Genomic DNA, 54,847 nt, shown 5'->3' with positions numbered 1-54,847 from the left:
GCGTTGGAGTGATAGGCGACGACCAGCGCGGCCAGCAGCACGGCCGCGATCGCCGCCAGGCGAATACCGTGGCGCGCCCAGCGATTGAGGGTGTGGCGGCTGCCCAGCTGCCACAGGCCGTAGGCCGCCAGGGCCAGCACGAAGAGGAGGATGAAATGACGCACAGGGGTGAGTATCCCTGTGCTCCGGTCAGGGCCGGCAGAGGTGATCGCCGTGCTCTCAGAGCATTTCGATCGCCATCGCCGTCGCCTCGCCGCCACCGATGCACAGCGCCGCCATGCCCCGCTTCAGGCCGCGCTTCTTCAGCGCGCCCAGCAGCGTGACGACGATGCGCGCGCCGCTGGCGCCGATCGGGTGGCCCAGCGCCACCGCGCCACCGTGCACGTTGACGATGTCGTGCGGCAGCTTGAACTCGGCCATCGCGGCCATCGTGACGGCGGCGAAGGCCTCGTTGACTTCCCACAGGTCCACTTCAGAAGCCTGCCAGCCCGCCTTGGCCAGCGCCTTCTGGATGGCACCCACCGGCGCGGTCGTGAACCAGTCGGGCGCCTGCGCGTGCACGGCGTGGCTGACGATGCGGGCGATGGGCGTGAGGCCGCGCGCCTTGGCCGTGCTCTCGCGCATCAGCACCAGCGCGGCAGCGCCGTCGGAGATGCTGGACGAGGTGGCGGCGGTGATCGCGCCGTCCTTCTTGAACGCGGGCTTCAGCGTCGGGATCTTGTCGAGCTTGGCCTTGAAGGGCTGTTCGTCGAACTTGACGACGGTGTCACCCTTGGGCGAGCTGATCGTCACCGGCGCCATCTCCCAGTCGAAGCTGCCGTCCTCGTTGGCGGCCTTGGCGCGCTGCGTGGACGCGATGGCGTACTGGTCCATGGCCTCGCGGCTGAAGCTGTACTTGGACACGCACTGCTCGGCGAACACGCCCATGGCCTTGCCGCGCTCGTAGGCGTCTTCCAGGCCGTCGATGGCCATGTGGTCGAACACGGCGCTGGCGCCGTACTTGATGCCCTTGCGCGCGAACATCAGGTGCGGCGCGTTGGTCATGCTCTCCATGCCGCCGGCCACCATGACGTCGGCGCTGCCGGCCGCCAGCATGTCGTGGGCGAACATCATCGTGCGCATGCCGGAGCCGCACATCTTGCTCATCGTCACGGCACCGGCCGAGTCGGGCAGGCCGGCGCGGCGCAGCGCCTGGCGGGCGGGCGCCTGGCCCTGGCCGGCCATCAGGCAGTTGCCCATCAGCACTTCATTGACGGCATCACCGGGCACGCCGGCACGCTCGACCGCGGCCTTGATGGCGATGGCGCCCAGTTCCCAGCCGGCAAGCGCGGCGAAATCACCCAGCAGGCCGCCGATGGGGGTGCGGGCGGCGGACACGATGACGATGGCATCGGACATGTTCAGACTCCGTTGGTAAACGAAGCCATCATTGTGGCGCCGCCTCCAAGCTAAGCGGACCGACGGGGTTTGCGGGCCGAGCGCGTCCCCTCGGTGGCTGAGGCCGGACACAGGGCGTCCAGTGGACGGCCTGTGCCTGACGAAGCTCTGCGGCCGCTGGCCGCAGAGCGGTCCCGGCCAACGTACCGTTTGGACGAGGGGCTCACCGCACCGCGGCCACCGGAACGATGCCGCAGTCCGCCGGACGGACATCCGGCTCCGCCCGGCGCACCGCGCGGCAGAACTCGTTCCAGAAGCTGCGCGTCCACGCCGGATGGCGCTTCTCGAAGGCCGGCGCGGCCGGCATGAAGTAGGCGAGCCGTGCCACCGGCCGCGACCACTCCACCAGCCCCGCACGCTGCTCGGGCACCAGCGCCTCGCGCGTGGTCAGCAGCAGGTCGAAACGACCCGCGCGCAACATGGCCACCTCGCTGTCCAGCGCCGCCACCGGCTCCACCTGCCAGCCGCGCTCGCGGGCCAGCGTCTCCTGCACGGAGCCGGCGATGACGCCCACGCGCCAGTGAGCGGCCAGGTGCCGGCCATCCCAGCCGGCATCGGCGGCCGTGCCCGGCCGGCCGAACAGCATCAGGTTGCCGAACACCGGCGCCCAGGCCAGGTCGGGCCGGCCCTGCGCGTCGAGCGGAAAGCGCAGCGCGGCCAGGCGCTCCGGAGTCACGCCGTACAGCAGCGCGAAGTCGATGCTGCCCTGCGTCAGCGACGCCGTGAGCCGCCGGCCCGGCAGGCGGATCAGCTCGGCCTTGCAGCCCAGGCGCTTCAGCGCATCGCGCACCGCGTCGACTTCCCAGCCGGGCGGCTCCTCGAACTGCGTGCCCTGGCCCATCAGGCCAGGCGGCGTCGCGGTGTCGTTGAAGCCGACGCGCAGCGGCGTCGGGCAGGCGGCGGCCGACGCCGCCGCGCACCACACCAGCCCCGCCCCCAACGCCCGCTTCATGGGCCGGAGTCTAGGCGGGACGGCCGGTTCAGCCAGAAGTCAGCGCCACAGCCGGTAGGGCCAGAACGCCTCTTCGCTGCGCATGCGGCAGCGCAACTCCTCGGGGCTGAAGCCGGTCAGCCGGCGCGTCTCGCGGCACAGGTGGGACTGGTCGGCGTAGTCGGTCTCGGCGGCGATGTCGGCCCAGTTGAAGCCGGGCTGCCGCTCGGCCGCCGCGACCGCATAGAAGGCCCGCTCGGCGCGCGACACCGCGCGCAGCTCGCGCAGCGGCACGCCGGCCCAGGCCTTGATGCGGCGCTCCAGCTGGCGCAGGCTGCGGCCGGCCGCGCTGGTGGCCGCGCGCACGGCCAGCGCCTCGGTCCAGTCGGCGTAGCGGTGGCTGGGACGGCGTGCGCCCAGCGCCTGCCAGCGCGGCAGCAGGAAGGCCTGCAGCAACTGCAGGCGCGCGTCGTCGTCGGCGGCGGCGGACATGGCTGCCAACCAGTCGCGCCAGTCGGGCGGCAGCAGCTCGCGGGGATCGACGATGCGGTTCACCAGGCCACCCAGTGCGATGCCGGTCAGCGCGGTGAACGCGTCCGGCAGCATCAGCAGCTTGAAGGCGCGCATGTCGCCCGGGTTGCGCGTGTGCGAGGGCAGCGTGAACGGCCCGCCCAGCATGACGGGCGCGTGCCAATGCTCGGGCGGCGGCTGCGAAAACCCCGGCCGGGCCAGCCATTCGCTGCCGCCCTCCAGCCACCAGAACAGGCTGACCAGCGGCGTGGCGGGAAAGTAGTTCTCGCGCTGCACGGCATCCAGCGCGCGTCCGCGCGTGTCGCGCAGCATCACGGCGCGCACGCAGCCGGCCAGCGCCAGCGGCGGCAGCCAGAGCCGGGTGGCTTCGTCCTGCGTCATGCGAAACCTAGAGCTGGCAGCTGGGCGCGCCCGAGGGGCGGGCGAGGCGGGTTGGTGGCAAGGCGAGACGACGACGCGGGCTCGCGCCCGCAAGGAGGAGCAACGCCGCCAGCGACCCGAAGCGCCAGACCAGCGGGTGCGTAGCGATCATGATCGAAGTGGCAAACATCATCCGGTAGGCAAGGTCTTGACGCTTCGAGGCCCTCGCGGAGTAGCGAGCGGTCAGCTGCCAGCTCTGGGTTGAGTGTCGCATTCGTTCAAGACCCGATCCGGTCGCAGAGCGCAACATCGCCACCATGACAAGCCTGACCTGGAACGACCTGCCCGCCCACCCCGTTCGCTGGTGGGGCCTGCCCTCCTTGGTGGCCATGCGCCGTGACTACCTGGCCTTTGTCGCTGCGCAACGCCCGCTGGGCGACTTCGCCGGCCACCGGCTGTTCAATGAGCGCGCGGTGGACCTGTTCTCGCCCGAGCTGGTGCGCGAGGCCATGGTGGACCACGCCGACGCGCTGATCCGCTGGGAGCGCGGGCCCGAGGTGTTCGAGGGGCTGATGGGCAAGTCCGTGCTGGTCACCGAGGGCGACACCTGGCAGCGCCAGCGCCGCATGCTGATGCAGGCGTTCACGCCCAAGCGCGTGGCCGGCTATGCGGCGCTGATGACCGAGGCGGCGGCTACCGGGCTGGACGCCGTGCGCCCCGGGGAGGTCGCGATGGACGCGCTGTTCAGCCACCTGACGATGGATGTCATCTCGCGCACGCTGTTCAGCGCGCCCATAGGCACCGACACGGCGGCCGCGGCCCGCGCCGTGCAGGTGCTCAGCGAGACGGCGCTGGCCGAGATGTTCTGGCCGGTCACGCTGCCCGACTGGCTGCCGCTGCCCGGCAAGGCCGCCAAGCGCCACGCCGAGCGCTTGCTGCACGGCCTGCTGCGCCGGCATATCGATTCCCGCCGCAGCGACGACGCCTCGCGCGGCGACCTGCTGGGCATGTTGCTGGCGCTGCGCGACGAGGCCACGGGCGAGGCCTTGTCGCCCCAGGAGGTGTATGACCAGTGCATGGTCAGTTTCCAGGCCGGCCACGAGACCAGCGCGACCGCGCTGCTGTGGTGGAGCTGGCTGCTGGCGACCCATCCCGACGTGCAGCAACGCGTGCGCGCCGAGGTGGACGCCGTGCTGCAAGGCCGCGTGCCGACGGCCGACGACGCCACCGCCCTGCCCTGGCTGTCCGCCACGCTGAAGGAGGCCATGCGGCTGTACCCGCCCGTTGCCGCGCTGCTGACGCGGAGGCTGACACGCGACATCACGCTGGCCGGCGTGCACTTGCCGGCGCGAACGCTGGTGCGCGTGACGCCCTGGCTGCTGCACCGCGACCCGCGCTGGTGGCCCGAGGAGCCGCTGGCCTTCAAGCCCGAGCGCTTCCTCGGTGATGCGGCGCATGCCATCCCGCGCGGCGCCTACATCCCGTTCGGCCTGGGGCCGCGCGTGTGCCTGGGCCAGCACTTCGCGGTGCTGGAGATGACGCTGATCGCGGCGCTGCTGCTGCAGCGCTTCGAGCTGGCCGCGGCGGGCGATGCGCCGGTGCCGCGCATGGCGGTCACGCTGCGCCCCGAAGCGCCGCTGCGCCTGCGGCTCACGGCACGGAGGGCGGCATGAACGCCTGGCTGGTCGCCGCAGCGGCCGTCGTCGCGCTGACCGGGCTGGCCCATTCGGTGGGCGGCGAGCTGATGATCTTCCGCGCGCTGCGCCGCCGCGGCGTGGTGCCCAGCGGCGGGCAGCCGGTGCTGCGCGGCTTCCAGACGCGCATCCTGTGGGCCAACTGGCACCTTGTCACCGTGCTGGGCTGGGCGCTGGCCGCGCTGCTGCTGTGGCTGGCCCAGCCGGCCGCACGGGCCGCGTCGGGCGGCGTCATCGAGCAGGGCGTGGCGCTTGCGCTGGCGGCCGGCGGCACGCTGGTGCTGTGGAGCAACCGCGGCCGGCACCCGGGCTGGGTAGCGCTGTGGACGGCCGCAGTGCTGGTGTTGCTGTCCTTGCGATAACGCGATCGCTTTCGGGTCGAGCGCCGGGCCGCTCCCAAGCCGGCCCGTCTGGCGATGTGCTTGCGGCTCGATGCCGCAAGCATCGCCGTCCCGAGGACTTGCCGTGCCTGCCGAAGATCAGCCGCTCTGTCGGCTGCGCGGTCTGCAAGACCGACCAGGTCGCCCGCGTTCAGCGTGGCGAAACCGGGTGAGGGGCTTCAACTCTTCAACGGTAGAACGCCTCGACCTGCCCCTTGAGCTTGATGCACAACGGCCGGCCCTTGCGGTCCAGCGTCTTGCCGGCCGGCACCTTGATCCAGCCTTCGCTGATGCAGTATTCCTCGACGTCGTGGCGCTCCTTGCCGTTGAAGCGGATGCCGATGTCGTGCTCGAACACGGCGGCGACGTGATGGGGGCTGCGCGGGTCCACGCTGAGGTGATCGGGCAGTTCCGGGCGGGGGGCTTGGTTTTCACTCATGGCGCGGATTGTCGCCAAGCTGGGGATGGCCTCGCCCGCGCACGCGCACCAGCATGGCGCCATGACGACGGAACCCAGCGAGATCACCGGGCTGCTGACCGCCCTGGCCGGCGGTGACGCGCTGGCCCGCGACCGGCTCTACACGGCGCTCTATCCGGAGCTGAAGCGGCTGGCACGAAGTCATCTCGCGGGCCACGCCCCCATGACGCTGGAGCCGGCCGCGCTGATCCATGAGGTGTGGCTGAAAAGCGCGGGCCGCGAAGGGGCGCTGCACCGCGCGCAGTTCTTTGCGCACGCGAGCAAGGTCATGCGCAGCGTCATCGTGGACCACCTGCGCGAACGCCGTGCCGACAAGCGCGGCGGCGGCGCGCAGGTCACGCTGTCCACCACGGCGCTGGAGCAATTGGCGCCGCCCGACGTGCTGAAGCTGGACGACGTGCTGCAGACGCTGGAACGCGCCGACGGCCGCGCGCACCAGGTCGTCGAGATGCGCTTCTTCGGCGGGCTGGATCTGGAGGAGATCGCCGACGCGCTGGGCGTTTCGGTGCCCACCGTGAAGCGCGACTGGCGCAAGGCGCGCGCCTTCCTGTTCGACGCTCTCCAAACGTGAACACCGCCGACCAGGCCGGCGCGCTGGCGGCCTTCGATGACTGGCAGGACGCCACGCCGGCCGAGCGCCAAGCCCTGCTCGCGCGGCTGAAGCCCGCGCAGCGCGACCGGCTGCAGGCGCTCATCAACGCCGACCTCGCCGCCGACGCGCGGGCCTTTCTCGCCGAGCCGGCACAGCTGCCGATCGCGCCCGAGCTGGCCGGCCAGGTGCTGGGCGCCTGGACATTGGTCGAGCCGTTGGGCAGCGGCGGCATGGGAGAGGTCTGGCGCGCGCGGCGCAGCGACGGCGCGCACCAGGGCGAGGCCGCCATCAAGCTGCTGCACAGCCCCTGGCGCGGCGAGGCGGCGCGCTCACGCTTCCGGCGCGAGGGCGAGCTGCTGGCGCGGCTGACCCACCCGCACATCGCGCGGCTGCTGGACATCGGCGAAGCGCAGCTGGGCGGCCTGACCACGCGCTACCTGGTGCTGGAGCTGGTGGACGGCCAGCGCATCGACGCCTGGTGCGACGCACGCCATCTGGACACACTCGCGCGGCTTCGGCTGTTCCTGCAGGTCTGCGACGCGGTGGCCCATGCGCACACGCAACTGGTGGTGCACCGCGACCTCAAGCCCGGCAACATCCTCGTGACCGGCAATGGCGACGTGAAGCTGCTGGACTTCGGCGTCGCCAAGCTGCTGGCCGGCGACGACAACACCGAGCTGACGCAGCAGGCCGCCGCCGGCCTGACGCCCGAGTACGCCGCGCCCGAGCAACTGCGCGGCGAGCCGGTCAGCACCGCCACCGACGTGTTCGCGCTGGGGCGGCTGCTGTGCCTGCTGCTGACCGGTTCGCGCGAGCCCGGCCCGGCGCTGCGCGGCGAGGCCGGCTGGATCGTCACCCGCGCGTTGAAGGAGGCCGCGCCGCAGCGCTACGCCGGCGCCGGCGAGCTGGCCGACGACGTGCGCCGCCTGCTGGACCACCAGCCGCTGCGCGCGCGGCCCGACTCGCTGGCCTACCGCGCCACCCGCTTCGCGCGCCGCTACCGGCTGCAGCTCGCCGCCCTCGCCCTGGTGCTGGCCAGCCTGCTGGCCGGCGTGACGGCCGCGACCTGGCAATGGCAGCAAGCGCGCCGCGAGGCCGAGCGCACGCGGCGCGTGCAGAGCGTGCTGACCGAGCTGCTGACGGGGCTGAGCCCCGACGCGTCGGGCAGCGCCACGGTGCCCATGATCGAACTGCTGCAGCGCAGCTGGGCCGAGGCCAAGCGGCGGCTGGCCGACGACCCGGCGCTGCTGGCCGAGGCGGCGCGGCCGCTGGGGCTGCTGCTGGTGCAGAACGGCGATGCCGTGCTGGCCCGCGAGGCACTGCAGATCAGCCGCGCCCATGCGGAGCAGCAGGGTCGGCCGGACGCACCCGGGCAGCGCGAGGTGGCATTCGAGCTGGCCACGGTGCTGCGTCAACAGGGCGAAGGCGCACAGGCCGAACCGCTGCTGCGCAGCCTCGCGGCATCGGGCCATGACGAGTTCGCGCTGTTCGCGCGGGCGAGCCTGGGCGAGATGGCGCTGGACGCCGGCCGCCTCGACGAAGCCCGCTCGCTGCTGACCCGGACCACCGAGGAAGCGCTGGCGCGGTACTCCGCGCAGCACCGCAGCTACGTGAAGGCGGCCGACCTGCTCGCCGCCGTGGCGCGCGCCCAGGGTCGCTGGGGCGAAGCACGGCGCTGGTTTGCCGCCGTCGCCGCGGCGACCGAGTCCTCGCGCCCCGTGGACGCCGCCGTGGCCCGCCTGTCAGCCGCCACGCTGGAGGTGGAGCTGGGCCGCTACGCGCAAGCCGTGCCGCTGCTGCGCGACGCGGTGCAGACGCTGGCCCGCGTGATGGGTGACGCACACACGCACACGCTGTACGCCCGGGCCTGGTGGGCCACGGCGCTGTTCCATCACGGCATGCCCGACGCCGCGCTGGCGCAGGCGCGGCAGGCCTTGTCACTCGCCGCCACCGCGTCCGACCCGGACACCGTGCCGCTGCTGGGCCTGATCCTGGCGCGGCTGGAGGTGCGGGCCGGCCAGCTCGCGCCAGCCGAGCCCCGAATGCGCGCCGCCTGGACGCACTTCTCGGCCGACCCGGCGTCGACCACCGCCTGGCGCGCGCTGCTGCTGCTGGGCGAGGCCGAGCTGCGGCGCGCCCGCCCGCAGCAGGCGCTGGACCTGCTGTTGAAAGCCGAGGCGCGCGGCGTATCAGACCCGGCCGACCGCTGGCTGGGCCTGGCGCTGCTGGGCCTCGCCCACTTGGAACTGGGTCAGAGTGCCGCCGCACAGCAGCGCCTCGGTGACGCCGAGGCCGCGGCCGATGTGGGCCTTCCACCGGAGCACCCCGACCGGCTGCGCGCGCGGGCGCTGGCCGCCGTCGCCGCATGGGCCTTGTCGGCCGACGCCAGACCGCGAGCCCAGGCCGCGCTGGCGCAGTACGCCGAGGCGCTGGCCACTCGAAGCGACGCGGCGCGGGCCCGCGCCGAACTGCAGTCGCTGTCCTCATCCGCACGCCCGCCCCGGGCGGCTCTCCTCGCGCTGCTGCGCTACTGAAAGGACTCCCATGCGTCACTTGCTGAACTACCCGCTGGCCCTGCTGCTGGGCTTGTGTGCCGCCGTCGCGACCGCGAATCCGGCGCAGCAGGCCGGCACCACGTCGGCCAAGGCCGCCAAGACCACGCCCGCCGCCAGCGCGACAGCCACCGGCACCACCAACCCCGGCCCTGCGCCCAACGCGGGCGGATCAGGTGGGGGCGTGGGCAGCAACAAGGGGGTCAGCGGCCAGCAGATCGGGCCCAAGAAGCCCAAGTGCCCCGATCCAACCGTCGCCTGCCCGGCCGAGAAGGTCATCGCCAAGTAGCGACCGGTCGTCGCAGCGCGCAACGGTCGGGGACTCAGCCCTTTTTGACCTGCAGAGTTACCTCGTACTTGCCGCCGTCGCCGACGATGGTGAGCGTCTTGTTCTTCGGGCCGGCGGCCACGTTGAGCAGGCTGGCGCTGAGGGCGAATTCGTGCGTGCCACCCACGCGGTCGTCGAAGTTGGGCGCGCCGGTGGGAATGCCCAACGCGCCGTGGATGTCGGCCTTGAGCTTGGCCACGCGCTGCGCGCGCGTCATGCCCATCGACGCCGCCAGCGAGCTGACGACCGCGGCCTTGGCCAGTTCGCGCGCGGCGCTGGCCTTGCCGTCGTCATGCTCCATCATCGACACCAGAATGATGGCCTGCGCCGGGTTGGCGATGACCTTGGCCTGGCCCGACGGGCCCCAGGCGTTGCGGCGCCAGATGATGAAGGGCAGGTCGTTGGGGTCGATGCCCTGCGGGATGGGCTGGGTGACGGCGGTGTCTCCCTGGTCCACGCCGCCCCAGGGACCGTACAGCGTGACCTCGGCGTTGGGCAGCACCGGGTTGCTCAGGTCCACGGCGGTGACGAGCACATAAGGCTCGTCGGAACCGACCTCGTCGGTCTCGATCTTGCACTTGATCTTGGTCAGCGCGATGGTGACGGGCAATGCAGCCATGATGATCTCCTGGGGTTGAAGCGCGGCGGCGTGCCGCGCCTGACCTCAAGGACGCAAAGCCCGCGCAGGAAGGATCAGCGCGGTGACTATTCACCGGCGACGACCACGGGCCAGGTCACGGGGTTTCCCGGTGTGCCAAGCGGCACACCGCGCAAATGCGTGGACACTCGGCCCCGTTCGTCGCACAGGAGACCCCATGTTGAAGACCACCCGCCGCGCGGTGCTGGGCGCCATCAGCGCCGCCACGCTCGCGCTGACCGTCGCGCCCGCCTGGGCCGCGCAGCCCAAGCAGCCCGATCAGTGGCAGATCCCCGTCCACACGAAGAAGCTGGCCAACGGCCTGACCGTCGTCATCTCGCCCGACGCGAGCAGCCCCACGGTGGGCATCAGCGTCGTCTACAAGGTGGGCATGCGGCTGGAGCCCAGGAACCGCACCGGCTTCGCGCACCTGTTCGAGCACCTGATGTTCCAGGGCACGCCCAAGGCGCCCAAGGGTGTGTTCGACCAGGTCATCACGTCCGGCGGCGGCAACAACAACGGCTCGACGCGCCCCGACTTCACGAACTACATCGAGACCGCGCCGTCGTCGGCGCTTGAGTCCATGCTGTGGCTGGAAGCCGACCGCATGACGACGCTGGACTTCAACCCGACCACGCTGAAGAACCAGCAGGACGTGGTGAAGGAGGAGATCCGCGTCAACGTGCAGAACCAGCCCTACGGCGGCTTCATGTGGCTGGACATCTCGGCGCTGGCCTTCGACAAGTGGGAGAACGCCCACGACGGCTATGGCAGCTTCGTCGACCTGGAGAACGCGAACCTGGACGACGTGCGCGCCTTCCACCGCGACTTCTACGGCCCCAACAACGCGGTGCTGTCCATCGCCGGCGATGTGACGCCGGCCCAGGGCTTTGCGCTGGCCGAGAAATACTTCGGCAAGATCGCCGCGCGGCCCACGCCCAAGCCTACGGACTTCCGCGAAGGCCTGAACACCAAGGAGCGCCGCCTGACGCAGCCGGACAAGCTGGCCCAGGTGCCGGCCGTCGCCGCCGCCTGGAAGCTGCCGGATCGGGGATCGAAGGACCAGGCCCCGTTCGCCGTGCTGGGCCAGTTGCTGGCCGGCGGCGATGCGTCGCGCCTGTACCAGGGCCTCGTGAAGGGTCGCGAGCTGGCGCTGAACGTGAATTCGCTATATGGCCTGACCAGCGTCTGGGAATACGACGGCCCCAGCCTGTTCACGGTGTTCGCGCTGTACAAGCCGACCACCAACGCCGACGCGCTGCTGGCCGGCATGGATGAGGAGATCGCCCGCGTCGTCAAGGACGGCGTGGACGACGCGACGCTGAAGAACCTGAAGACCGCGCTGCTGGCCGATTGGTACAACGGCGCGGAGATGTTCCTGAGCCGCGCCGACCGGCTGGCCAAGCTGCAGGCGCTGTGGGGCGATGCCGGCGTCATCAACAAGGTGCCCGGCTGGATTGCCGCCGTCACGTCGGCCGACGTGCAGCGCGTGGCCGCCACCTACCTGACCACCGCCAACCGCTCGGTCATCGACCGCAAGCCCGCCGCCATGCTGGCCGCCCCCGCCGCCAAGCCGGCTTCGTCGGCATCCCAACCCTGATGCCGGAGCAGACGACATGAAGAACATCAACGCCTCCTTCCGCCTCAGCTTCATCACCGCCGCCGCGCTGCTGGCCGCGGCCGCCCAGGCCGCCACCGTGCCCACGCCGGCGGAACTGCCGCCCTTCGGCAAGGACAAGCCGCTGGCCGTGCCCAAGATCACGCAGCAGACGCTGCCCAACGGCCTGCAGGTCTGGGTGGTGCCGCGCACGGGCATCCCGCGCGTGGACTTCGTGCTGGCCGTGCGCGGCGCCGGCTTCGGCGCCGACACCGCCGACGCGCCGGGCCGTGCCAAGCTGGTGGCAGGCCTGCTGTCCGAAGGCACCACCACACGCAGCTCCAAGCAGATCGCCGAGGCCGCGCAGGCCATGGGTGGCGGCGTGGGCGCCGGCGCCAGCAACGACGGCATCAGCGTGTCCGCCAACGCGCTGGCCTCGCATGCGCCCGCCATGGCCCAGCTGCTGGCCGACGTGGCCCGCCGCCCCGCCTTCCCCGAGGGCGAGGTGCAGCTGGCCAAGACCAATGCGCTGCAAGGCCTGAAGGCCAGCAGCACGCAGCCCTCCTTCCGCGCTGCCAAGGCGCTGGACGGCGCCATCTACGGCGACCATGCCTACGGCCGCACGCAGGAGACCGAGGCCGCCATCCAGGCCGTCACGGCCGAAGGCCTGCGCGCCGAGCACGCGCGCCGCTTCCGCCCCGACCATGCGCTGCTGGTCATCACCGGCCGCATCGCCGCGGCCGATGCCATCAAGCTGGCGCGCGACGCCTTCGGCGACTGGAGGCCCAGCAGCGACGCGGTGCCCGAGCTGCCCAAGCCGGCCGCCACGGCGCCGGTGCAGCGCCTGCTGCTGGAACGCCCCGGCAGCGTGCAGGCCACGCTGCGCCTGGGCCGCCCCGGCATGGCCGCCAGCGGCGACGAGCAGGTCGCGCTGCGCCTGGCCAGCACCGTCATCGGCACGGGCTTCTCCAGCCGTCTGAACCAGAACCTGCGCGAGGAAAAGGGCTACACCTACGGCGCCCGCGCCGGCGGCCAGTCCTGGCGCGTGGGCGGTGCCATCACCGGCGGCGCCGACGTGCGCAACGAAGTGACGGCCGCGGCGATGACCGAGTACGTCAAGGAGTACAGGCGACTCGGCGCCGAACCGGTGCCCGAGGCCGAGCTGGCGATGAACAAGCGCTACATGGCCGGCACCTACCTCGTCAGCACGCAGCTGCAGGGCTCGCTGGGCCGGCAGCTGGCCAACAACTGGCTGGTGGGCCTGCCGGCCGAGTTCCTCGGCAACTTCGTACCGGCCATCCAGAAAGTGACGGCTGCCGAGGTCCAGGCCGTCGGCAAGAAGTACTTCAACCCGGACGAGCAGAGCTGGGTGGTGGTGGGCGACTCGACCAAGATCGCCGAGCAGCTGAAGGCGTTTGGGGAGTTCGCGACGGTGAAGCCGTGAGGCACGAACGGCCGCGGGCAACGCATCCGCGGCCGTTTCGGGAACAACAGGGAGGGGTGGAGAGATGAAGAAGCAACGAGCTTGGCTTGCGGCACTGTGGGCCGCTGCCATGGCTGTGATGGCGCCCGAGGCCGCGGCCCGTGAATGGACGGCGGACGCAAACGGCTGCAAGGTCTGGAACACCCAGCCGGCCATGAAGGAAGCCGTCGAGTGGAGCGGCGCCTGCATCGACGGCTTCGCCGAAGGCAGGGGGGAACTGCGCTGGGCCGTGAACGGCCAACCGACACGCACGTACAAGGGCGACATGAAGGCGGGGCGCCGCTCGGGGCAGGGCGTGGCGACCATGTCGCTCGGCATGCGCTACGAGGGCGGGTTTCTGGACGATGTCTACGCCGGACAAGGCAGCCTTTACTTCCCTAACGGCCGAAGCTCGCGTGGCGAGTTCGTGGCGGGCCAGCTCGACGGGAACTGCATGCTGACTTGGCACGAAGGAACCACCTATGAGGGGGCGTGCAAGCGGGGGAATGCAGACGGCTCGGGCAAGTTCGCCTTCGCCAATGGGGACAGCTATACAGGCATCGCGAGATCAGGGCGGCCCGCCGAGCAAGGCCGCTACAACTGGGCGGGTGGCGACAGCTACGAGGGCACCTTTGTCGCGGGTCACCCAAGCGGTTCCGGCGTCTATCGGTTTGCCAACGGCAGCCGCTACGAAGGTGGCTTCAATAGTGGGCTGCCATCAGGACGGGGCCGCCTCGAGATGGTGGACGGGTCGGGCTACGAAGGCCAGTTCGAGGCCGGCGCGCCCGCGTCGCCCGGCGCGCTGCTCAGCGTCCGCGGTACGCCGCCCGAAGACTCGCCGCAGCTGAGAACGAAGATGACGCTGCCCTACGCAAAGACTCAATCGGTCAATTCACTCAGCCAGCGCATCTCGGTCGGCATGGTCTGCCGCGTGATGCCCCGCCCGCAGCTGCCTGTCGTCCAGTGGAAGGGTCAAGCAATCTACAAGGCCGTCGCCACCGTCCGCGAAGGGCGCATCGTAGGAGCCGAGTACACGATATTGAGCGCAGGTGTCGATCGCACCGTCCACAGGGCATTTATCGAAAGCATGGAACGCGCGTTCCAGGCCTACGACTGCCCAGGCAACCACGTGTTCGAGCAGGAGTTCATGTTCTCGACGAAGTAGCCTGCGCATGTGCGGCGCTGACGCCGCTCACCGCGTGCGCCGCGGCTTGCTCATGCCCCGCAGCTGCGCACCGGCCTTCGCATTGCCACGCGTGGCCGGCTTGTCCGCGGCCGGCTTGGCCGGCTTGACCAGGCCTGTGGCGGCCGACACCGCCACCGTCTGGAACTCCGCCGCGTAATGCTTGCGCATGCGCACGATCTCGCGCTTGTACTTGCCGGCGAGCTGCTTCTTCTTCGCGTCCGACAGCAGCCGGCCGGCGACGTGGAAGAACTTGGATTCCTCTTCCTTCAGGTGGTGGCGCACCTTGAAGCTCAGCGTCTTGGCGGTCGCGATCCAGCCGTCCTGCTTCTTGTTGCGCACCGACAGGTCTTCGAGCAGCTCGTCCACCTGATGGTGCTCGTGCAACGCATGACGCGACGCGTCCATGCCGCCGTCTTCCATCAGCAGCGGCACGTACAGGTGCCGCTCCTCGGCGGCGGCGTGCGCCATCAGCTCGACCTTCAGTTGCAGGAACAGCACCTGGCGCGCCGCCATGTCGCCGCGCGAAGCGGTCAGCTTGCGGCAAAGGTCGCGTTGCAGGTCATGGCTTTCGCGTATCGCTTCGAAGATCATGCGGTGCTCCCGAGAGACTGGACCGCAGTGATTCTGTAGACCGGCGGCCCTCGCCCCTGTCAGACGAAGCCGCGCACCGGCGTCAGCCCGCCGTCGCGTAGCGCGCCTTCACATTGGCCAGCGCACGGCGGTAGGCAGGCTCCACGTCGGCGGGGCAGCCGACGGTGATGCTCAGGTCTTCGAGCAGTCCGTTGTGCAGACCATAGACCCAGCCGTGCACCACGACCTCCTGCTCGCGCTCCCAGGCGTCCTGCACCACGGTCGTGTGGCAGGCATTGCGGGCCTGCTCCAGCACGTTCAGCTCGCACAGCGCGTCGACGCGACGCGGCTCCGCCACGGTGTCCAGCCAGTCCTGGTGCATGCGGCGCACGTCCTGCACATGGCGTATCCAGTTCTCCACCAGGCCCACGCGCTGGTCGTACAGCGCAGCGCGCACGCCGCCGCAGTTGCTGTGGCCCACGACGATGATGTGGCGCACCTTCAGGTGGTCCACCGCGAACTGCATGACGGACAGCGCGTTCAGGTCCGAGTGCACGACGACGTTGGCGACGTTGCGGTGCACGAACAGCTCGCCCGGCAGCAGGTCCACCAGCTCATTAGCCGGCACGCGGCTGTCGGCGCAGCCTATCCACAGGTATTGCGGCGTCTGCTGCTTCAGCAACCGGGAGAAGAAGCCCGGTTCCCGGGCCTCGGTTTCGGCGGCCCAGCGCTTGTTGTTGTCGAGCAGGTCCCGCAGCGCGTCTTTGTCGTTGGTGGAGGTGGTCATGCCGCCATTGTCGCGGCAGCCGCCCAGGAACGGAGCAGTTCCACCGAAACGCCCATGCCGCCGCAGACCTCCACGAGAACCCGCTTGAAACCCGCCCCCTGCCGGTCCACCGCGGCCAGCGCGGCGCCGCAGGCGGGCTCCACCAGCACGCGATGCGCGTCGGCGAAACGCACGCAGGCGGCGGTGGCCTCGACATCGCTGACCTGCACGGCCAGCGTCGGGTGCGAGCAGGCACGCGCAAAGGCCTCGGCCGCGACGCGGCGCGCGCCCAGCGACGTCGCGATGGACGTGATGGCCGGCAGCGTCGCCAGCTCGCCGGCGGCCAGGCTGGCCTGCAGGCTGGCCGCACCGTGGGTCTCGACGGCGATGACGGGCACATCGTCGAGGCCATGGCGGCGCAGGCCCTCGACGATGCCGCAGAACAGGCCGCCACCGCCGACGGCCGTGACGATGGCGTCGAACTGCAGGCCCGCGCCGACGACCTCGTCGATCAGCGTCGAATGCCCGGCCCACAGCAGCGGGTGGTCGAAGGGGTGCACATAGGCTGCGCCACGATCGGTTGCCAGCCGCTGCGCGAATTCATGCGCCTCGTCCCACACGGCGCCATGGCGCAGCACCTCGGCGCCACGCTCGGCCAGCCGCTCGGCGACGGCCGCGCTGCTGGTGCTGGGCAGCACGATGGCAACCGGCAGGCCCAGCGCCACCGCCGCATGCGCGGCCGCGAAGCCGGCGTTGCCGCCGGACGCGCAGACGATGGCTTTCGCGCCGTCTACTGCGGCCTGCTGCACCAGCCGCCCCACGCCGCGCAGCTTGAAGCTGCCGCTGGGCTGCAGCGCATCCATCTTCAGCCAGACCTCGGCGTGGTTGAAGAGGCCGGGCGCCGCGCGCAGCAGCGGCGTGTTGACGTGCAAGGGCGTCACATCGTCTCGGCGAAGAGTTCCCGGCCGATCAGCATGCGGCGGATCTCGCTGGTGCCGGCGCCGATCTCGTACAGCTTGGCGTCGCGCCACAGCCGGCCCAGCGGGTACTCGTTGATGTAGCCGTTGCCGCCGAAGATCTGCACGCCCTCGCCGGCCATCCATGTGGCCTTCTCTGCGGTCCACAGGATCACCGACGCGCAGTCCTTGCGCACCTGGCGCACGTGCTCGCTGCCCAGCATGTCCAGGTTCTTGGCCACGGTGTACGCGAACGAGCGCGCGGCCTGCAGCACCGTGTACATGTCGGCCACCTTGCCCTGGATGAGCTGGAACTCGCCGATGCTCTGGCCGAACTGCTTGCGGTCGTGGATGTAGGGGACGACGTTGTCCATGACGCTCTGCATGATGCCCAGCGGGCCGCCGGTCAGCACGGCGCGCTCGTAGTCCAGGCCCGACATCAGCACCTTGGCGCCGCCATTCACCGCGCCCAGCACGTTCTCGGCCGGCACCTCGACGTTCTGGAACACCAGCTCGCCGGTGTGCGAGCCGCGCATGCCCAGCTTGTCGAGCTTTTGCGCGATGGAGAAGCCCTTCATGCCCTTCTCGATGAGGAAGGCCGTCACGCCGCGCGCGCCCAGCTCGGGTTCGGTCTTGGCGTAGACCACCAGCGTGTCGGCGTCGGGGCCGTTGGTGATCCACATCTTGTTGCCGTTGAGGACGTAATAGCCGCCCTTGTCCTCGGCCTTCAGCTTCATGCTGATGACGTCGGAGCCCGCCCCCGGCTCGCTCATCGCCAGCGCGCCCACATGCTCGCCGCTGATGAGCTTGGGTAGGTACTTCGCGCGCTGCGCGTCGTTGCCGTTGCGCTTGATCTGGTTCACGCACAGGTTGCTGTGCGCGCCGTAGCTGAGGCCCACCGACGCGCTGCCGCGGCTGATCTCCTCCATGGCCACCATGTGGGCCAGGTAGCCCATGTTGGCGCCGCCGTACTCCTCCGGCACGGTGATGCCCAGCACGCCCAGTTCGCCCATCTTGCGCCACAGGTCCATGGGGAACTGGTCGCTGCGGTCGATCTCGGCCGCGCGTGGGGCGATCTCCTCGTCGGCGAAGGCGCGCACCGCGTCGCGCAGCGCATCGATGTCCTCGCCGAGTTGGAAGTTCAAGCCGGGCAGATTCATGGTCGGGTCTCCTGCTGTCGGCCCATCCGGCGCCCGGTTGTGCCGGGCCCGTCGGGCGGTTTAATTGACGTAAACGTCAACTGTAGCAACTCAACCTGTCGCGTCGGCCGGCTGGGGCAGCAGGCGGCGCACCAGCGGGTGGACGATCTTCTTGTCCGTGCCCACCGCGTAGAAGGCCTCCTCCACGCCCACGCAGTCGCCCACGCGCACCAGGCCGTCACGCTGCACCAGCTTGTCGCTCATCAGCGCCGCGGCCGGGAACACGCCCATGCCGGCCGCGCCGAAAGTGGCCAGCAGCGCGCTGTCCTCGAACTCGCCCGCCACCTTGGCGCGCACGCCGTGGCGCTCGAGCCAATGGTCCAGACGGATGCGCACGGCGGCATGGTCGGTGGGCAGCAGCAGCGGCACGTCGGCCAGCGAGGCCGGGAAGTTGCGCGCCGCTGCCTCGGCCCAGCGCGGCGCGGCAAACCACGCCATGGGCGAGCTGCCCAGCGCATGGCTGTAGACGCGCAGATTGGGGTTGGGCGGCGCCGGGCGGTCGGCCAGCACGACGTCCAGCCGGTGCAGCGCCAGGTCGCCCAGCAGGTCGTCGAACTCGTCCTCATGGCACAGCAGCCGCAGGTGCGGCGTGTCGATGATGGGCTGCAACAGGCGCTGCACGACCAGCTTGGGCAGCCCGTCTGAGATGCCCACCGCCAGCCGCACGGCCGGCGCGGTCGAAGCATCGCGCACGCGCTCCGGCAGGGTCTCGCCGAGCACGAAGATCTGTTCCGCCACCTCCAGCGCCGCCTGCCCCGCCTCGGTCAGCGTCAGGCCGCGGCCGGCCGGCTTCAGCAACGCCGCGCCCAGCGACTGCTCCAGCTCGCGCACCTGGGTGGACACGGTCTGCACCGACAGCCCCAGGCGCTCGGCCGCCCGCGTCAGGCCTCCTTCCTTGGCCACGGCCCAGAAGTAGTAGAGATGGCGGTAGCTGAAGCTCATGCTCACGGTGCGATTCCCAATAGGTTTTTAAGAAGTATTTGTTCGTGATTCTCTGCTTTTTTCAGCAGCATGAGAGACCTAGTCTGCAAGCCGTTTCAATGCCTCTTGGAGGTTGCCATGCAAGACCGTCCCCGCTCCATCGCGATCGCCATGCCTTACGGCACCGCGGTCGACCGCGGCACCGCCCACCGCGTGCTGCGCAACACCTATGCGCTGCTGTCGATGACGCTGCTGTTCAGCGCCGCCGTCGCGGGCGCCGCCGTCGCGTTCAGCCTGCCGGCGCCCGGCATCATCCTGACGGCCGTCGTCTACTTCGGCCTGCTGTTCGGCATTCACAAGCTGAAGAACAGCGGCGCCGCCGTCGGCCTGGTCTTCGCGTTGACCGGCTTCATGGGCTGGACGCTAGGCCCCTTGCTGACCCGCACGCTGGCCCTGCCCTCGGGCGGCCAGGCCGTCATGCTGGCGCTGGGCGCCACCGGCGCCGTGTTCCTGGCGCTGTCGGCCTACGCGACGACCACCAAGCGTGACCTGTCGTGGATGGGCGGCTTCCTGTTCGCGGGCATGATCGTTGCCCTGCTGGCAGGCCTGGCCGCGGTCTTCTTCCAGATCCCCGCGCTGGCGCTGACGGTCTCGGCCGTCGTGGCCCTGTTGTCGGCCGGCCTGATCCTGTACGAGACGCAGCAAATCGTGAACGGTGGAGAAACGAATTACGTGCTGGCAACAGTCAGCCTGTTCGTTTCGATATTCAATCTGTTCACCAGCCTGCTGAGCCTGTTCGGCTATGGCAGTTCGGACGACTGATCGTTCATCCACCCAGCAGCACGGGAGGCGCCGAATGAGCATACGAGACCTCGCCTCCCGCCTGCGCGCCAAGGCCGGGCAACTGCCGCCCGGCCCCGTGCCTCTGGCCACGCTGGCCGAGGCGCACGGTGGCGCCTGGCAGGCCAGCCTGCTGGTACTCCTGGCGGCGCCCTGCCTGCTGCCGATCCCAGGCGTCGGCAGTGTGCTGAGCGTGGGGCTGGCCGTGCTGGGGCTGCTGTTGTGCTCGGCGCACCGGCAGGATCTGCCGCCCCGTCTGGGCCGCCTGCATCTGCCGCACGAGGGCGCGTCGCGCAGCCTGGCGCTGCTGGCACGCTTCTACGACTTCATCTACCGCCTGACCCGCCCACGCATGACGACGCTGGCCGGCCCGTCCACCCGCTGGTGGCTGGGGCCGATGACGCTGCTCATGGCGGTGCTGATCTTTCTGCCCATCCCGTTCGGCAATGTGCTGCCGGCCGTGTCGCTGATGCTGGCCGGCGTGGCGCTGGCGGCCAAGGACGGCCTGCTGATGCTGGTGTCACTGGGCGTCGGCGCTGGCGCGCTGGCCACGTCCGGGCTGCTGCTGGCGCTGGGCTGGCAGGCCTGCATGGCCTTGGTCGGGCTAGCGGCCTGACCCCCATCTCCCGAGGCTCGGCAGTTGGTTGACGTTAACGTCAACCAAGCATCCTAGAATCCGTCTCCGATCAAGGAGACAAGCCATGACCGATCTCGCCGCCGACCACAAGGCGCTGGCCGAGTACCGCCCGACCCACAAGGTCCGATTCGTCACCGCCGCCAGCCTGTTCGACGGGCATGACGCCGCCATCAACATCATGCGGCGCATCCTGCAGGGCATGGGCGCCGAGGTCATCCACCTCGGGCACAACCGTTCGGTCGACGAAGTCGTCACTGCGGCGCTGCAGGAGGATGCGCAGGGCATTGCCATCTCGTCCTACCAGGGCGGCCACGTCGAGTACTTCAAGTACATGGTGCAGCTGCTGAAGGAGCGCGGCGGGGCGCACATCCAGGTGTTCGGCGGCGGCGGCGGCGTCATCGTGCCGGCCGAGATCCGCGAGCTGGCCGAGCACGGCGTGCGCATCTTCAGCCCCGAGGATGGCCAGCGCATGGGCCTGCAAGGCATGATCGGCGAGATGGTCATGAAGGCCGACCAGGACTTCAGCGTCCATGCGCCCAAGGCCTTGTCCGCCATCACGGGTCATTCGGAAGCCGCCTGGCGCTCGCTGGCCCAGCTGCTGACGGCGCTGGAGAACGGCAAGGCCGACGCGGCCATCGTCGACGCGCTGCGCGCGCAGGCTTCGGGACTCAAGACGCCCGTGCTGGGCATCACCGGCACCGGTGGCGCCGGCAAGTCCAGCCTGACCGACGAATTGATCCGCCGCCTGCGCCTGGACCAGGGCGACGCCATGCGCATCGCGCTGATCTCCATCGACCCGTCGCGCCGCAAGAGCGGCGGCGCGCTGCTGGGTGACCGCATCCGCATGAACGCGATCTCGCCGTGGTCGCAAGGCCCCCGCGTGTTCATGCGCAGCCTCGCCACGCGCGACTTCGGCTCGGAGATTTCGCCCGCACTGCCCGATGTCATCGCCGCCGCCAAGGTGGCCGGCTTCGACCTCGTCATCGTCGAGACCTCCGGCATCGGCCAGGGCGACGCTGCCATCGTGCCGCTGGTGGACGTGCCCATGTACGTGATGACGCCCGAGTTCGGCGCCGCCAGCCAGCTCGAGAAGATCGACATGCTGGACTTCGCCGAGTTCGTCGCCATCAACAAGTTCGACCGCAAGGGCGCGCTGGACGCGCTGCGTGACGTCAGCAAGCAGGTGCAGCGCAACCGCGAAGCCTTCAGCCAGTCGCCCGACACGATGCCGGTGTTCGGCACCATGGCCAGCCGCTTCAACGACGATGGCGTGACGGCGCTGTACCAGGCGTTGAAGGTCCGCCTGGGTCTGGGCGCCGGCCGGCTGCCGCCAGTCAGCACGCGCCACAGCACGCACCAGACGCCCATCGTGCCGCCCAACCGCGTGCGCTACCTGGCCGACATCAGCGAGACCGTGCGCAGCTACAAGGGCCGCGCGCGCAAGCAGGCCGCGCTGGCCCGCGAGATCCAGCAGCTGGAAGCCAGCCGCGCGATGCTGGAAGCCGCCAACCCCGACAAGCAGGGCGCCCGCGACGCACTGGCCGGCCTCGCCGATCAGCGGCGTGCGAAGCTGGACGGCGACGCCCGCCAGCTGCTCGCGCAATGGCCCGACATGGTCAAGGCCTACGCCGGCGACGAGTACGTCGTGAAGATCCGCGACAAGGAGATCCGCACCGCGCTGGTCACGCAAAGCCTGTCGGGCACCAAGATCCGCAAGGTCGTGCTGCCCGGCTATGAATGCCACGGCGAGCTGCTGAAGTGGCTGATGCTGGAGAACGTGCCCGGCAGCTTCCCGTACGCGGCCGGCGTGTTCGCGTTCAAGCGCGAAGGCGAGGACCCGACGCGCATGTTCGCCGGCGAAGGCGACGCCTTCCGCACCAACCGCCGCTTCAAGCTGGTCAGCGAAGGCATGCCCGCCAAGCGCCTGTCCACGGCCTTCGACTCGGTGACGCTGTATGGCGCCGACCCCGCGCCGCGGCCCGACATCTACGGCAAGGTCGGCAACAGCGGCGTGTCCATCGCGACGCTGGACGACATGAAGGTGCTGTACGACGGCTTCGACCTGTGCAACCCCAGCACGTCGGTGTCCATGACCATCAACGGCCCGGCGCCGAGCATCCTCGCGATGTTCATGAACACGGCCATCGACCAGAACCTCGCCAAGTTCCGCACCGACAACGGCCGCGAGCCCACGGCCGACGAGGCCGCCAAGATCAAGGACTGGGTGCTGGCCAATGTGCGCGGCACGGTGCAGGCCGACATCCTGAAGGAAGACCAGGGCCAGAACACCTGCATCTTCTCGACGGAGTTCAGCCTGAAGGTCATGGGCGACATCGCCGAGTTCTTCGTGCACCACAACGTGCGCAACTTCTACTCGGTGTCGATCTCGGGTTATCACATCGCCGAGGCCGGCGCGAACCCGATTTCACAGCTCGCGCTGACGCTGTCCAACGGCTTCACATTCGTGGAGGCGTATCTCGCGCGCGGCATGCACATCGACGACTTCGCGCCCAACCTGAGCTTCTTCTTCAGCAACGGCATGGACCCGGAGTACACCGTGCTGGGTCGCGTCGCGCGCCGCATCTGGGCGGTCTCGATGCGCGACCGCTACGGCGCCAACGAGCGCTCGCAGAAGCTGAAGTACCACGTGCAGACGTCAGGCCGCAGCCTGCATGCGCAGGAGATCGCCTTCAACGACATCCGCACGACGCTGCAGGCGCTGATCGCGATCTACGACAACTGCAACTCGCTGCACACCAACGCCTTCGACGAGGCGATCACGACGCCCACCGAAGACAGCGTGCGCCGCGCGATGGCCATCCAGCTCATCATCAACCGAGAGTGGGGCCTGGCCAAGAACGAGAACCCGTCGCAGGGCGCCTTCATCATCGACGAGCTGACCGAGCTGGTCGAAGAGGCGGTGCTGGCCGAGTTCGAGCGCATCAGCGAACGCGGCGGCGTGCTGGGCGCGATGGAGACCGGCTACCAGCGCGGCCGCATCCAGGAGGAATCGCTGCACTACGAGATGCTCAAGCACACCGGCGAGTACCCCATCATCGGCGTCAACACCTTCCGCAACCCCAAGGGCGACCCGGTGCCGGAGCACATCGAGCTGGCCCGCTCGACGGATGAGGAGAAGCAGTCCCAGCTGACGCGCCTGGCGGACTTCCACGACCGCCACGCCAACGAGGCACCCGCCATGCTGGCGCGACTGCAGCAGGCCGTCATCGAGAACAAGAACGTGTTCGACGTGCTGATGGACGCCGTGCGCGTGTGCTCGCTGGGCCAGATCACCGGCGCGCTGTTCGAGGTGGGCGGCCAGTACCGGCGCAGCATGTGAGGCCGCGGGTCAGCCCGACAGCACCACCCGATCCCGGCCGCCGCGCTTGGCGTCGTAGAGCGCCGCATCGGCGCGGCTGAACAGCGCCTCGGGTGGCTCGTCGGGCCCGTGCGCCTGGGCCACGCCCACGCTGACCGTCACGCGCAGCGGCCCCGCGCTCGTGTGGAAGGGGTGGCCCGAGATGGACTCGCGCACACGCTCGCCCAGGCGACGCGCGGCGCCGCTCTCCGGGCCGGGCCAGATGACGGCGAACTCCTCGCCGCCCAGCCGCACGGCCAGATCCTGTGGCCGCAGCGCCTCGCGCAGCCGCGCACCCACGGCGCTCAGCACCATGTCGCCCACTGCGTGGCCATGCGTGTCGTTGATGTTCTTGAAATGGTCCACGTCCAGCACGGCCAGCATGGGCGGCTGCGGTGAATTGCGCCTCAGCAGGCGGCGCAGGCGCTCGTCGAAGCCACGCCGGTTCAGCAGGCCCGTCAACACGTCGACTTCGATGAGCTGCTCGATCTGCCGCAGTGCACGGTCTTGCAGCAACAGCAGCATGGCCAGCGCCTGGCCGATGACCAGCGCAATCATCAGCAGCAGGCCGATCGCGTTGTACTGAACGAGTTGCGCGCGCGTGTCCGCCACCAGCGGCGACACGGCCAGCGCCCGCGCAACCTCCAGCATCGCGCTGAGGATGAGGTCACCCGCCAACAGGCTCAACGGGAAGCCGCGCTGCACACGCCAGGCCTGCAAGGCCGCGTGTGCGGCCGGAATGGTCAGCGCGGCCGACGCCAGCAAGGTCAGCACCAGCGAGGGCCAGAACTGATCCGTGAACACCGTCAGCGCGAACGAGCCCGCGCACACCGCCGCGGTGAACGCCGCCGGCAGCCGCCAGCGCAGCGGCTGGCCCAGGTAGACGCGCAAGCCCAGCAGCAGCAGCAGGGCCGCCAGCAAGCCACCCTGATGCCCCACGACCCACAGGCTGCGCGGCGCCTCCAGCGCCATCGCCAGCGCGCGGGCGGACTGCGTCAGCGCGGCCGCCGCGAAGGCGCCGGCCCAGAACCACAGCGCCCTCTCGGCCTTCAGATGCCAGGCGCCACCCACGGTCGCCACCGCCAGCATGGCCGTGACCAGCTGGAAGACGCGCAGCAGTGTTTCGGTGTGCAGTGGCTCCATCGTGGGCATGGCGTCGGCAACGCCAGCCCCGATGCTCTCACCGCCAATGCCCGCCCCGCGGGCGACGCGGCGCGAACGTGGCTTTGTTCACGCTTCGCGCAGCCGAACCGTGATTCGCCGCCCGGCCAGCTCCACACGGAAGCTGCCATCGGGCTGGATCTGCCAATCCGCCAACCCGATGGGCGACACCAGCGCCGCGCGCGAGATGCCGCCCTGCAGGCCGATGAGCCCCAGCTTGTCACTCGCCGGCTGCGGCCCCTGGTTGACCACCTTGGCCAGCGATTCGGGCAGGCTCAGCTCGCCGCGGCACAGGCCATCGGCATCGACGCGAAAGCTCGCGCGCCCTTGAACGGCGGCGCCGTCCATGTCGCCATCAAAGCCGGTCACCTTGACGGGACAGGCCCGCTCGGCCAGCCCCGGCAGCGGCGCGCGCAACGGCGCGCTCAGCAACTCGGCGCTGCGCTCGATGGACGAGGTCCACATCGCGTTGGACAGCACGCTGACGCTGATGCCCGCCTGCGGCCACAACAGCAGCACGCTGCGCGCGCCCAGCGTCGTGCCGGCATGGTGTGCCGTGGGCTGGCCCTGCGCGTCCGCGCCCAGCCGCCAGCCAAAGCCCAGCCGGTAGCTGCGCTCGCCCACGGTCTGGCCGGCGTTGTCCAGCACCGGCTGCCACATCCACGCGCGCGTCGCGGCATCCACCACCTGCCCCTGCAGCACGCGGCTGCCCCATTCGGCCAGGGCCGGCGCGCTGGCGGCCAGGCCCGCGCCACCCCAGCTGTAGCTGTAGTCGTGCGCCGGTGCCGGCTGCACGCTGCCGCGGGCGTACTCGTAGGCGATGGACATCGCGGGCGACTTGCCGGTCTCGTCGGGGCCTATGGCCAGCCCCGGCGCGACGCGGGTGCGCAGCAGCTCAAGATAGGGCTGGCCGGCCGCCGCCTCCACCGCCGCCGCCAGCAAGGTGTAGCCCCAGGACGAATACAGATAGCGGCTGCCCGGCGCCGATTGCAGCGAGCGGCCCTTCAGATGCACCAGCGACTCGCGCGCGGTCGCGTAGTGCGTGCCGCCGCGCGAGAAGTCGCGCCACTCGTAGTGCGGCATGCCGCTCAGATGGGCAGCCAGCTGGTTGGGCGTCAGCGCACCCAGCGCCGGGTCCAGCCCCGGCAGCAGCGGGCCGACCGGCTTGTCGGGATCCAGCTTGCCCTGCGCCTTCAGCTGCGCGGCCGCCGTGACGGCGAACACCTTGGACACACTGGCCAGCCGGAAGCGCGTGTCGGCCTGCACCGGCAGCCGCTTGTCCACATCGCGCCAGCCGCTGCCGCCCTGCCAGCGCAGCTTGCCGTCCTGCCAAACCGCCGCCGACATGCCCGGCACGGCGGCAGCCTCGCGCATCGCGTCCAGCAGCAGCTGCGCATGGCGCTCCGGCGCGGGTTGGGCGGCCACGGCCTGGGCCGCGGCAAGGCAGATCAGCGTGAGGGCGGTTCGCATCGTGGGCGCATTCTGGGCAGCGCCGCCACGTGTGCCGAAAGTCAACCCAGGTTCAGCGCGCCTGGATGACCTGCATCTGCGCCTTCACACGCGTCAGCATGGGCGAGGCCTGTGTCACGTTGGCATCGAACGGATGAATCCGCTGACCGCCCACGGCCGCCATGATCTTGCGCACGTACAGCCGCGTCTCGGCATAGGGCGGCACGCCCAGGTAGCGGTCCACCGCGCGCTCGCCGGCGTTGTAGCCGGCCAGCGCCAGCATCACGTCGCCTTCGAAATAGGCCAGCAGCCAGCGCAGATAGGCCATGCCGCCGCGGATGTTCTGCGCCGGATCGGTGATGCGAGTGACGCGAAAACGCGTGGCCGTGTCGGGCATCAGCTGCATCAGACCCATCGCCTTCTTGGGCGACTCGGCCGTGGGGTCGAAGTTGGATTCGGCGGCCATCAGCGCAAGCACCAGCGCGGGCGACAACTGGTACTCCGGCGCCAGCAGCTTCACGTAGTTCACGATGGCCGGCGGCGCGTGCTGGGGCAGCGGCAGGCTGGCCCACAGCGACACCGCCGGCTTGGCGCCGCGCGGCGGGGGCTTGGGCGCCACCACGGGCTCGGGGTCGGTCTCGGGCGGGCGCAGGCAGGGCGGCGGATCGCCCAGCGGCGTGCCGCCCATGCGGTCCAGGATGTTCTGCGCCTGCGCCATGCCCTGCTCGGCCGCGGCCGCGAACATGTGGGCCGCCTCGGCATCGTTGCGCTGGATGCCGCGCGCATTGGTCAGCATCCAGCCCAGGCTGTATTGCGCCTCGGCATCGCCATAGCGGGCCGCGCGGCAATACAGCCTGGCGGCGGCCACCTCGTCACGCTTCATGCCATCGCCGTATTCCAGCGCCTTGGCCTCCTGGCGCCAGCGCTCCACCTGGGCCGGCACGACCGGGCCGCGCTCGCCGGGCGGCATCGTCGGGCGCGGCAGCTGTTCCAGCGTCAGCGTGGGCATTTGGGCCAGCGCGAGCGCGGGGGCGAAGGTCAGGGCAAACAGCAGGGGCTTCATCGCAGGGCGCGAGTCTAGACTCGCCCGCCATGGCCACCCTCGACCCGCGCATCGACGCCTACCTCGCCAAGGCGCAGCCCTTCGCGCTGCCCATCCTGCAGCGGCTGCGCGAGGACGTGCACGCGGCCTGCCCCGACGTCGTCGAGGCCATCAAATGGGGCATGCCGCACTTCACGCTCGACGGCAAGCTGCTGTGCGGCATGGCCGCCTTCAAGGCGCATTGCACCTTCGGCTTCTGGGAGCGCGAAGGCGCCGACGAAGGCAAGGGCGGCGCGATGGGCGACTTCGGCCGCATCGCATCACTGGCCGACCTGCCCAGCCGCACGGAGCTGCGCAAGCAGATCAAGGCCAACGCGGCGCTGCTGCTGGCCGGCGCGGCGCGGGCCAAGAAGCCCAACCGCACGCCCAAGCCGCAACTGGAGATGCCGCCCGACTTTGCCGCCGCGCTGGCGAAGGTCAAGGCCGCGCAGCAGCACTACGACGCCTTCCCGCCCGGCAAGCAGCGCGACTACCTGGAATGGGTGCTGGAAGCCAAGCGCGAGGAGACCCGCGCGAAACGAATCGCCCAAGCCGTCGAATGGATCGCCGAGGGCAAGTCGCGCAACTGGAAGTACGAGAGCTGCTAGAGCCGCTCGCCGGTTTCCTCGTCGAACACCAGCAGGCTCTGAGCCGGCAGGCACAGATCTACCGCATCGCCCGGCTTCAGGTCCGGCCAGCCGGCGCAGCGCCAGTGCAGGCGGTGCTCGCCCAATTGCAGCTGCACCAGGCTGTCCACGCCGGTGGGCTCCACCAGCAGCACCGGCGCACGCAGGTGCAGGCAGGTGTCGCTGCCCTGCCCTGCGCGCAGCGTCTCGGCGCGCCAGCCCAGCAGCAGCGGCCGGCCCAGCAGGCGCGGGCGTGGTGGCAGCAGCGCGGGCGGCACGCGCCAGCTGATGCGTGGCGCGCCGCGCGGTTGCAGCGTCAGCTCGCCCTCGGGTTCCAGCCGTGCGGGCAGCAGGTTCATCGCCGGGCTGGACAGGAACTGCGCGACGAACAGGTTGGCCGGCTGCTGGTAGACCTGCTGCGGCGTGCCCAGCTGCTGCAGCTGGCCGGCCTTCAGCACGGCGATGCGCTGGCCCAGCGTCATGGCCTCGGTCTGGTCGTGCGTCACGTAGACGGCGCTGCGGCCCAGGCGCTGGTGCAGCAGCTTGATCTCGCTGCGCATCTCGGCGCGCAGCTGCGCGTCGAGGTTGGACAGCGGCTCGTCGAACAGGAACAGCCGCGGCTGGCGTGCCAGTGCCCGGCCCATCGCGACGCGCTGACGCTGGCCGCCGGACAGCTGCGCCGGCTTGCGGCCCAGCAGGCTCTGCAGCTGCAGCATGCGCGCCACCTCCTGCACGCGCTCGTCGCGCCTGGCGCGCGGCCAGCCCTGCATCTCCAGGCCGAAGCCGATGTTCTCGGCCACGCTCATGTGCGGGTACAGCGCGTAGTTCTGGAACACCATCGCGATGTCGCGCTCGCGCGGACTCAAGTGCTCGATGCGCCGGCCGTCCAGGTGGATCTCGCCGGCCTCGTGCGGCTGCAGCCCGGCGATGACGCCCAGCAGCGACGACTTGCCGCAGCCCGACGGCCCCACCAGGATCAGCATCTCGCCGGCGTCCAGCTCCAGAGTCACGTCGTCCAGGATGGTGTGTGCACCCACGCGGCGCGTGAGGCCGTGAATCTTCAGGCCGCTTGCCTTCTCAACCATCGTCATCCTTTGACCGCGCCGGCCACCAGGCCGCGCGTGAAGTGCCGCCCCGCCAGCAGGTAGACCACCAGCGTGGGCGCCGCCGCCAGCAGCGCCGCGGCCATCTCCAGCGGGTAGGCGCGCGCGCCGGTCTCGGTCTGCGCGCTCAGCTGCGCCAGCGCCGCCGTGATGGGCCGCGCGCCGTCGGGGCCGAACACCAGGCCGAACAGGTACTCGTTCCAGATCGTCGTGAACTGCAGGATCAGCACGACGACGAAGATGGGCTTGGACAGCGGCAGCACCACGCGCCACAGCAGCCGCCAGAAGCCCGCGCCGTCCAGCCGCGCGGCCTGCAGCAGCTCGTCCGGGAAGGCCAGGAAGTGGTTGCGGAAGAACAGCGCCAGCGGCAGGCTGTAGATGACGTGGATGGCGATCAGCAGCGGCAGCGAGCGTTCCAGCCCGAGGCGCGCCATCGTGATGGCCAGCGGCAGCAGGTAGACCTTGATCGGCAGGAAGAAGGCCAGCACCAGCGCCAGCCCCACCCAGCGCTCGCCACGGAAGCGGTACTTGCACAGCACGAAACCGTTCACCGCCGCCAGCAGCGCCGACAGCAGCACGGCCGGCACCGCCAGCATCAGGCTGGCCGTGAAACTGCCGGACAGCTGCGACCACGCCTGCCGCCACGCCGCGAGGCTGGGCTCGCGCGGCCAGGCCAGGAAGCCGCCCTGCACCTCGGCACTGCTCTTCACGCTGTTCAGCAGCATCAGCAGCAGCGGCAGTGCGATCAGCAGCACGGCCAGCGCGGCCAGCAGATAGAGGCCCGCGCGCTTCATGCTGCCGCCTTGCGTGAACGCACGATGGCGTAGGGCAGCGCGATGGACAGCACCATCATCACCAGCACCATGGCGCTGGCCGCGCCCAGGCCCAGGCGGCTGCGCTCGAAGGCCATCTGGAACATGTAGAACGCCGGCAGCTCGCTGGCCTGCCCCGGGCCGCCCTCGGTCAGCACGACGACCAGGTCGAAGGTCTTGATGGCCGCCGGCAGCAGCACCAGCAGCGCGGACGCAAGACTTGGCCCCAGCTGCGGCAGGATCACGCGGCGCAGCAGCGTGAAGCCGCGCGCGCCGTCCAGCCGCGCGGCCTGCAGCATGGAGTCGTCGATGCCGCGCAGTCCGGCCAGGAAGATGGCCATGACGAAGCCTGTGATCTGCCACACGGCCGCGACGACGAGCGCGTAGACCGCCATGTCCTCCTGCGCCAGCCAGTCCCAGCGGAAGCTCGTCCAGCCCAGCGCGCGCACGCCCTCGGCAATGCCCTGCTCGGGGTCCATCAGCCAGCGCCACGCGCTGCCGGTGACCACCATCGACAGCGCCATCGGATGCAGCCAGATCCAGCGCAACAGGCCCTCGCCGCGTAGCTTCTGGTCCAGCAGCAGCGCCAGCCCCAGGCCCAGCACCAGCGGCAGCAGCACGAAGCCCAGGCCGAAGCGCAGCAGGTTCCACAACGCGGCCTGCCAGCGCGGGTCCAGCAGCAGCCGCTCGTACTGCCTCAGGCCGACGAAATCGTTGCTGGGCATCAGGCCCGATCGCGTCAGCGACAGCCAGCCCGTCCACAGCAGGAAACCGTAGAAGAACACGGCGCCGATCAGCAGCAGCGGGATCAGGCAGGCGAGTGCGGTGCGGCGTTCGGTCATGTCAGTAGAAATGCAACCACAGAGGCACAGAGACATGGAGAAGCCCCTGCTGAATTCCACTGTGTCTCTGCGCCTCTGTAGTTGCCTTTTCCTCTCATCTCAATCCCTCTGCCGCAATGCCTGCGCCAGCCGCACCTGCGCCTGTGCCGCCGTCATGCGCTCGCTGGCCCAGTAAGCCGACAGCACGTCGCGCAGGCCGCCATAGGCGCTCTCGCCCTGGCGCGCGCTCAGCGCCAGCACCAGCTCGCCCTTGGCCTCGCCGGCGCGGAAGTCCGCGGCCGAGCGCTGCGCGCAGGCGTTGAAGCCCGACAGGTCGGCGTCGCGTCGCACGGGAATGCCGCCCTTGGTGCGCGCCAGCGCGGTGGACACCTCGGGCTGCAGCAGCGCGGCCGCCAGCCGGCGCTGCGCGCCCAGCCGCGCGGCCTGGCCGAAGAACACCAGCCGGTCGAACTCGAAGTAATGCAGGCCGTTGTTGCCCGGCGCCGTCGTGCAGTCGTAGTCGCGGCCCGGCTGCCAGCCTGCCTTCTGGAACTCGCCGTTGGCCCAGTCACCGGTGAACTGGAACACGGCCCGGCCCTGCAGCAGCAGCGCGGTCGCGCCGGCCCAGTCGCGGCTGACCTGGCCAGCGTCCGTGTAGGCCTTCAGCGAGCGGAACTCCTGCAGCAGCGCCGTCATGCGCTCATCCGCCAGCAGCGCCGGGTCGGCCTGCACCAGCGCGCGCTCGAAATAGTCGCGCCCGGCGCGGCCCAGCACCACGGCGACGAACAGGCTGAGCTTCTGCCCCGCCGAGCTGCCGATGGCCAGCGGCAGCAGGCCCTGCGCGCGCAGCCGCGCCGCGGTGCGATGGAACTCGTCCCAGTCGCGCGGCACGGCCAGGCCCTGCGCGCGCAGCAGGCGCAGGTTGCTCCACAGCGTGTTGAGGCGGTGCACGTTCAGCGGCACCGCGGCCGGTGCTCCGCCGGCGTCGCGCAGCTCGCTGGCGATCGCATGCGGCAGCGCGGCGAACTGCGTGTTGACGGCCGCGCCCAGGTCGGCCAGCGGCACGGCCTCGGCCCAGATGCGCAAGGGCTTGTCGGTCTGCGCCAGCGCGGGCGGCTGGCCGCTCAGGAAGCGCGCCTTCAGCAAGGTGTTGGCGTTGGACGAACCCGCCACGGCCGTGGCCTTCAGGTCCACGCCGCCGCGCCTGGCCGCCGCCGCCAGCTCGGCCACCATCGCGGCCTCGCTGCCCGAGGTCCAGCCGTGCAGCAGCTCCAGGTCAGCCGCATGGGCGCTGCCGGCCAGCAGCAGCGAGGCGAGCAACAGGCGCGTCATGTCAGCGAGTCCAGCCGGCGCTGCAGGGGCTGTACCAGCGCCGGCAGCATCTCGTCCACCAGCGCGGCGGCTTCGTGCAGCCGGCGTTGCGCGTCGGTGGGCTTGTCGCCGCGCCACAGCGCCTGGCCCAGCGCGAACAGATCCTCCAGTGCCTCCAGCAGCGCGGGCGAGACGATGGCCAGCGCGCGCCATGCCGGCAGCTGCGCCTGCGCCTCGGCCAGCGCGGCCTGCCAGGCGGCGGCATCGTCCTGCAGCGCCACCATCAGCGGGCTCTCGGCCGGCAGCGCGTCGGCCAGGCGGTTCAGTGGCTCGCCCTGGTGGTAGGTCCCGGCGCGCTTCTTCGCGTGCTGGCGGCCATAGCCGGAACCCGGCTCCAGCCATGCGGCCAGCGCGCGCAGCGCGGCGCGGCTGGTGGCGTCGGGGCACAACTGCTCCAACAGCGACGCAGCAGGATCGGCTTCGATGCGGCCGGTGGCGGCCAGCCAGCGCTGCGCGGCGGCCAGACGCTGGGACAGCCGCGCCTCGTCCACCGGATCGCTCCACAGCCGCTCGGCCACGGCCAGCGCCCGCGGCCAGCAGCGCAGGCCCAGCTGCGGCGCCTTCACCAGCTCGGCCCACAGCGCGGCCTCACCGCCCAGCAGCGGCGTGACCGGCAGGCCGGCGTCGGCCGGCCAGTCGAGCAGGGCCTCCACCAGCGGCTGCCAGTCGCAAGGCTGTCGCCGCGCACCCAGGCGCAGCCAGCCAGCCTCGTCGTCGGTCGGCGCCCAGAACTCCAGTTCGCCCAGGTCGCTGTCCACCTGCAGTCGCAGCGGGGCCGTCGAGACCACGCGCGGCGCCAGCCATTCGTCCAGCGTGCCGGTGCTGCGCAGATGCAGCCAGGCCTCGTCGCCGCGCAGGCACAGCCGCCCGTCCACGGTCCACGTGCCCACCTGGGCCTGCAGCGCCCAGGCCTGCGCGGAGGCGGGCGGAGGTGCGGGTCGCGCGTCCAGTTGCAGCGGGCGGCGCCAGTGGTAGGCGGCGGGATGGATCTGATCCAGATAGAAGCCCGCGCTGCGCAGCCGGCCGGTCAGGCCGGCCGGCGCGAAGCGCAAGGCCTCGTCGCCGCGCCAGCATTGCAGCAGGCTGCCATGCGGCAGCGCGCCGGCCTGGCCCATCTCGTCCCAGGCCACCAGCCGGCGGCCGTGGCGGCGCAGCACGGCGCCGACGCGCGCCATGTAGCGCGCCTGCAGATCGGCCAGGCCGCAGCCGCGCTGTGCGGCCAGGGCCTGCCAATGCGCGGGCGCCAGCTCGTCGCCGCCCAGGTGGACGAAGGCGTCGGGGAACACCTCGGCCCATTCGCCCAGCAGCCGGTCCAGCCACACGTACAACGCGTCGGCATCGGGGTCCACCGCCGCGCCGAACACGCCAAAGCCGGGCTGCGGCTCGGTGGGCGCGGGTGCGCACAGCAGGTCGGGTCGCGCCAGGCCCAGCGCCCAGCAGTGGCCCGGCAGGTCCAGTTCCGGCACGACGCGGATGCCACGCAGCGCGGCCTCGTCCACGAGGCGACGAGCCTGTTCCAGCGTGTAGAAGAAGCCGCTGCTGCCGAGCTCATGCAGCCGCGGTTCGACCCGCGACTCCAGCCGCCAGGCCTGGTCGTCGGTCAAATGCCAGTGCAGCACGTTGAGCCGCGCGGCGGCCATGCCGTCCAGCAGCTGCAGCAGCGTGTCGAACGGCAGGCCGCGCCGCGCGACATCCACCAGCAGGCCGCGCCAGGGATGGCGGGGCGCGTCGTCGATCTGCAGCGCGGGCAAGGCCTCCAGCCCCGCTTCGCGCGCGGTCTGCCACAGCTGCGACAGCGCATGCAGGCCGTGGCTCACGCCGGCCGGCGTGGCCGCCTGCAGCCGCACGGTGTCGGCCGTCAGCCGCAGCCGGAAGGATTCGTCGTCGCCCAGCCGCGGCAGCCGTGGCGCCAGATCAGGGACCTCCAGCCGCGCGCCATCTTCGGACGCCGGCAGCAGCGCCTGCCACCGCGCCGGCACCCCGCGCAGGCCGGCCACGGCGGGGCCTCGCCCCGGCAGCGGGGTCAGGGCTTGCGGACGCGGCAGCAAGGCCGCGGCAACCGCGGTGAAGGCGGGCGTCGACATGCCGGCATCTTCCGGCGCGGCGGCTAGGGGCCGCCTCAAGCCCGTCTTAAGCCTGTCTCAAGACGAACGCGGCTTCACCGAGACTTCACACAGCCCGCACTCGCCTCACGCCCGCCGACCAGACTGGCGGTCCCATTTCAAGGAGCCCCCATGACGTCATCCCCCTTGCAACCGGCCGCGTGGCGCATGGCGCTCTGGGGCGCGGCCGTGGTGCTGCTGTTGCTGCCCTGGGTGGCCATGCAGTTCACCACCGAGGTCAGTTGGGACCTGGGCGACTTCGTCGTGTTCGGCGCCATGCTGGCCATCGCCGGCGGTGCGTTGGAAGGCATCGTGCGCCTGACGCCCCATCGGCGCGCCCGTCTCTGGGCAGCAGCAGCCGTCGCGCTAGTTTTCCTGCTGATCTGGGCCGAACTGGCTGTCGGCATCTTCGGCTAGGCGTTCCAGACACCCGTGGCCGCCGTCCGGCTCACGTAGTCGATGAAACGGCGCGGCGGGCGGCCCAGCACGCGCTGCACATCGCCGGTGGGCTGCTGGTTGCGGCCGTCCAGCAACTCGCGGAACAGGTACAGCACCAGCTCGATCGTCGGTGCATCCACGCCCGCCTGCGCCATGCCGGCGCGCAGGTCCGCGGGCGCGATGGTCGCGAAGACGATGTCGCGCCCGGTCGCCTCGGCAATGGCGGCCGTGGCCTGCGGGAAGCTGATGGGCTCCGGCCCCGTCAGCTCGTACAGCCGGCCCGCATGGCCCGGCTGGGTCAGCGCGGCCACCGCCACATCGGCGATGTCGTCGGCGTCGATGAAGGGCTCGCCCATGTCGCCCACCGGCAGCGCCACCTGGCCCGCCGCCACGCTGCCGGCCAGGAAGGCCTCACTGAAGTTCTGGTGGAACCAGGCGCAGCGCAGCACCGTCCAGTCGGCGCCCGAAGCCTTCAGCGCGTCTTCCGCCGCTTCGGCCTCCACCTCGCCGCGGCCCGACAGCAGCACGATGCGCCGGCAGCCCGCGGCCACGGCCTGCGCGAAGAAGTCGGTGACCACCGGGAGCGCGCCCGGCACTGCCAGGTCGGGCTGGAAGGTCACGTAGGCCTGCGTCGTGCCGGCCAGCGCGGCGGGCCAGGTCGAGCGGTCGTCCCAGTCGAAGCGCACCTCGGTGGCGCGCGACACGGCCCGCACGGCGCGGCCCTGCTCGCGCAGTTGTGCGGCCACGCGGCGGCCGGTCTTGCCATGGGCGCCGATCACCAGCGTCAGTTCGTCTTGCCTTGCAGTCATCAGAGTCTCCTGAGTTGAACGTGAGTGTTTATCGCGTTTTAAAGATGATAGATACTCACGTTCCGATGTCAACCCGCCCCCCTAAGAAGTCAGCCACGGCGCCCGAGACCGCGCCGGCCGCACGCCGCCAGCCGCTGCAGCAGCGCAGCCAGGAGCGCGTGGAGCTGATCCTGCAGATCGCCAGCGAGCGCATCGCCGAGAGCGGCAGCGGGCCGCTGAAGATGAGCGAGATCGCCGAGCAGGCCGGCATGTCCATCGGCTCGCTGTACCGCTACTTCCCTGACAAGCGCGCCATCCTGCGCACGCTGGCCGAACAGTGCGCCGCCGAGTGCCACGACTGCATCACCCAGAAGCTGGCCCCGGTGCGCACGCGGGCCGAGTTGGAGACGGCGTTCAACGAGCTGGTGGACGAGTACCACGGGCTGCTGCTGGAGAAGCCGCTGATGCGCGACATCGTGTTCGGCATGCGCGCCGACAGGGAACTCGCGGCGATGGAGCTTGCCGCCAGCCGGGCCAGCGGCGCGCTGCTGGCCGAGGCCATCCGCCGCGTGCATCCGCGCGCCGACGCGAAGAAGCTGGACACACTGGCCTTCCTCGTCTGGCAGCTGGGTGAGGAGACCATGCGCCTGGCCATGGACAGCCCGCGTGGCGAAGCGCGCCAACTGGTGGACGCCTACAAGCGCATGAGCCTGAAGGCCATCGAGCCGCCGTGGCTTTGAACGCTGGCTGACGGCATCCAGCGGCTCAGCACGCTTTCAATGTCGGGTAGCGGTTTCCATCCACGCCAGACGCCGACGCAGCCCGGCCAGGAAACACGCAGGCCGAGCCCTCCGCCACAACGGTGGCCGCACACGTGCCGCCGCACCCCCAAACCAGCACGGCGAAGCAAAGCGACGCGGCAGGCGGCCCGAGGCATGGGCGGGCTCCACGACAAAGATCACTTCGTCGTAGAGAGCGGCGGTGAGTGGTTCATCAGACATAACAGCTATCCGATACGGCACCGCCATCCTCTCGCGATCCGCGCCTCAGTGACAGGGGACGATTACCCTCAGCTCTGCAGGCGCTGGCCTACATCGTTACATGCGCGCCCTGTCATGATGTGCACCATCATCGGGAGACGACCATGACCGCACCTCAGCCAGATGACCGCACCGCCGTGGTGCTCGCTCCCGAAGCGGGCCGCCACTACGACATGGGCCGCATCAGCGCCGTCTTCAAGGCCGATGGCGCGGAAACGGCAGGCCGCTACTCCATCTCCGAGTGGTGGCTGGAGCCGCACACGCAAGGGCCGGGCGCCCATTCGCACCCGGAGGACGACGTGTTCTACGTGCTCGAGGGCACGATGTCCATCTTCGTCAAAGACCACTGGATGGACGCCACCCGAGGCGCCTTCGTGCTGGTGCCGGGCGGCACCACGCACGACTTCGAGAACCGCAGCAGTGCCCGCGCCGGCGTGCTGAACTTCTCGCAGCCCGGCCCGTTCGAGCCGGCCATGCCCAGCATCGTCGACTGGTTCAAGGAACACCCGCCGGGCGACGCGGGTCGTTGAAGATGCGGCGATCTGCTTCGGGCGCAAACGCCAGCCTCATCTCAACGTAACGCCACAGCTTCTTACACCGCCGATACGCCCCGCAACCGCGATGGCCCGCAACACTGCGCCGGCGGCCGGGCGCTTGCCGACCAGTCCTCCGTTGGACGTCCTGCCACCAGCACCTCCCTGCCGGAGCCGCGACGTGCCACGACTTGCCAGCCTCCTCATCGCCACCGCCTGCGCGCTTGGCACCACCACCGCCGGTGCGGCGACCGAGCGCAATCGCTGCGAATGGCAGTCACCGGCGCATGACCCCTACCAGGGCAGCGTGCCCGATGCGATCGACAGCTACACCGACATTCCCGCCGCCACGCGCGAACGGCTGAAGGCGCGCATGCAGGAGCACGACTACGACGACATCGTGTCCATCCGGCGCGACAGCATCGACGGGCGGTTTCGCTACGAACCGGCGCTGCGCGACATGCACTTCGGCCAGCAGCGCCGCTGCGGCACCGTCACGCGCGCCAGCTGGAAGCCCGACCACGCCGAACGCGCGCTGACCTACTGCGAGGACGGCCACTGCGTGGCCGTGCCGACGGTGTGCCGCAACGTCAGCCGCATCACGCGCGCGCCGGATACGGTAGCGGCTGGCGCCCCGGCCGGCGGCGCGCCGAACGAGCCCCTCGCCTTCGACCCACCCTCGGCCGGCCTGCCGATGGCAGCCGTGCCGGCCCCGGACGAACCGACCACGCGCACACTGCAGGCCGATCCACCCGCCGTGACCCGCATCACGCCGCTGCCGGCCAACACAACGCCGGCGCCGCAGCAGACCCTGCCCCAGCCGTTGCCACTGCCAGGCACCGGCATGCCGGGCGAACCCCTGCCGCCCTCGGTCCCGTCGGTCCCTCCCATCGACCTGCCGTCGGAAGTACCGGTTGTCGTCATCGTGCCGCCACCCGAGCCACCGGCGCCCATCCTGGAGCCGGAGCCCAACTTCCCGTCGCCCACGCCTCCCGGCGTCATCCCGCTGCCTCCCGCGCCGGCGGTGCCGGAGCCGGCGACATTGCTGATGTGGGTGGTGGGTGTGGCCGCTGGTGTCGCGTGGCGGCGCCGGTCGGCGAGTCGAGGCCGGTAGAGTTGCGGGCCACACAAGGGTGATCGGTCACGTTCGCGGCGCTGGATTGAATGCCGGCAGGATGCGGCGCTTCTTGGGATGCCTAGCGTTCGAGCTGAACGAGGGTTACGCCGCACTGCACAGGCTTCTAAGAACAACCCCTTCAAACTGGCCGACCTGCCAAGCTGCACGCAGATGCTCCTGCGCGAAGACCTCGCCGAGGACTTGCAGATGCCCCCGAGCCTGCACGCGGAAGCATGGGGGCGCCAGCGCCACACCCGCCACTGACGACACCGATTCGATGTAGAAAGGGATCGGCGGCTGCAGCGGAATACTGTGCCTCGCCACCAACGTGGACCAGTCAAGAACGTCGTAGCTCTTCAGCGGAAGATGGGCTTTGAACGGTTCATCTCCAAGCACACGGACTCGGACGTCGATGAACTCATCCTCGCTGCAGCCCAGCTTTACGAGAAGGTCAAACGCTCTTTGCGAGACGATCGGGAACCAGCTGTATTGGAGCCAGTCGCCCACTGGTACTGCGGCCTGGTGCAATGAGAGCCCATCGGGAGCGACCAGCTCAAAGCTGGCGATCTCTGGGAGGGCAAGCAGCGCCTGGCGCGCCGTTGAAGGCGAGATGCCGTTTGAGGCGATCGCGTTGAGCAGGCTCTCGTCCACTAGATGGACCTGCGGAACACCGCCGGCCGGTTCAATTGCCCAAAGCGAGGTCATCTGTACACCCAACGTTCAAATTGAGCGGACCAGCCAGCGTAGCTGGCGCAGGTCGGCTGCAATGATGGGTTGGGCCTCACCTTGCAAAGGGCTGCGCAATAGCTTAGCCGCGACCCGTTGTGTATTCCGGCAGCAGCTTGGCCAAGATCAGTCCGCCCCAGCAAGAGCGCGGGTCTGGGAATTGGGATTCCATGGCAGCGATTGGTGCTCCAGCCTGCCAAGCAACCAGATCACCGGGCTGAAGACTTGGACCATTCGGAGTAGCGGACGAGGCAATGACGACGTAACCGCCATCCCGTGAACAAACCCGCAGCATGGCGATTTGATTCCCATCAGGCTGACGCTTCACAGCCACCCCACCTCCAATTGCAGCTGCGGCATCAAGCACAAGTGCCGGCAACACTGCGCCCGCTGAGAGTTCGCTCTGGAGGAACTCGCACGCATACGCGAAGGCAGCCTGAGCATCCTTGAAGTACAAGGGCTTCGCCGCAGTTGGTTTGGACTTCTTCAACCAATCGAACATGCCAAGCCTTTCTGAGATGCCCAACGTCTGCGCTCAGCGGGCGGCGAAGCCGTCCGCTGCAGCAAATGGTTATGCCTTGCGGTGCCCAAACTCAAGCTCCTCTTCGTGGCAATAGAACAGCACGCCCTTTCCCAAGTTGTGCAACACGATCGCATCATCCCTCGCCGGCACAAAGATGCTCTGCCACTTCGCCAAGAAATCGCTGGCAAAAATGACGCACACCTCATCGTCGCCGTAAACAACTTGGACGGTGCCTTCCGCAGGCAGCCGATCTTTGAGCCATGCATCAGCAACCGAGTAGCTCTCGATGTTGACGTGTTCGATTGCGCCAACGGTCGCCTCGCTCAGGCCGTAGCGATCTTTCGAACTGAACTGCAGCGCGTAGCTGTACGCATTCTTCGCGCGATCGGGATCAAGCCAGCGCGCGGAGAGCTCGTTCTCAAGGTACTCAGACTTTCGGAGATTCATGGCGAGGCATAACGTGCGAGCTCAGCGGACGGCGAAGCCGTCCGCTGGAGCGAACGGTTAAACATCATTGCGGCGATACCTGCGCCTCTCAAAGTAGCCGCGCGTGAATGGCCTGAAATGTTGGTCTTCATCGAGTTGAATGCCAAGCGGGGAAAGGATTGTGGCCAAGTCGGCTTCCGCCTCTCCAGCCTCAAAAGTCGCTACTGCTGACCCGGCGAGATATTGCGCTCCGGTGTTCTGACAAGTTCCGCCGAAACACTCGACCTCTACGTAGATAAGCCAAGACTCAGGAAAGCGGTTTGATAGCGCCGGCAGACTCGACCTGACTTGGTCAGCTTGATCAATGACACGCTCCCATTCGGCATCCCCGTCGGTCGGGTGAAGGTCGTTTTCATCTGGACACCGAAGGATGTATCCGCTGAACTGCTGCTCTTCACGCTTCAACTGGCAAAACGGCCAATTCGCTAGTGCTACTTCGGCCACTCGAGGATCAAGTGTCACGAGGCCTTTGAAACGGTATCCCATGATGTTTAACGTGAAAGTGAGCGGACGCCGAAGGCGGTCCGCTCCAATGGCAGGTTATCCCTCATGCTGCCTCCTGCTGTACGCGACTTGAGTAAGTGCGTCGTGCAGGTACCGCATTGTCTTTGGCGTCCCGAGGTGAACTTCGCGGCCACCCATGCTCACGACGACTCCGACAGCACCCTCCTCCAAACCCCAGTCGCCCCCGTAAGACACATCTTCGATGGCGCCTGCCTCGTACGTTTGGTACGGAATGAAGAACCACTTACGCTGAATGATGACTTGGTCAGAGAAAACAGAAATGCTCGACCGAAGCCCGCATGCAACTATCAAACAGGCCAAGGCAACGCCGGCAATCCACCGCCACCCTCCAAAGTCGAGTGCCAGCACCGCAACCACGCCGCCACCCGCGAGTGGCGCGAACAGGACAAGAACTCGCGCGATCGCATCTGCGCTTTCGAACTGAAACAGCGGGGGCGATGCTCTCGACTTCATGAGGGATAACGTGAAAGTGAGCGGACGCCGAAGGCGGTCCGCTCCAATGGCAGGTTATGCGTCATTGCGCTTGCCGCACCAGCCGCATGCCACCACGAGTCGCATGGGACGATAGCCGCCAGCGCACTCCATCGGGACTCTGATAAAGCTCGGCGATGCTCTCCTCGGGCAGCGGCCGATCCGCGCCGACTCGCTTGAGGTGCTGGCGAATTAGCCAAAGCACCCGGTGATAGTCCTCTATCACGTCTTCGTCCAGGGTTGGGGGGATGGCCGCCTCCGCGATCTTCTGCTGCCGCTCCTGAAACCACCCTGGCAGCTTGCCCGTTTCAATGAAGGCGTAGAAGTCCTTCCAACCGTCTGGCTCCGGCCATTCGGACTTGTAGGCGTCGCGCTCGGCTTCAGGAAGGGAGCGAAACCAAGGAGCCCATGCATGCCAATAGTCTTCGCCTGCCCCCATGCGCCAACCGATGCTCCCCCACGGAATTCTCGGGAAGGCAATCCACACTGGCTGCATCGGCTCAGTCATGACGCATAACGTGTTCTCGGGAGACAGCCAGCGCCACCTAGGCAGCCAACTTGCGCCCTAGATCGGCACCGCGCACCACGGCCAAGTGCTTGAATCACCACAGAAATCCTCCCGTTTGACTGTATTTATATACAGCATTAAATTTCCGGCAAAAGCGGCACGCGCTTACAAGTTCTCGTCGAGGGCTGCGGGGCTGCCAGGGAGGTTTGATGATGCCAGCACTGCCGCCTGCCCCTGGGCCTCGCAAACACCTGCGGCCGCGCCCTGCGATGGACCTTCCGCCGCTGCGCTCGACCCGCGTGCTGGACCAATTGCGCGAACGCCTGCGGCTGATGCATTACAGCTTGCGCACCGAGGAGGTGTACGTCTACTGGGTGAAGGCCTTCATCCGCTTTCATCAACTGCGCCATCCAGCCGACATGGCGGGCCCGGAGGTGGAGGCTTTCCTGACCTACCTGGCCAACGACCGCACCGTGGCCCCCTCCACCCACAGCCAGGCACTGTCAGCGCTGCTGTTCTTCTATTCCAAGGTTCTGCGCGTTGACCTGCCCTGGTTGCAGGAGATTGGCCATCCGCGCCGCCACCGGCGCCTGCCGGTGGTGATGAGCGTGGAGGAAGTGGGCACCGTGCTGGCCGCGATGCAAGGCGAGCATTTGCTGCTGGCGCGGCTGCTGTACGGCACGGGCCTGCGCATCACCGAGGCCTTGCAGTTGCGGGTGAAGGATGTGGACTTTGCGCAGCGGGCGCTGATCGTGCGAGAAGGCAAGGGCGCCAAGGACCGCGTGGTGATGCTGCCACAGTCGCTGACCTCCGACCTGCGCCATCAGTTGGGTCAGGCTCGCCTCATCTGGGCAGCGGATGTCGAGGCCGGCGCGGCGGGCGTGGAGATGCCGCACGCGTTGGAGCGCAAATACCCGCGCATGGGCGCAAGCTGGCCCTGGTTCTGGGTGTTTCCGCAAGACCATCACTCGACAGACCCGCGCAGCGGGGTGGTACGTCGCCACCACCTGTACGACCAGACCTTCCAGCGTGCGTTCAAGCGTGCCGTGCAGGCCGCAGGCGTAGAAAAGCCGGCCACGCCGCACACGCTGCGCCATTGCTTTGCAACTCACCTGCTGCAGTCCGGCAGCGACATTCGCACGGTGCAGGAACTGCTGGGGCACGCCGACGTGGCGACGACCATGATCTACACCCATGTGCTCAGGCTCGGCGGCGGCGCCGTGCACAGCCCGCTGGATGCGCTACCGCTCGGCGCGCCTCGCTGAGCCCCGGGACGCTCACCCCACCGGCCGGTAGGCCACCACGTCAACCTCCACCTTCGCCGGAATCATCAGCCGCGACTCCACCGTCGAACGAGCCGGCTTGCCGCCCGGAAAGTAGCCCATGTAGACGCGGTTGAACGCGCCGAAGTCGCGCGCGTCTTCCAGCCACACATTGGTCTTGCAGACGTCGGCCAGCGTCGCGCCGGCCAGCGCCAGCGCGGCCTCGAGGTTGGCGAAGACCTGGCGCGTCTGCGCCTCGATGCCGCCGTCCACGATGTGGCCTTGGGCGTCCACCGGCACCTGGCCGGACACGTAGACGAAATCGCCCGCGCGCACGGCGGGGGACAGGGGGCGGGGCTGGCGGTCGCTGGCGGTGGGCTCGGCGCCGAGGAAAGTCAATTGAGTCATGCGGGCAGTCTGGTGTGCTCGGCTCGCCCACGCAAGAGCCCCCTTTAGACGCCCTTCAGACAGCGGCGCGATGATGAGGCCCCTCGCCCGGTCTTGCGCCGGCTGGACGCCGGCACGCCCAGTCGGTCCCCCGAGGGGACGACGATGCTCGCGGCCTCGAGCCGCGAGCACATCGCCAAACGGGCCGGCTTGGGAGCGGCCCGGCGCTCGGCCCGCATCTCAGCGCGAATGCGAAATGGACAATTGAAGTGAACTCATCTGACACGCTAGGCCCCTGGCTGAAAGGCTTCCCGCCGCTGCAAGCCCCCGTGCCGCTGACCGACGTGGCACAGCGCGGCTGGAGCCTGGGCGACCTGCCCACGCCGCTGGCTGTCGTCCGCCAGGCGGCGCTGGCGCACAACATCCAGTGGATGCAGGACTTTGCCGCCGCGCGCGGCGTGCAGATGGCGCCGCACGGCAAGACGACGATGAGCCCGCAGCTTTTCCGACGCCAGCTGGATGCCGGCGCCTGGGGGCTGACGTTTGCCAACGTGCACCAGCTGCGCCTGGGCCTGGCCGCCGGCGCGCGGCGGGCGCTGATCGCGAACCAGTTGGTCAGCCACGCCGACCTGGCGCTGCTGCTGGATCTGCGCCGCCGGCACGAGGGTGTGGAGCTGGCCTTCTTCGTCGATTCGCAGGCGCAGCTGGACCTGATCGCCGCGCTGTGGCCCTCGCTGGGCGCCGGCGAAGCCAGGCTGGACGTGCTGATCGAGCTGGGCACCACGCGCTGCGGCGTGCGCGACCACGACACGGGGCTGGCGCTGGCGCGCGCGCTGAAGACCCACCCGGCGCTGCGGCTGCGCGGTATCGGTTTCTACGAAGGCCTGCAGGTGCTGGGCGAGACAGAACCCGACACCGCGTTGATGCAGCAATGGCAGGCTCGCGTCGAGGCGCTGCTGGCCGCCATCGAGGCCGAAGGCCTGGTCGATGTGCAGCCGCTGTGGCTCAGTGGCGGCGGCTCGGCGCTGTTCGACCTCGTCGCGCCGGTGCTGCAAGGCCGCGCCGGGCGGCTGGGCCTGCTGCGCTCGGGCTGCTATGTGTGCCACGACCACGCGCACTACGGCCGCTATGTCGGCGTCATCGACCGGCGCCTGGGCGCGCCCAGCCTGCAGGCCGCGCTGGAGGTGTGGACGCAGGTGCTGTCCTGCCCCGAGCCGGGCCTGGCACTGCTCAACGCGGGCCGGCGCGACCTGTCCTTCGACCAGGGCTGGCCGGTGCCGGTCTGGCACCAGCGCGGCGGCCAGGCCGCACCGCGCGGCTGGCAGGTGACCGGCCTGAACGACCAGCACGGCTACCTGCGCTGGGACCCGCTGGAGTGCGACGGCCCTGCCGTTGGCGAGCGCGTGGCGCTGGGCCCGTCCCACCCTTGCACCACCTTCGACAAATGGGCGTGGATGGCGGTGGTGGACGAGGACGATCGCGTCGTCGACGCGCTGACGACGCATTTCGCCTGATGCTGCTGCAAGGCGCACTCATCGTCGACGGCAGTGGTGCGCCGGCCTGGCGCGGCGAACTGCTGGTGGCCGGCGACCGCATTGCCGCGCTGGGTGAACGGCTGGACGTGCCTGCCGACATGCCGCGCCGCGACTGCACCGGCCTCGTGCTGGCCCCCGGCTTCATCGACGCGCACAGCCACGACGACGCCGCGCTACTGACCGCGCCCGGCATGACGCCCAAGCTCAGCCAGGGCGTGACGACGGTGGTGACCGGCAACTGCGGCATCTCGCTGGCGCCGCTGGTGACGCCCGACCCGCCGCCGCCCATGAACCTGCTGGCGCGCGAGCAGTTCCGCCACGCGTCCTTCGCGGCCTGGCGCGATGCCGTCAACGCCGCCCGACCCGCCGTGAACGCGGTGGGCCTGGTGGGCCACACGGCGCTGCGGCTGCGCTGCATGGGCGACCTCGGCCGCCCGGCCAGCGCCGCCGAGCGTGAAGCGATGTGTGCGCTGCTGGACGACGCCATGCAGGCAGGCGCAGCGGGCTTGTCCTCCGGCACCTTCTACGCGCCCGCCGCCGCGGCCGACAAGGCCGAGCTGCTGGCACTGGCCCGCGTCGCCGCGCGGCATGGCGGCGTCTATGCGGTACACCTGCGCAACGAGATGGCCCAGGTGCTGGACGCCATCACCGAGGCCGCCGACTGCGCGCATGAGGCCGGCCTGCCGCTGGTGATCTCGCACCACAAATGCGCCGGCCGCGCGCAATGGGGCCGCAGCCTGCAGACGCTGGCGCTGATCGAGCGGCTGGCCCAGCGCCAGGCGCTGGGGCTGGACGTCTACCCTTACCTCGCCGGCTCCACCGTGCTGCGCGAGGACCTGGCCGACGGCCTCACGCCGATACGGCTGACCTGGAGCGAGGCCCACCCCGAACGGGAAGGCCAGTGGCTGGCCGACATCGCGGCCGAGTGGGGTTGCAGCGAGCCCGAGGCCGTGCGGCGGCTGCAGCCGGGCGGCGCCTGCTACTTCCAGATGCACGAGGACGACGTGGACCGCATCCTCACGCACCCGCTGGCGATGATCGGCTCCGACGGGCTGCCGCACGACCGCTTCCCGCACCCGCGGCTGTGGGGCGCGTTTCCGCGCGTGTGGGCGCATTACGGCCGCGAGCGCGGGCTGCTGACGCTGGAACAGGCCGTGCACAAGATGACGGGACTGACGGCGCAGCGCTTCAGCTTGCGCGACCGCGGCCTGCTGCGCGCGGGCGCGGCGGCCGACCTGCTGCTGTTCGACGCCGAGCGCCTGCAGGACCGCGCCGACTACGGCAGCCCCACGCTGACGGCGGCGGGCATCGCGGCCGTGTGGGTCAACGGTGCACTGGCACTCGACGGCGGCACATCCCTCGCCCGCGCCGGTCGCGTGCTGACCCGCTGAGAGCGCCGGGACCGCGCCTCAGCTCCTCGGCAGGCTGACCAGCACGGTCAACCCGCGGCCACCCGGTCCGTCCAGCAGCTGCACGCTCGCACCGTGCTGCGCCGCGGCGCGCTCGACGATGGTCAGGCCCAGGCCGCTGCCGTGGCAGCCGGCGCTGCCCTCCAGCCGCACGAAGCGCTCGAACACGCGCTCGCGCAGGTCCGCCGGGATGCCGGGGCCCTGATCGCTGACGGTCAGCGCGATGACGCCGGCGGCTTCGGCCAGCGTCACCGTCACCTGCCCGCCGGGCGGCGAGTACTTGATCGCGTTGTCGACGAGGTTGTCGACGAGGCTGCACATGGACTCGCGGTTCAGCCACAGCAGCAGCTCGTCGGGCGACTCCAGCGCCAGCTCGATGCGGCGCTGCACGGCCAGGCCGCTGGCCAGCGCGATGCGCTCGCGCACCAGGTCCACCAGGTCGTGGCGCACCTTGCTGAGGTCCAGCGCGTCGGCGCCGGAGCGCGCCAGCGCCAGCAGCTGGTGCACCGTGTGCGTGGCGCGCTGCACGCCCAGGCGCAGGCGCTCGCGGGCCTCGTCGCCGGCTTCATTGCGGGCACGCGGCTCGGCCTGGTCCAGCGCCTCCACGTTCAGCTGGATGACGGCCAGCGGCGTCTTCAGCTCGTGGGCCGCGTCGGCCAGGAACTCATGCTCGCGGTCCAGCCGTTGCTGCAGCCGTGTCATCAGCGAGTTGACCGCGTTCACCAGCGGCGCCAGCTCCACATAGCGCGTGGCCGGCAGCGGCGTCAGGTCTTGCGCGGAGCGGGCCGAGATCTGCGCGCCGATGCGCCGCAGCGGCGCGAAGCCGAGGCGGAACAGCAGCCACAGCGGCAGCGCCAGCAGCGGCAGCCCGTACAGCAGCGGACGCGCGTAGTAGCTCAGGCCGGCAAGGCTGAAGTGCCAGTCGCCCGGCCGCTCCTGCCAGCGCCGCACGACCAGCTCGCGCGCGGCGTCGCGCACCTCGGCGTACAGCCAGCGCTCGTCCTGGCCGGGCGCGGTCTCCTGCGGCAGCACGCGGTCGCGGCCGGTGAGGTCGGGCTGCAGTTCGGACAGCAGCTCGCCGCGGCGCAGCACCTGCAGCACGCGGAACGGCGTGCGGTGCCCCTTCAAGCGCCACTCGCGCTCGCGCATGCCTTCCAGCGCCTGCAGCGCGTCGTGCAGCTGGCGGGCGTCGGCATGCGTGTCGCGCGCGCGCTCCAGCGCCAGCTCGGCCCACAACAGGTTCTCGGCCTGGCCGTTCTTGACCTGCAGCACGCGGATGTCGATGAGCTCGCGCGCGACCAGGAACAGCCAGCACAGGAACAGCACCGCGAACACGGCGCACAGGCTGCGCCGGAACAGTGAGCGGGGCGCGGTACTGGCATCAACCGTCATGACGAGAACGTGGGCGCATTGCGGGCCGAGCGCCGGGCCGCTCCCAAGCCGGCCCGTCTGGCGATGTGCTTGCAGCTCAATGCTGCAAGCATCGCCGTCCCCTCGGGGGACCGGCCAAGGTACCCCTTGGACGAGGGGCTCATCATCCGCGTTCGACGAGATAACCCACGCCGCGCACGGTGCGGATGTAGCCCTCGCCGATCTTGCGGCGCAGGTTGGAGATGTGCACGTCCAGGCTGCGGCCGTCCATCTGGCTGGGCGAGCGGCTCTCCAGCTGTCGGCGCGTGACGACGCGGTCCGGCAGCTTGATCAGCGTCAGCAGCAGGCAGAACTCGGTGCGCGACAGCGGCACGCGCTCCTGGCCGCGGCGCACTTCCATGCGCGGCTCGTCGAGGATGAGGTCGCGCAGCTGCCACTCGGCCTGCTGCGGCTCGCCGCTGTCGGCCAGGCTGCGCCGCGCGACGGCGCGCAGCCGTGCCAGCAGCTCGGAGCCGGCGAAGGGCTTGACGAGGTAGTCGTCGGCGCCGCCATCCAGCCCGTCCAGCCGGTCCTCGATGGCATCGCGCGCGGTGATGACGATGAGCGGCAGCTTGCGGTGGTTGCGGCGCAACGCGCGCAGCAGCTCCATGCCGTCGCCGTCGGGCAGGCCCAGGTCCATGACGACGGCGTCGAAGCCACCCTCGGCGATCCACAGCCGCGCGTCCGCGATGCGTCTAAGCCACATCACATCGTGGTCGGCGTTCTGCAGCACGGCCTGCAGTGAGCGGCCGAGCTCCAGATCGTCTTCGAGAAGGCAGATGCGCATGTCCGTCACTCTATGACGCCACCGTTGCCGCGGGTATCGGGCGCTTCACTGAGGGCGTTAAGACAGCCTTAACACGTCATTGAAGCGGCGCTTAGGCGGCCGGGCAGACAGTCCGCCCCATGATTCGCGCCCTTGCCTGCCTGTCCCTCGCGCTGCCGCCGCTGGTGGCCGCTGCTGCGTCGCCCTTCCTGCCCAGCCGCGCGCAGTTCGACGCGCTGTTCCCAGAGCGCATCGCGTTCTACACCTACGAGGGTTTCACCGAGGCCGTGCGCCAGACGCCCGGCTTCGCCGACTGGGGCAACGACACGCAGCGCCGCCAGGAGATGGCGGCGTTCCTGGGCCAGATCGCACACGAGTCCGACCAGCTGCGCGCGCAGCGCGAGTACAAGCGCGAGAACTGGGACAAGTACTGCCGCGACGACGCCCGCCTGTCCTGCGCCAAGGGCCAGCAGTACTACGGCCGCGGCCCCATCCAGCTGAGCTGGAACTACCAGTACAAGGCCGCCGGCGACTTCATGGGCATCGACCTGTGGAGCGACCCCGACCGCGTCGCGCGCGACTCCACGGTGGCCTGGCGCACGGCGCTCTGGTACTGGATGACGCAGCCCGGCGAGTCATCCCAGGCCTCGCACGCGGCCATCCGCAGCGGCTTCGGCTTTGGCGCGACGACGCGCGCCATCAACGGCCCGCTGGAGTGCGACAAGCCGGCCGATCCCGACGCGAAGCGCAAGAACGCGCGCCGCGCCGATTTCTACAAGCACGCCAGCGAGCTGTTTGGCGTGCCCCTCTTGCACCCGCTCGGGTGCTGACCCTGCCCCTGCTCGCCCTGTAACCCCGGAGAAAGAGAATCATGAGGAAGCATTCCAGCCCCCGCCCGACGGCCATCGCAGCCGCCGCCATGCTGCTGACCGCGCTCCCCGCGCTGGCGCAGGAGGCCCAGAAGAAGACGGAGACCCTGGAGGCCGTCGTCGTCACCGGCATCCGCGCCAGCATGGAGAAGTCCCTGCAGACCAAGCGCAATGCCGACGCCATCGTCGACGTCATCACCGCCGAAGACGTGGGCAAGCTGCCCGCCACCAACGTCGCCGAGGCGCTGACCACCATCCCCGGCGTCACCATCGACAAGGCCTTCGGCCAGGGCGAGAAGGTGTCCATCCTGGGCACGGACCCGGCCCTCAACCGCACGCTGATCAACGGCCAGACGATCGCCTCGGCCGACTGGTTCATCGCCGACCAGCCCGGCCGCACCTTCAACTACTCGCTGCTGGCACCGCAGCTGATCAACAAGGTCGAGGTCTACAAGTCTCCCGAGGCCTGGATCGACGAAGGCTCCATCGGCGGCACGGTCAACATCACCACCCGCAAGCCGCTGGAACAGAAGGCCCTCACGCTGGCAGCTTCGGTCGGCTATCTCTACAACGACCGCATCGGCAAGGGCAAGCCGACCGTGGCCGGCCTGGTCGGCTGGCGCAACGACGCCAAGAACTTCGGTGTCATCTTCTCGGCCCAGCGTTCGGAAGAAGGCATCCGCCGCGACGGTATCGAGTCGTACGGCACCGTCAAGGGCAGCGACTACATCAACGGCACCGGCGGTGGCGGCTCCATCAACAACCTGCCGACCGACTGGTCCGTCCCCCCCAACCCGGACGGCAGCCAGCCGAAGAAGCCGGCCTCCTGCGTCGGCAGCTGCGCCACCACGCTGCTGGCCAACCCGAACGCCGTCGGCCCCAACTCCGTCAGCGCGCACTATTTCGAGCAGACGCGCAAGCGCGACACGCTGTCGCTGTCGCTGCAGGCCCGCGCCAGTGACAAGCTCGACTTCGAGTTCAACGCGCTGGATGTGAAGGCCGGCTACGACAACCGCAGCCACTCGATGTTCGCCTTCCAGGGCAATGCCTACAACGGTCTGATGAAGATGACCGACCTGACGGTGGACGGCGGCGTCATCACCAAGGGCACGTTCAAGAACGCGCTGATGGTGTATGACCTGATCGACCGCAAGGCGACGGTGGACACCCAGTCCTACGACCTCAAGGGCAACTACAAGGACGACCGCTGGTTCGCCTCCTTCCACGCCGGCAGCTCCAAGGCCACCGGCGGCACCAAGCTGCAGGTCTACGGCGAGTTCCTGAACTGGTCCGACTACAGCTACGACATCAGCAGCGGCACGCCCAGGCTGAACATCACCGGCGTGAACCCGCTGAAGGACCCGAGCGCCTTCCAGATCGACGGCGGCTGGGGCTCCGATCCCAGCAAGAAGGAAACCTGGAACACCGGCTGGGGCGGCAACATCGTCTTCAAGCCGACGGTGGACAAGGAAATGTTCCTGCAGGTGGACGGCGGCCTGAAGTTCGACGGCCCCATCTACCAGGTGCGCTTTGGCGCCAAGCACCGCGAGCACAACACCACTCAGACGATGGGCGGCGTGTCGCTGGCCTCGGTGACCGGCTACGGCGACGCCCGGGCCAGTGCGTTCTCTCCAAAACAGCTGCCGGGCAACTATCTCAGCGGCTTCGGCAACGTCGGTGACCTGAGCAACCGCTACACCATCGACGGCGAAGCGCTGGCCGGCTACATCACCAGCGGCAAATGGCTGGCCCCGTGGCAGACCATGCCGCAGCCCGCCACGTTCAACGACCCCTCCTTCGTCGCCAACACCTGGTCGGTGAAGGAAGTCGTCGATGCCGCCTACGTGCAGGCCGACTACGCCGTCGACGCGCTGCGCGGCAACTTCGGCGTGCGCGTCGTTGACACCACATCCAGCAGCGGCGGCTGGGCCTGCTCGGTATCCACGGGCCAGGCCTGCCCCGCGGACAAGTACGTGGCGACGACCGTGCACAAGAGCTACAAGAACATCCTGCCCAACCTGAACGTCGTCTATGAGCTGAACGACAAGCTGGTGCTGCGCGCCTCGGCCGCCAAGGTCATGTCGCGCCCGAACTACGGCGACATGTCCAGCTACCTGTGGATCGGCGACCAGACCAAGACCGGCGGCGGCGGCAACCCCGATCTCAAGCCCTACAAGTCCACCAACCTGGACTTCTCGGCCGAGTGGTACTTCGCCAAGAACGCCATCCTGGCCGGCACGATCTTCAACAAGAAGGTCACCGACTACGTGCTCGTCACGACGAAGCCGGAAGTGCACTACAACCAGTTCGAGCGCCAGAACACCACCTACGCCGTCTCGCGCCCGAACAATGCCGGCAGCGCCACCATCAAGGGCGCGAGCCTGGCCTTCCAGGCCAACATCGGCTGGGGCTTTGGCGCGCTGACCAACTACACCTTCTCGGACGCCACAACCAGCCAGGCGGGCTCGCACCTGCCGTTCAACTCCAAGCATCAGTACAGCGTCAGCCCGTTCTATGAAAGCGACCGCTTCAGCGCCCGCGTGACGTACACCTACCGCTCCAAGTACTACACGCAGGCCGACCGCGGCAACTTCCTGGTCACCGACGGCAGCAAGGATCTGGCAGCCAGTGCCAACGTGAAGCTGACCGACCGCCTCAGCCTGGGCTTCGACGCGATGAACCTGCTGGACAGCGAGTACCGCAACTACGCGGACGTTGCCGGCATCGCCAACACCGAGTTGCTGACCCGCGGCATCTACCGCACCGGCAAGCGCTACCAGGCCGTGCTGCGCTACAACTACTGAGCGGCACCCACCAGGCCGGCCTCTTGCGGGCCGGCCTCCAGTCCTCGTGGTGGCAGTTTCCTGCCTCACTTTGGGCGGTCCGCAAGGGCCGCCCTTTTTTGCCTTGTAATCCAGCCCCATGACTGCAAGTGCACCTCCCTCGGCCCGCTGGCCGGCCATCGACCTGCTGCGCGGCCTGACCGTCCTCGTGATGATCCTCGTCAACGAATGGGCCGGCGTGGCGGGCCTGCCGGCGTGGATGAAGCATGTGCCGGCCGACGCCGACGCGATGACGTTCGTGGACATGGTGTTCCCGGCCTTTTTGTTCATCGTGGGCATGTCGCTGCCGCTGGCACTGCAGTCCAAGCTTGAGCAGGCCGGCCGCAACGCGACGCTGCGCATGGCCGGCGAACGCACCGTGGCGCTGATCGCGGCGGGCTTGTTCATGGTCAACGCCGAGATGGCGCCGGCCGGGTTCAACGCGTCCGGCTGGCTGCTCGCCGCTTTCGCGGGCATCTTTCTCGTCTGGGGCAGCGTGCGCGGCGGCCCGGCGCTGGCCTGGCCCTGGCGCCTGGCGGGTATCGCTCTGCTGGGCTTTCTGAGCGCCCGCTACCCGGGCGGCATGGCCGTGCACTGGTGGGGCATCCTGGGCCTGATCGGCTGGGCCTACGGCCTGGCCGCGCTGCTGTTCATCCTCGCGGCGCCCGGGTCCAGGCTGCTGTTGGCGCTGCTCGCGCTGCCGGCGTGCGTCGCCTGGTTCACGTTCGCCGCGCCGCATCTGGGCGGCGGCGGGCACGCCACGCACACGCTGCTGGTGCTGGCCGGCGTGGCGTCCACGCTGCTGCTGCAGAACGTGCTGCACGCCGGCCTGGCGCCCGACCGCGCCACGCGCGCGCTGATGCTGCTGGGCTTCGTGCTGCTGGCCGTGGGGTTCAGCCTGCGCCCCTACTTCCCGCTGTCCAAGATCCACGCCACGCCCAGTTGGGGCCTGGTGTGCGCGGGCGCCACGCTGCTGCTGTACCTGCTGCTGCGCCCGCTGGCCGAGGGCCGCGCGGGCCACGCACTGATGCGCGTCATGGGCGACGCCGCCCGCCACCCGCTGCTGGCCTATCTGCTGCCCTATGTCATCGGCGCCGTGCTGGCGCTGGCCCATTGGCACTGGCCGGCTACTTTCAGCGCCGGCTGGGCCGGCATCGTGCGCGGCGTGATCTTCCTCGCCGTCGTGCTGGTGCTGCTGCGGCTGGTGCTGCGCTCCGGACTCCGACTGAAGCTCTGATGCAACGCCGCCACCTGCTCCAACTCGCGGCCTCCGCCGCCCTGATGCCTTCCGCCATGGCCGCACCGTCCACACCACGCTTCCTGCATGTCGGCACCTATGCGCCGGCGGGCCAGGGGATCTACAGCTTTGCGATCGCCGCCGACGGCGCGCTGGCACCGGCGGGCCTGACGCCCAACGCGAACAGCCCCAGCTGGCTGCTGGCGCACGAGGGCCGCGTTTACGCCGCGGAGGAGTCGGCCGATCAGGTCGCCGTCTACGCGCCGAACGATGCCGGCGCGCTGCAGTTGCTGCACCGCGCCCCCAGCGGCGGCAAGGGGCCGGTGTACCTGTCCGCAAGCGCGGGCCAGCTGTGGGTGGCGCATTACGGCGACGCCCGCTTCGCCTCCCTGCCGGTGGAGCGCGACGGCCGGCTCGGCACGGCCGTCGGCTGGCGAAGCTGCGACAACGACTGCCGCCCCGGGCCGACCAAGCCGCTGAAGGCCCCGCCCGGCAGCCAGGCCAACAGCGGCCATGACGCGCCGCACGCACACGCGATCCAGCTCAGCCCGGACGGCCGCTGGATCGTCGGCACCGACCTGGGCCGCGACCGGCTGCTGGTATGGCCGCTGAACGCTGACATCCCTGCACCCGCGTCCGCGCATCAGCTCGCGCTGAGCGCCGGTTCCGGTCCGCGCCACTTCGTCTTCCATCCGCAGGACGCGGGCCTGGTCTACGTGCTGCAGGAGGAGTCGTCCACGCTGTCCACCGTTGCGCTGACGGCGGCGGGTCCGCAGCTGCTCGATGAGATCAGCGTGCTGCCGGCGGGCTTTGCCGGCACCAATTACGCGTCCGACCTGATCGTCGCACCCGGTGGCCGGCACCTGTATGCGCTGAACCGGCTGCATGACAGCATCGGCGTGGTCTCGCTGGAGAAGCCACGTTCGCCGCGGCTGCTTGACCATCACTGGGTGCATGGCAGCTACCCGCGCAGTGCGTGTGTCGCCAGGTCTTGGATGTATGTGTGCAATCAGCGTAGCGATCAGCTGAGCCACTTCGATCTGAGCCGGCCGGAGGCGCCACGGTTCACGGGGCGGCAGACGGGGGTGCCGAGTCCGGCAGGGGCTTGCTGGTTGTAGTTCTTCGGTTGTTGTTGCGGAGCGGGCTGCTCATCGGTGCATTGCCGGGAGTCCGTCCCGGCGGCCGGGCGCGCATCCCGGCAACTCGGCACCGAGTCGGAAGGCTCTTCGCAAAGCCTCCCAACCAAGACTCAAGCCACCGGCACCTCACCCCGCCGCCACCGCTTCGGCGTCAGCTTCCTGATCGCGTCATCCACCAGCGTGAACAGCACCGGGATGACCAGCAGACTCAGGAAGGTCGACGTGATCAGCCCGCCGATGACGACGATGGCCATCGGTGCACGGAACGACGGGTCGGTGCCGAAACCCAAGGCGATGGGCAGCATGCCCGCACCCATGGCCAACGTCGTCATGACGATGGGCCGCGCCCGCTTGTGGCAGGCGTCGATCAGCGCCTCCATGCGCGTCATGCCGTGCTCGCGCTCGGCCATGATGGCGTACTCCACCAGCAGGATGGAGTTCTTCGTCGCGATGCCCATCAACATGATCATGCCGATCATGGCTGGCATGGACAGGTCGGTGCCGGTCACGAACAGCGCCAGGATCGCGCCCGGGATGGACAGCACCAGCGCGCCCAGGATGGTGACCGGCTGCACCCACGCGTGGAACAGCAGCACCAGCACGATGTAGATGCAGGCTACGCCGGTGCCCATCGCCAGCAGGAAGCTGGCGCTCAGCTCGGCAAAGGCCTCGGCATCGCCGATCTCGGTCTTGATGATGCCGGGCGGCAGGTTGGCAATGGACGGCAGCGCCGCCACGCGCTGCTGCACGTCGCCCAGCGCCTCGCCGTTCAGCTCGATCTCGAAGTTCACGTTGCGGGCGCGGTTGTAGCGGTCGATCTGCGCGGGGCCGGTGCCCAGCGAGATGTCGGCCACCTGCTCCAGCGGCACGGGGCCGCGGGCACCCGGCACGCTGAGCTGGCCCAGCAGCGCCGCGTCG

General features: G+C 69.7%; 52 protein-coding genes (2 of these 52 only partly in view). 23 read left to right on the top strand and 29 right to left on the bottom strand.

The window, feature by feature from the left end:
- From J2X21_RS23495 to J2X21_RS23480, 4 genes are all read right to left on the bottom strand, one after another.
- Positions 1-164, bottom strand: the 5' portion of a protein-coding gene (locus J2X21_RS23495) for a hypothetical protein (RefSeq protein WP_310332557.1). The gene continues 16 nt to the left of window position 1, outside the view; 164 of the gene's 180 nt are visible here — the first part of the coding sequence; it begins with the start codon at positions 162-164; the stop codon falls past the left edge of the window.
- Between the two features lie 55 nt (positions 165-219).
- On the bottom strand, positions 220-1,398 hold the full coding sequence (locus J2X21_RS23490) for an acetyl-CoA C-acyltransferase (protein ID WP_310332556.1): 1,179 nt from the start codon (positions 1,396-1,398) through the stop codon (positions 220-222).
- A 202-nt stretch (positions 1,399-1,600) separates the two neighbouring features.
- Positions 1,601-2,389: a substrate-binding periplasmic protein gene (locus J2X21_RS23485; protein WP_310332555.1), complete on the bottom strand. Its 789-nt coding sequence runs from the start codon at positions 2,387-2,389 to the stop codon at positions 1,601-1,603.
- Between the two features lie 39 nt (positions 2,390-2,428).
- On the bottom strand, positions 2,429-3,280 hold the full coding sequence (locus J2X21_RS23480; protein WP_310332554.1) for a helix-turn-helix domain-containing protein: 852 nt from the start codon (positions 3,278-3,280) through the stop codon (positions 2,429-2,431).
- 296 nt (positions 3,281-3,576) lie between these two features.
- On the opposite strand from J2X21_RS23480, the gene J2X21_RS23475 reads away from it, so the two are divergent.
- Complete coding sequence (locus tag J2X21_RS23475) at positions 3,577-4,932, top strand: cytochrome P450 (RefSeq protein WP_310332553.1); 1,356 nt, start codon at positions 3,577-3,579, stop codon at positions 4,930-4,932.
- Positions 4,929-5,315 (top strand): hypothetical protein, encoded by a 387-nt coding sequence (locus J2X21_RS23470; RefSeq protein WP_310332552.1) that lies wholly within the window; start codon positions 4,929-4,931, stop codon positions 5,313-5,315. Before J2X21_RS23475 ends, J2X21_RS23470 begins: the two co-directional genes overlap by 4 nt.
- Positions 5,316-5,520: 205 nt before the next feature.
- On the opposite strand, the gene J2X21_RS23465 is transcribed toward J2X21_RS23470, so the two are convergent.
- On the bottom strand, positions 5,521-5,772 hold the full coding sequence (locus tag J2X21_RS23465) for a DUF3297 family protein (RefSeq protein ID WP_310332551.1): 252 nt from the start codon (positions 5,770-5,772) through the stop codon (positions 5,521-5,523).
- 61 nt (positions 5,773-5,833) lie between these two features.
- Here J2X21_RS23465 and J2X21_RS23460 point away from each other — a divergent pair, with 61 nt between their 5' ends.
- From J2X21_RS23460 to J2X21_RS23450, 3 genes are read left to right on the top strand one after another with little or no spacing between them, the layout of a single operon-like run.
- Positions 5,834-6,382: an ECF-type sigma factor gene (locus J2X21_RS23460; protein ID WP_310332550.1), complete on the top strand. Its 549-nt coding sequence runs from the start codon at positions 5,834-5,836 to the stop codon at positions 6,380-6,382.
- Complete coding sequence (locus tag J2X21_RS23455) at positions 6,379-8,937, top strand: serine/threonine-protein kinase (protein ID WP_310332549.1); 2,559 nt, start codon at positions 6,379-6,381, stop codon at positions 8,935-8,937. Before J2X21_RS23460 ends, J2X21_RS23455 begins: the two co-directional genes overlap by 4 nt.
- A 10-nt stretch (positions 8,938-8,947) precedes the next feature.
- Positions 8,948-9,244: a hypothetical protein gene (locus J2X21_RS23450; protein ID WP_310332548.1), complete on the top strand. Its 297-nt coding sequence runs from the start codon at positions 8,948-8,950 to the stop codon at positions 9,242-9,244.
- A gap of 34 nt (positions 9,245-9,278) precedes the next feature.
- On the opposite strand, the gene J2X21_RS23445 is transcribed toward J2X21_RS23450, so the two are convergent.
- Entirely contained in the window at positions 9,279-9,902 is a 624-nt protein-coding gene (locus tag J2X21_RS23445; RefSeq protein ID WP_310332547.1) for a hypothetical protein, read from the bottom strand.
- A gap of 196 nt (positions 9,903-10,098) precedes the next feature.
- Here J2X21_RS23445 and J2X21_RS23440 point away from each other — a divergent pair, with 196 nt between their 5' ends.
- The 3 genes from J2X21_RS23440 (at position 10,099) to J2X21_RS23430 (ending at position 14,144) form a co-directional block, all read left to right on the top strand.
- Complete coding sequence (locus tag J2X21_RS23440) at positions 10,099-11,520, top strand: M16 family metallopeptidase (RefSeq protein WP_310332546.1); 1,422 nt, start codon at positions 10,099-10,101, stop codon at positions 11,518-11,520.
- Positions 11,521-11,536: 16 nt separating this feature from the next.
- On the top strand, positions 11,537-12,961 hold the full coding sequence (locus tag J2X21_RS23435; RefSeq protein WP_310332545.1) for a M16 family metallopeptidase: 1,425 nt from the start codon (positions 11,537-11,539) through the stop codon (positions 12,959-12,961).
- Between the two features lie 64 nt (positions 12,962-13,025).
- Positions 13,026-14,144 carry an MORN repeat-containing protein gene (locus J2X21_RS23430; RefSeq protein WP_310332544.1) on the top strand — a complete coding sequence of 373 codons (1,119 nt, stop codon included), beginning with the start codon at positions 13,026-13,028 and terminating at the stop codon, positions 14,142-14,144.
- A 27-nt stretch (positions 14,145-14,171) separates the two neighbouring features.
- On the opposite strand, the gene J2X21_RS23425 is transcribed toward J2X21_RS23430, so the two are convergent.
- The 5 genes from J2X21_RS23425 to J2X21_RS23405 form a co-directional block, all read right to left on the bottom strand.
- Positions 14,172-14,756: a hemerythrin domain-containing protein gene (locus J2X21_RS23425; RefSeq protein ID WP_310332543.1), complete on the bottom strand. Its 585-nt coding sequence runs from the start codon at positions 14,754-14,756 to the stop codon at positions 14,172-14,174.
- Between the two features lie 82 nt (positions 14,757-14,838).
- Positions 14,839-15,522 carry a carbonate dehydratase gene (gene can / locus J2X21_RS23420; protein WP_310332542.1) on the bottom strand — a complete coding sequence of 228 codons (684 nt, stop codon included), beginning with the start codon at positions 15,520-15,522 and terminating at the stop codon, positions 14,839-14,841.
- Positions 15,519-16,442: a pyridoxal-phosphate dependent enzyme gene (locus J2X21_RS23415; RefSeq protein WP_310332541.1), complete on the bottom strand. Its 924-nt coding sequence runs from the start codon at positions 16,440-16,442 to the stop codon at positions 15,519-15,521. Before J2X21_RS23415 ends, can begins: the two co-directional genes overlap by 4 nt.
- Positions 16,439-17,617 carry an isovaleryl-CoA dehydrogenase gene (locus J2X21_RS23410; RefSeq protein WP_310332540.1) on the bottom strand — a complete coding sequence of 393 codons (1,179 nt, stop codon included), beginning with the start codon at positions 17,615-17,617 and terminating at the stop codon, positions 16,439-16,441. Before J2X21_RS23410 ends, J2X21_RS23415 begins: the two co-directional genes overlap by 4 nt.
- A gap of 90 nt (positions 17,618-17,707) precedes the next feature.
- Entirely contained in the window at positions 17,708-18,604 is an 897-nt protein-coding gene (locus J2X21_RS23405) for a LysR family transcriptional regulator (RefSeq protein ID WP_310332539.1), read from the bottom strand.
- 111 nt (positions 18,605-18,715) lie between these two features.
- Here J2X21_RS23405 and J2X21_RS23400 point away from each other — a divergent pair, with 111 nt between their 5' ends.
- The 3 genes from J2X21_RS23400 to icmF all read left to right on the top strand — a co-directional run bounded on the left by J2X21_RS23400 (position 18,716) and on the right by icmF (position 23,394).
- A complete protein-coding gene (locus J2X21_RS23400; protein WP_310332538.1) occupies positions 18,716-19,399 on the top strand; it encodes a Bax inhibitor-1/YccA family protein in 684 nt (227 codons plus the stop codon).
- 34 nt (positions 19,400-19,433) lie between these two features.
- Entirely contained in the window at positions 19,434-20,033 is a 600-nt protein-coding gene (locus J2X21_RS23395) for an exopolysaccharide biosynthesis protein (RefSeq protein ID WP_310332537.1), read from the top strand.
- Positions 20,034-20,118: 85 nt separating this feature from the next.
- Positions 20,119-23,394, top strand: coding sequence for a fused isobutyryl-CoA mutase/GTPase IcmF (gene icmF, locus J2X21_RS23390; protein WP_310332536.1), 3,276 nt, complete (start codon positions 20,119-20,121; stop codon positions 23,392-23,394).
- Positions 23,395-23,403: 9 nt separating this feature from the next.
- Here the strand turns inward: icmF and J2X21_RS23385 are convergent, their stop codons facing one another.
- The 3 genes from J2X21_RS23385 to J2X21_RS23375 form a co-directional block, all read right to left on the bottom strand.
- Complete coding sequence (locus J2X21_RS23385; RefSeq protein WP_310332535.1) at positions 23,404-24,555, bottom strand: GGDEF domain-containing protein; 1,152 nt, start codon at positions 24,553-24,555, stop codon at positions 23,404-23,406.
- A gap of 87 nt (positions 24,556-24,642) precedes the next feature.
- Positions 24,643-26,043: a serine hydrolase domain-containing protein gene (locus J2X21_RS23380; protein WP_310332534.1), complete on the bottom strand. Its 1,401-nt coding sequence runs from the start codon at positions 26,041-26,043 to the stop codon at positions 24,643-24,645.
- 52 nt (positions 26,044-26,095) lie between these two features.
- Complete coding sequence (locus tag J2X21_RS23375; RefSeq protein WP_310332533.1) at positions 26,096-27,085, bottom strand: transglycosylase SLT domain-containing protein; 990 nt, start codon at positions 27,083-27,085, stop codon at positions 26,096-26,098.
- A 29-nt stretch (positions 27,086-27,114) separates the two neighbouring features.
- Here J2X21_RS23375 and J2X21_RS23370 point away from each other — a divergent pair, with 29 nt between their 5' ends.
- A complete protein-coding gene (locus tag J2X21_RS23370; RefSeq protein ID WP_310332532.1) occupies positions 27,115-27,711 on the top strand; it encodes a YdeI/OmpD-associated family protein in 597 nt (198 codons plus the stop codon).
- Here the strand turns inward: J2X21_RS23370 and J2X21_RS23365 are convergent.
- From J2X21_RS23365 to J2X21_RS23345, 5 genes are all read right to left on the bottom strand, one after another.
- Entirely contained in the window at positions 27,708-28,814 is a 1,107-nt protein-coding gene (locus tag J2X21_RS23365) for an ABC transporter ATP-binding protein (protein WP_310332531.1), read from the bottom strand. The genes J2X21_RS23370 and J2X21_RS23365 overlap by 4 nt on opposite strands.
- 2 nt (positions 28,815-28,816) lie before the next feature.
- Positions 28,817-29,626, bottom strand: coding sequence for a carbohydrate ABC transporter permease (locus J2X21_RS23360; RefSeq protein ID WP_310332530.1), 810 nt, complete (start codon positions 29,624-29,626; stop codon positions 28,817-28,819).
- Complete coding sequence (locus J2X21_RS23355; protein WP_310332529.1) at positions 29,623-30,486, bottom strand: carbohydrate ABC transporter permease; 864 nt, start codon at positions 30,484-30,486, stop codon at positions 29,623-29,625. Before J2X21_RS23355 ends, J2X21_RS23360 begins: the two co-directional genes overlap by 4 nt.
- 99 nt (positions 30,487-30,585) lie before the next feature.
- Positions 30,586-31,797, bottom strand: coding sequence for an ABC transporter substrate-binding protein (locus J2X21_RS23350; protein ID WP_310332528.1), 1,212 nt, complete (start codon positions 31,795-31,797; stop codon positions 30,586-30,588).
- Positions 31,794-33,920 (bottom strand): family 20 glycosylhydrolase, encoded by a 2,127-nt coding sequence (locus tag J2X21_RS23345; protein ID WP_310332527.1) that lies wholly within the window; start codon positions 33,918-33,920, stop codon positions 31,794-31,796. The genes J2X21_RS23350 and J2X21_RS23345 overlap by 4 nt, the downstream gene beginning before the upstream one ends.
- Positions 33,921-34,070: 150 nt before the next feature.
- Between J2X21_RS23345 and J2X21_RS23340 the strand changes: the two genes are divergently transcribed.
- Positions 34,071-34,355 (top strand): hypothetical protein, encoded by a 285-nt coding sequence (locus J2X21_RS23340; protein ID WP_310332526.1) that lies wholly within the window; start codon positions 34,071-34,073, stop codon positions 34,353-34,355.
- On the opposite strand, the gene J2X21_RS23335 is transcribed toward J2X21_RS23340, so the two are convergent.
- Complete coding sequence (locus J2X21_RS23335; protein ID WP_310332525.1) at positions 34,352-35,185, bottom strand: NAD(P)H-binding protein; 834 nt, start codon at positions 35,183-35,185, stop codon at positions 34,352-34,354. The two genes, J2X21_RS23340 and J2X21_RS23335, sit on opposite strands and share 4 nt — an antisense overlap.
- A 65-nt stretch (positions 35,186-35,250) precedes the next feature.
- On the opposite strand from J2X21_RS23335, the gene J2X21_RS23330 reads away from it, so the two are divergent.
- The 3 genes from J2X21_RS23330 (at position 35,251) to J2X21_RS23320 (ending at position 37,851) form a co-directional block, all read left to right on the top strand.
- A complete protein-coding gene (locus tag J2X21_RS23330; RefSeq protein WP_310332524.1) occupies positions 35,251-35,904 on the top strand; it encodes a TetR/AcrR family transcriptional regulator in 654 nt (217 codons plus the stop codon).
- A 404-nt stretch (positions 35,905-36,308) separates the two neighbouring features.
- Positions 36,309-36,734, top strand: a complete 426-nt coding sequence (locus J2X21_RS23325) for a cupin domain-containing protein (protein WP_310332523.1) — start codon at positions 36,309-36,311, stop codon at positions 36,732-36,734.
- A 184-nt stretch (positions 36,735-36,918) separates the two neighbouring features.
- On the top strand, positions 36,919-37,851 hold the full coding sequence (locus tag J2X21_RS23320) for an MHFG family PEP-CTERM protein (RefSeq protein ID WP_310332522.1): 933 nt from the start codon (positions 36,919-36,921) through the stop codon (positions 37,849-37,851).
- A gap of 105 nt (positions 37,852-37,956) precedes the next feature.
- On the opposite strand, the gene J2X21_RS23315 is transcribed toward J2X21_RS23320, so the two are convergent.
- From J2X21_RS23315 to J2X21_RS23295, 5 genes are all read right to left on the bottom strand, one after another.
- Positions 37,957-38,559 (bottom strand): hypothetical protein, encoded by a 603-nt coding sequence (locus J2X21_RS23315; RefSeq protein WP_310332521.1) that lies wholly within the window; start codon positions 38,557-38,559, stop codon positions 37,957-37,959.
- Between the two features lie 103 nt (positions 38,560-38,662).
- Complete coding sequence (locus J2X21_RS23310) at positions 38,663-39,082, bottom strand: hypothetical protein (RefSeq protein ID WP_310332520.1); 420 nt, start codon at positions 39,080-39,082, stop codon at positions 38,663-38,665.
- Between the two features lie 69 nt (positions 39,083-39,151).
- Positions 39,152-39,550 (bottom strand): hypothetical protein, encoded by a 399-nt coding sequence (locus J2X21_RS23305; RefSeq protein WP_310332519.1) that lies wholly within the window; start codon positions 39,548-39,550, stop codon positions 39,152-39,154.
- Between the two features lie 57 nt (positions 39,551-39,607).
- Positions 39,608-40,075, bottom strand: coding sequence for a hypothetical protein (locus tag J2X21_RS23300; protein ID WP_310332518.1), 468 nt, complete (start codon positions 40,073-40,075; stop codon positions 39,608-39,610).
- A 553-nt stretch (positions 40,076-40,628) separates the two neighbouring features.
- Positions 40,629-41,093 carry a hypothetical protein gene (locus J2X21_RS23295; protein WP_310332517.1) on the bottom strand — a complete coding sequence of 155 codons (465 nt, stop codon included), beginning with the start codon at positions 41,091-41,093 and terminating at the stop codon, positions 40,629-40,631.
- Positions 41,094-41,362: 269 nt separating this feature from the next.
- Between J2X21_RS23295 and J2X21_RS23290 the strand changes: the two genes are divergently transcribed.
- Positions 41,363-42,358: an integron integrase gene (locus J2X21_RS23290; protein WP_310332516.1), complete on the top strand. Its 996-nt coding sequence runs from the start codon at positions 41,363-41,365 to the stop codon at positions 42,356-42,358.
- Positions 42,359-42,370: 12 nt separating this feature from the next.
- On the opposite strand, the gene J2X21_RS23285 is transcribed toward J2X21_RS23290, so the two are convergent.
- The gene (locus tag J2X21_RS23285; RefSeq protein ID WP_310332515.1) at positions 42,371-42,763 is read right to left on the bottom strand and encodes a RidA family protein; all 393 of its coding nucleotides are present in this window, start codon (positions 42,761-42,763) and stop codon (positions 42,371-42,373) included.
- A 248-nt stretch (positions 42,764-43,011) separates the two neighbouring features.
- Here J2X21_RS23285 and J2X21_RS23280 point away from each other — a divergent pair, with 248 nt between their 5' ends.
- Positions 43,012-44,256, top strand: coding sequence for an alanine racemase (locus tag J2X21_RS23280; protein ID WP_310332514.1), 1,245 nt, complete (start codon positions 43,012-43,014; stop codon positions 44,254-44,256).
- Positions 44,256-45,668 (top strand): N-acyl-D-amino-acid deacylase family protein, encoded by a 1,413-nt coding sequence (locus J2X21_RS23275; protein ID WP_310332513.1) that lies wholly within the window; start codon positions 44,256-44,258, stop codon positions 45,666-45,668. The genes J2X21_RS23280 and J2X21_RS23275 overlap by 1 nt, the downstream gene beginning before the upstream one ends.
- Positions 45,669-45,686: 18 nt before the next feature.
- Here J2X21_RS23275 and J2X21_RS23270 read toward each other — a convergent pair whose 3' ends face one another.
- Both J2X21_RS23270 and J2X21_RS23265 read right to left on the bottom strand, forming a co-directional pair.
- The gene (locus J2X21_RS23270) at positions 45,687-47,078 is read right to left on the bottom strand and encodes a sensor histidine kinase (RefSeq protein WP_310332512.1); all 1,392 of its coding nucleotides are present in this window, start codon (positions 47,076-47,078) and stop codon (positions 45,687-45,689) included.
- Between the two features lie 142 nt (positions 47,079-47,220).
- The gene (locus J2X21_RS23265) at positions 47,221-47,883 is read right to left on the bottom strand and encodes a response regulator transcription factor (protein ID WP_310332511.1); all 663 of its coding nucleotides are present in this window, start codon (positions 47,881-47,883) and stop codon (positions 47,221-47,223) included.
- A 119-nt stretch (positions 47,884-48,002) separates the two neighbouring features.
- On the opposite strand from J2X21_RS23265, the gene J2X21_RS23260 reads away from it, so the two are divergent.
- The 4 genes from J2X21_RS23260 (at position 48,003) to J2X21_RS23245 (ending at position 53,908) form a co-directional block, all read left to right on the top strand.
- A complete protein-coding gene (locus tag J2X21_RS23260; RefSeq protein ID WP_310332510.1) occupies positions 48,003-48,692 on the top strand; it encodes a chitinase in 690 nt (229 codons plus the stop codon).
- A 41-nt stretch (positions 48,693-48,733) separates the two neighbouring features.
- Positions 48,734-51,535 carry a TonB-dependent receptor gene (locus tag J2X21_RS23255; RefSeq protein WP_310332509.1) on the top strand — a complete coding sequence of 934 codons (2,802 nt, stop codon included), beginning with the start codon at positions 48,734-48,736 and terminating at the stop codon, positions 51,533-51,535.
- Between the two features lie 118 nt (positions 51,536-51,653).
- The gene (locus J2X21_RS23250; protein ID WP_310332508.1) at positions 51,654-52,790 is read left to right on the top strand and encodes a DUF5009 domain-containing protein; all 1,137 of its coding nucleotides are present in this window, start codon (positions 51,654-51,656) and stop codon (positions 52,788-52,790) included.
- Positions 52,790-53,908, top strand: coding sequence for a lactonase family protein (locus J2X21_RS23245; protein WP_310332507.1), 1,119 nt, complete (start codon positions 52,790-52,792; stop codon positions 53,906-53,908). Before J2X21_RS23250 ends, J2X21_RS23245 begins: the two co-directional genes overlap by 1 nt.
- 131 nt (positions 53,909-54,039) lie before the next feature.
- Here the strand turns inward: J2X21_RS23245 and J2X21_RS23240 are convergent, their stop codons facing one another.
- Positions 54,040-54,847 carry the 3' end of an efflux RND transporter permease subunit gene (locus J2X21_RS23240; RefSeq protein WP_310332506.1) on the bottom strand. 2,276 nt of this gene lie beyond the right edge of the window, so 808 of the gene's 3,084 nt are visible here — the last part of the coding sequence; its start codon lies off the right edge, out of view; its stop codon occupies positions 54,040-54,042.

Source organism: Roseateles asaccharophilus, from assembly GCF_031458115.1.
Taxonomy (GTDB): domain Bacteria; phylum Pseudomonadota; class Gammaproteobacteria; order Burkholderiales; family Burkholderiaceae_C; genus Pelomonas; species Pelomonas asaccharophilus_A.
This window is presented reverse-complemented; position numbering and strand designations above follow the sequence as displayed.

Bases quoted from the DNA above. Each gene is read 5' to 3' on its own strand.
- icmF (WP_310332536.1), top strand. From the start codon at position 20,119: ATGACCGATCTCGCCGCCGACCACAAGGCGCTGGCCGAGTACCGCCCG.
- J2X21_RS23365 (WP_310332531.1), bottom strand. From the start codon at position 28,814: ATGGTTGAGAAGGCAAGCGGCCTGAAGATTCACGGCCTCACGCGCCGC.
- J2X21_RS23375 (WP_310332533.1), bottom strand. From the start codon at position 27,085: ATGAAGCCCCTGCTGTTTGCCCTGACCTTCGCCCCCGCGCTCGCGCTG.
- J2X21_RS23425 (WP_310332543.1), bottom strand. From the start codon at position 14,756: ATGATCTTCGAAGCGATACGCGAAAGCCATGACCTGCAACGCGACCTT.
- J2X21_RS23335 (WP_310332525.1), bottom strand. From the start codon at position 35,185: ATGACTGCAAGGCAAGACGAACTGACGCTGGTGATCGGCGCCCATGGC.
- J2X21_RS23395 (WP_310332537.1), top strand. From the start codon at position 19,434: ATGAGCATACGAGACCTCGCCTCCCGCCTGCGCGCCAAGGCCGGGCAA.
- J2X21_RS23290 (WP_310332516.1), top strand. From the start codon at position 41,363: ATGGACCTTCCGCCGCTGCGCTCGACCCGCGTGCTGGACCAATTGCGC.
- J2X21_RS23330 (WP_310332524.1), top strand. From the start codon at position 35,251: ATGTCAACCCGCCCCCCTAAGAAGTCAGCCACGGCGCCCGAGACCGCG.
- J2X21_RS23325 (WP_310332523.1), top strand. From the start codon at position 36,309: ATGACCGCACCTCAGCCAGATGACCGCACCGCCGTGGTGCTCGCTCCC.
- J2X21_RS23265 (WP_310332511.1), bottom strand. From the start codon at position 47,883: ATGCGCATCTGCCTTCTCGAAGACGATCTGGAGCTCGGCCGCTCACTG.
- J2X21_RS23435 (WP_310332545.1), top strand. From the start codon at position 11,537: ATGAAGAACATCAACGCCTCCTTCCGCCTCAGCTTCATCACCGCCGCC.
- J2X21_RS23310 (WP_310332520.1), bottom strand. From the start codon at position 39,082: ATGTTCGATTGGTTGAAGAAGTCCAAACCAACTGCGGCGAAGCCCTTG.
- J2X21_RS23300 (WP_310332518.1), bottom strand. From the start codon at position 40,075: ATGGGATACCGTTTCAAAGGCCTCGTGACACTTGATCCTCGAGTGGCC.
- J2X21_RS23250 (WP_310332508.1), top strand. From the start codon at position 51,654: ATGACTGCAAGTGCACCTCCCTCGGCCCGCTGGCCGGCCATCGACCTG.
- J2X21_RS23350 (WP_310332528.1), bottom strand. From the start codon at position 31,797: ATGACGCGCCTGTTGCTCGCCTCGCTGCTGCTGGCCGGCAGCGCCCAT.
- J2X21_RS23380 (WP_310332534.1), bottom strand. From the start codon at position 26,043: ATGCGAACCGCCCTCACGCTGATCTGCCTTGCCGCGGCCCAGGCCGTG.
- J2X21_RS23315 (WP_310332521.1), bottom strand. From the start codon at position 38,559: ATGACCTCGCTTTGGGCAATTGAACCGGCCGGCGGTGTTCCGCAGGTC.
- J2X21_RS23340 (WP_310332526.1), top strand. From the start codon at position 34,071: ATGACGTCATCCCCCTTGCAACCGGCCGCGTGGCGCATGGCGCTCTGG.
- J2X21_RS23355 (WP_310332529.1), bottom strand. From the start codon at position 30,486: ATGACCGAACGCCGCACCGCACTCGCCTGCCTGATCCCGCTGCTGCTG.
- J2X21_RS23360 (WP_310332530.1), bottom strand. From the start codon at position 29,626: ATGAAGCGCGCGGGCCTCTATCTGCTGGCCGCGCTGGCCGTGCTGCTG.
- J2X21_RS23480 (WP_310332554.1), bottom strand. From the start codon at position 3,280: ATGACGCAGGACGAAGCCACCCGGCTCTGGCTGCCGCCGCTGGCGCTG.
- J2X21_RS23485 (WP_310332555.1), bottom strand. From the start codon at position 2,389: ATGAAGCGGGCGTTGGGGGCGGGGCTGGTGTGGTGCGCGGCGGCGTCG.
- J2X21_RS23285 (WP_310332515.1), bottom strand. From the start codon at position 42,763: ATGACTCAATTGACTTTCCTCGGCGCCGAGCCCACCGCCAGCGACCGC.
- J2X21_RS23255 (WP_310332509.1), top strand. From the start codon at position 48,734: ATGAGGAAGCATTCCAGCCCCCGCCCGACGGCCATCGCAGCCGCCGCC.
- J2X21_RS23440 (WP_310332546.1), top strand. From the start codon at position 10,099: ATGTTGAAGACCACCCGCCGCGCGGTGCTGGGCGCCATCAGCGCCGCC.
- J2X21_RS23490 (WP_310332556.1), bottom strand. From the start codon at position 1,398: ATGTCCGATGCCATCGTCATCGTGTCCGCCGCCCGCACCCCCATCGGC.
- J2X21_RS23385 (WP_310332535.1), bottom strand. From the start codon at position 24,555: ATGGAGCCACTGCACACCGAAACACTGCTGCGCGTCTTCCAGCTGGTC.
- J2X21_RS23275 (WP_310332513.1), top strand. From the start codon at position 44,256: ATGCTGCTGCAAGGCGCACTCATCGTCGACGGCAGTGGTGCGCCGGCC.
- J2X21_RS23460 (WP_310332550.1), top strand. From the start codon at position 5,834: ATGACGACGGAACCCAGCGAGATCACCGGGCTGCTGACCGCCCTGGCC.
- J2X21_RS23410 (WP_310332540.1), bottom strand. From the start codon at position 17,617: ATGAATCTGCCCGGCTTGAACTTCCAACTCGGCGAGGACATCGATGCG.
- J2X21_RS23400 (WP_310332538.1), top strand. From the start codon at position 18,716: ATGCAAGACCGTCCCCGCTCCATCGCGATCGCCATGCCTTACGGCACC.
- J2X21_RS23445 (WP_310332547.1), bottom strand. From the start codon at position 9,902: ATGGCTGCATTGCCCGTCACCATCGCGCTGACCAAGATCAAGTGCAAG.
- can (WP_310332542.1), bottom strand. From the start codon at position 15,522: ATGACCACCTCCACCAACGACAAAGACGCGCTGCGGGACCTGCTCGAC.
- J2X21_RS23430 (WP_310332544.1), top strand. From the start codon at position 13,026: ATGAAGAAGCAACGAGCTTGGCTTGCGGCACTGTGGGCCGCTGCCATG.
- J2X21_RS23245 (WP_310332507.1), top strand. From the start codon at position 52,790: ATGCAACGCCGCCACCTGCTCCAACTCGCGGCCTCCGCCGCCCTGATG.
- J2X21_RS23470 (WP_310332552.1), top strand. From the start codon at position 4,929: ATGAACGCCTGGCTGGTCGCCGCAGCGGCCGTCGTCGCGCTGACCGGG.
- J2X21_RS23270 (WP_310332512.1), bottom strand. From the start codon at position 47,078: ATGACGGTTGATGCCAGTACCGCGCCCCGCTCACTGTTCCGGCGCAGC.
- J2X21_RS23450 (WP_310332548.1), top strand. From the start codon at position 8,948: ATGCGTCACTTGCTGAACTACCCGCTGGCCCTGCTGCTGGGCTTGTGT.
- J2X21_RS23260 (WP_310332510.1), top strand. From the start codon at position 48,003: ATGATTCGCGCCCTTGCCTGCCTGTCCCTCGCGCTGCCGCCGCTGGTG.
- J2X21_RS23465 (WP_310332551.1), bottom strand. From the start codon at position 5,772: ATGAGTGAAAACCAAGCCCCCCGCCCGGAACTGCCCGATCACCTCAGC.
- J2X21_RS23345 (WP_310332527.1), bottom strand. From the start codon at position 33,920: ATGTCGACGCCCGCCTTCACCGCGGTTGCCGCGGCCTTGCTGCCGCGT.
- J2X21_RS23370 (WP_310332532.1), top strand. From the start codon at position 27,115: ATGGCCACCCTCGACCCGCGCATCGACGCCTACCTCGCCAAGGCGCAG.
- J2X21_RS23295 (WP_310332517.1), bottom strand. From the start codon at position 41,093: ATGACTGAGCCGATGCAGCCAGTGTGGATTGCCTTCCCGAGAATTCCG.
- J2X21_RS23305 (WP_310332519.1), bottom strand. From the start codon at position 39,550: ATGAATCTCCGAAAGTCTGAGTACCTTGAGAACGAGCTCTCCGCGCGC.
- J2X21_RS23475 (WP_310332553.1), top strand. From the start codon at position 3,577: ATGACAAGCCTGACCTGGAACGACCTGCCCGCCCACCCCGTTCGCTGG.